Origin of the sequence: Chryseobacillus diguaensis, from assembly GCF_049220665.1 — a bacterium.
Classification (GTDB): Bacteria; Bacillota; Bacilli; order Bacillales; family Bacillaceae; genus Metabacillus_B.
In genome coordinates this window covers 403701-456929 of sequence record NZ_JBMKNV010000003.1, presented here as the reverse complement: position 1 = coordinate 456929, position 53229 = coordinate 403701, and the positions used below count along the sequence as shown (strand labels likewise).

Genomic DNA, 53229 nt, shown 5'->3' with positions numbered 1-53229 from the left:
CCATTTGATCACGATTCATTTGATTATTTTTAGACAGCATTTCAATCACCTCACTAGTTACTTCTTTCATTATACAAAAAAACTGCCAACATCCTCCTCAAAATCGAGGAGTTTGTCGACAGTCTGAAGCTGTCTTCAGACAGCTTTTTTCTTTTTATTGACTCAAAATTTTAGACAAAAGTTCTTCATCAAATTCCTGTTTTTTGAGCATTTCAATTTCAAGCTTGTAAGGCGGTTTTTTGTTTTTCTTGTCTTCCCCTACATAAGGTGTTTCAAGTATTTTCGGAACATCTGCAAGCTTTGGATGGTGGACGATGCTGTTTAAGGCTTTAAATCCAATATGCCCAAAGCCAATATTTTCATGGCGGTCTTTTCTTGCACCAATTGGATTTTTGCTGTCATTCACATGCAGCACTTTTAACCGGTCAAGTCCTATAATCCGATCAAATTCCTCCAGTACGCCATCAAAATCATTTATCAAGTCATATCCTGCATCATGTGTATGGCATGTATCAAAACAAACGGAAAGATGCTGGTTGTGTGTGACACCTTCTATGATCTGAGCAAGCTCTTCAAAGGATCTTCCGCATTCTGAGCCTTTTCCAGCCATTGTTTCAAGAGCGATCTGGACGTTTTGGTTCTGTTCCAGCACTTCATTCAGACCTTCGATAATCTTATTTATGCCCGTTTCAGCTCCTGCTCCAACGTGGGCTCCCGGGTGAAGGACAATTTGTCTGGCACCAATAGCTGCGGTGCGCTGAATTTCCGAATGGAGAAATTCTACCCCAAGTTTAAAGGTAGCTGGGTTTGAAGTATTCCCGATATTAATAATGTAAGGAGCATGAACAATGATATGATCAATTCCATTTGCCTTCATATGGGCCTGTCCTGCCTCAATGTTCAAGTCCTCTATTTTTTTCCTGCGGGTGTTCTGAGGAGCACCTGTATAGATCATAAAGGTATTAGCTCCATAGGAAGCTGCTTCCTCACTTGCTGCAAGCAGCATATGTTTCCCGCTCATTGACACGTGTGATCCAATTCTAAGCATGCTGATCCCCCTATTTGCTTCTTCGGTTAAGTCTTCTTTGTCTCTTTTTAATTTCTTCCATTTCCCGGGAGATTTTTTTCTTATACCCAGGTTTTACCTTGCCCGGCCTTCTTACTAACCTGCTAGCCACTGTATCTGTTTCATCTGCTTCTTTTTTTCTATTTTTACGGCGCTTCCGGTCCTCAAGTGTTTTCCACTCACCGCCAGCAAGATCTTTATGATCAAATGTAATCCCAAGTTTTTCAAGTCTTGCAAGTGCATCCTCGTCCGAAACATCATAAAGCGTTGCAGCAATTCCTGAGTAGCCTGCTCTTGCAGTTCGCCCAACACGATGAATATAAAAATCCAGATCTGAAGGAAGCTCATAATTTATGATATGACTGACACCTTCGATATCTATACCCCTTGCAGCAAGATCTGTTGCAACAACATATTGAAACTCAAGATCATTGACTCGTTTCATCATTTGTTTTCGTTCCCGGGGAGAAAGGCCTCCATGTATGCGTCCTACCTTAAGGCCTTTAGCAATCAGCGCATCCGCCACTTCATCTGCCCGCTTTTTTGTATTGGTAAAAACTATCGCAAGGTAAGGATTAAAAGCCTTCAGCATATCGTAAACAAGAGCTGTTTTTTCTCTATGTCTTAAAGGAACTAGAACATGCTGTATTTTTTCAGCTGTTGCCTGATTAGGCTGAACATGGGAATATTTCGGATTCTCCATGTATTTTTTCAAAAAAGGCTTTAGTTTTTCAGGAATAGTCGCTGAAAAGACCAAAAGCTGCAGATCTTCCGGCATATGGGCGCCAATCGTGTCAACATCCTCCAAAAATCCCATATCAAGCATTAAATCAGCTTCATCAACGACCATTGCTTTTGCCTGGTGTACAAAAAGAGCCTTTTCTTTAATAAGGTCTTTAATTCTTCCAGGAGTTCCGATAACAAGCTGGGGCTGGTTTTTCAGTTTTTCAATTGTCCTCTGCTTGTCCGTTCCGCCAATATAGCAGCGTGCATTGACTGTTGCAGGAGAATGCTTCAGAAGTTTTAAAGCTTCCTGGTAAATCTGATTAGCCAATTCCCTTGTTGGCGCTGTCACAACAACCTGCACAGCATCAAGGTCTGCTTCTATTTTGTTTAAAAGCGGAATGAGATAAGCATGAGTTTTGCCTGTTCCTGTTTGAGACTGGCCGATAACACTATCGCCTTTTAAAACAGATGGGATCAGTCGTTCCTGTATTTGTGTGGGGTTGTTAAATCCAAGTTCTTTCACCGCAGATATCATGAAGGGTTGTAGACCGAATCGTTCAAAATTATTTTGTTTCATTTAATTAGCTCCTTTTTAGGAAGAAGTTTCTTTCTTCACTTAATCCATCTCCACATTATAAACGATTCCCTATTAAAACACCATCGGACATATTATGCCTATCTTTTAGAAGAGGGACGCTTTACGCAAACACTTTTTTAGAAACCGGCATACATTACATTAGACAAATGCATTAGGAAGGAGCAATACTATGTTTCCACAAAGACCCATGCCTCCCATGGGGCCGGCACAGCGAGGAATGATGAGGTTAGCAGGCCGTATACCTATGAACGGAGGACAGCCATTCAATGGCGGATTTAATGGTGGACAATTTTTGGGCCAGGGTGCAAGAACCCCTTTTGGCGGAATGGCTGGAGGACAAAATTTCGGAGCACAGCAATTAGCTGGAAGAGCAGGCGGGGGAGGATTAAGAGGATTACTTTCTAAAATCATGCCTTTTGGACAGGGTGCTGGAAATGCAGGAGCTGGAGGAGCGGCACGGGGCCTTGCTAATCTTGGAGGAGCTGCCCAAGGCGGATCCGGTGTGGGCGGTGTCACACAAGGACTTTCAAGTCTTGCAAATCCTTCGAATATATCCGGAATGCTTGGAAATGTTCAAAAAGCACTTGGTATGGCACAGCAGGTTACCCCGATGATTCAGCAATACGGCCCTCTTGTTAAGAACCTGCCTGCAATGTACCGCATATTCAGCCAGCTGAAAAGCGGCGGAAATGATGACTCTTCTGAGGAAAATCAATCAGAAGTTTCCGACGAGAAAAAAAATGAAACCCCCGCTTCTGCCAAAGCTAAACAAAAGGCTCCTGTATCTGAAACGCCAGATGAACACACCCCTTCTGCCAAGGTTAAACAAAAGGCTCCTGTATCTGAAACGCCAGATGAAACGGAAGATGCGCCAGCCCCTAAGAAAACTGTTTCTGGAAGAAAGCCTGGCACTTCAACTCCGCGCATGTATGTGTAGCAGCCTTTGAAATCTATTAGCTCTTCCTTTATAATAAGTAAGAGATTATGAGAGTTAAAAGCCGTCTGACGGCTTTTTTCGTTCAATTCTTTCCCAGCTAGGAGGAAGATGAATTAATGGAGATTATTAAAATTGCGCCACGCGGCTATTGCTATGGAGTGGTTGATGCCATGGTCATTGCTAAAAATGCTGCGATGGATAAAAATTTGCCAAGACCGATCTATATTTTAGGAATGATCGTTCACAATAAACATGTTACAGATGCTTTTGAAGAAGAAGGCATTGTCACCCTTGATGGAAGCAACAGACTCGAAATTCTGGAGAAGGTTGAAAGAGGAACCGTTATTTTCACCGCTCACGGCGTTTCACCGGAAGTGCGAGAACTGGCTGAAAGAAAGGGCCTGACAGCAATTGACGCAACTTGCCCTGATGTTACGAAAACCCATGACCTCATCAGAGCGAAAAAAGCGGAAGGCTATGATGTCATTTATATCGGAAAAAAAGGCCATCCTGAGCCGGAAGGAGCTGTCGGGGTTGCTCCTGAAATCGTTCATCTTGTTGAAACAGAGGCAGATGTTGAAGGGCTTCATTTGACCCGTGACAAACTGATTGTAACCAATCAGACAACGATGAGCCAATGGGATGTCTATGACATTATGGAAAAGGTAAAAGAGAAATATCCGCATGTAGAATATCATCAGGAAATTTGCCTTGCAACACAGGTTCGTCAGGAAGCTGTTTCAGAGCAAGCAAAGGATGCTGATCTAACCATCGTTGTCGGTGACCCTAAGAGCAATAACTCAAACAGGCTTGCACAGGTTTCTGAACAAATTGCCGGAACAAAAGCATACAGAATCGGCGCCTTATCCGAGCTTAAGCTTGAATGGCTTAAAGGTGTAAAAAAGGTCGCCATCACAGCAGGCGCTTCCACTCCGACACCAATTACAAAGGAAGTCATCAAGTTTTTGGAGCAATATAACCCAGAGGATGAAGCAACATGGAATCTTAATCATTCAGTTCCTCTGAAAAAGATTCTGCCGAAGGTTAAAATACAAAGCAGCTAAATTTCTGCAGCAAAAAAACAGACTTTTAAAAGTCTGTTTTTTTGTTTAAGGCTTTTTACTCTTTTAAATAAATTCAAAAGGATCTGTATTAAGCTCTGAAGGGAAAATACTCACTTCGTATTTTTTCTCTTCACACATCGATAACAGCTGATCCGTTACCCCTTTTTTCATTACTTTCTCTACATTATGGCCGGGATCTATAACATTCAGTCCCATCATCATCGCATCATGGGCTACGTGATAATACAGATCTCCTGTTACAAAAACATCAGCACCGGAAAATTTCGCCTGGGTAATGTATTTATTGCCGTCACCGCCAAGTACAGCAACTTTTTTCACTTTGCTGTTCTTCTCTCCAACCATACGAACCCTTTTGACATCCAGTGCTTTTTTCACATGCTCTGCAAATTGTCCGAGAGTCATTTCCTCTTCCAGTCTGCCGATTCTTCCTAGTCCAAGCTCGATTCCTTCATTATCAAGAGGAAAGATATCATAGGCTGCCTCTTCATATGGATGCGCCTTTAATACAGCTTGAATGACAGGACGCTGAAGCTCCTCCGGAAAAATGGTTTCAACCTTAACTTCCTCTACCTTTTCAAGATTGCCTTTTTGGCCTATGTACGGATTTGTGTTTTCAAGCGGAAGAAATCGTCCCTCGCCTTTTACTTGAAAAGAACAGTGTGAATAATTTCCGATATGGCCTGCGCCTGCATTAGAAGCGGCCTCTATTACAGATTCCTCATGCCCTGCTGGAACCATCACCGCAAGCTTCTTTAACTTCCCTTTTAAGGTTGGTGCCAATACCTTTGTATCAGTCAAACCAAGGGCGCTTGCCAGTAAATCATTCACACCGCCTTCAGCCACATCAAGGTTCGTGTGGGCAGCATAGACAGCGATATCGTGCTTGATGCATTTTTCAATGATTCTTCCTGAAGTCTGATCAGTCTGAATATGTTTCAGAGCCCTGAAAATGGGCGGATGATGAGCAATAATCAAATCTGCTTTCTTATCTATTGCTTCATCCACTACGTTTTCAAGCACATCCAGGGCAATCATAATGCTGTTGATCGGCTTATTCAGCGTGCCTATTTGAAGACCGATTTTATCGCCTTCAACAGCGTATTTTTTTGGGGAAAAGCTTTCGAATAATTCAATGATTTCATAGCCATTAGGTGTTTTACTCATTAAGAGCTTCCTCCTTAACCATAGCAATAAGCTTTTTTAGTTCTTCCTTTTTTTCCTGATTTTCATGATTTGCGGCACTCTTATCCAGTTTTTGAATAATGCCTTCCCAATGCTTTAGCTCAAGACTCCACTTCTTCAAGAAAACCGGATCCTTTTCTTTCGCTAAATAAGGACCTAATAAAATGCCAGCATCCAAGTCCATTCCTCTATACGAAGCATCAGGGTTCCCTTTTTCGGCAATAAGTATTTCGTAAATTTTACTATCCTCTTCCAAAATGGATTCGTCTTTCAGTTCCCACATGTTGTCTAAAAGCCATTTTCTGATATGGTTTGCATGAATATTCGGCTGAAGGATGAGCCGCTCCGATCCGTTCAGCTTCTCCTTGCCCTGCTCCAATATCTTCGTAATTAATCCTCCGCCCATTCCTGCAATGGAAACACAAGTCACTTCTCCAGCTGCAATAACTTCCAGCCCGTCTCCCTTACGCACTTCGACAAGACCTGTAAGCCCACTTTTTTGAACCTGCTGCATGGCAGAACGAAATGGCCCGTCCACCACTTCTCCCGCTATGGCCTTCGAGGCTAGCTGGTGCTTCACTGCATAACAAGGCAAATAGGCGTGATCTGATCCAATATCTGCAAGGATCGCGCCATGAGGTATGTAATCTGCAACTTTTTGCAGCCTTCTTGATAATTTGGTTTCATTCATAATGTCATCACCACTGATTATTATTCTATTAGAGGAATGCGTTTACTCTAATTAAGTTGTATTCCAAGGACTATCATAACATAATGTCTGGGATGGTTTCCTTAATGGGTATTTGCTGCGGTTTTTGTTGTGAAGGTCTCTGTCCCCAAAGCTCACCTTGGACCTGGCCCCCAGTGCGCTAATGGAATAAAGATGTGTCCCTTCAACACTTTAAGCCTTGCAATTAAAGAAATTCAAACGAGTTTCCTATGTCCTTCATTGCTTTAGAGAAACCGGGGACAACGGCTTAACTCAAGACACCTGGCCCCCATTCAATTAAAGCGGCACAGATGTGGCCCCTCCACGCCAAAAGCTTAGTACAGCCATGAATAAAACAGGGCAGTCTCTGTCCTTCATTGCTTTAAATTAACAGGGGACAGGAGCATTAAATGTTGCAGCCCTGTCCCCGTACCCCTCCCCTTATAAAACGAAAAAAATCCTTCACATAAGCAAAGGACTGGCACATCAAGATTGGCACTTTATTTAAGATTGGACACCCATTTGGTCATGGCATCTAATTTTTCTGGAGGGACCAAACCTGCTGGCATTCCTCCGCCGCCATTTTTAATTTGATTTTTTATTTCGTCAGGGCTTGCCTTAATGCCTGCTAATTTGGGACCGACTCCTCCCTGGTACTTATCACCGTGACATTGCAGGCAATTTTGTTTATAAATTTCATCCGGGGAAGCGTTTGCAATATCCGTTGTTTTTGGTTTTTCTTCCTTGCCGGCAAGCTTCTTGTTATCAGCGAGTCCTTTGAAGGAAAACAGAAAAATAAGACCAATCCCAAGTATGGCAATTAAAGCAAAAGGCACTAGCGGATTACGTTTCATTTGGTCCCCTCCCTTATGTAATGGCTATATATATGGCTTGATTAATCACTATTTATTTTACTTTAATTTTACAGTAAGGAAAAGGAAATTAACAAAACATTTGGACAAATTTTTATAAATTGTCACAGATTAGCAATACATTGTTTAACAGCCGATCTGCCTTGCAATTACCATTCTTTGAATTTCACTTGTTCCCTCGCCTATTTCGGTAAGCTTGGCATCGCGCAAGTATCGCTCTACATGATAGTCCTTCATGTAACCATATCCGCCATGAATTTGAATGGCCTGGTTTGCAACCTCTGAACTGATTTCTGAGGCATACAGCTTGCACATGGACGCCTCTTTTGTAAATGGCTTTCCTTGGTCTTTAAGCCAAGCTGCCTTGTAAACCATATTTCTGGCGAGTTCTATTTTCATCGCCATGTCTGCAAGCTTGAATTGAATCGCCTGGAAGGTTGACAAGCTGCGGTTAAATTGTTTTCTTTCCTTAGCATAAGCCAGAGCCTTTTCATAAGCTGCCTGAGCGATCCCTACTGACATAGCACCTATGCCAATCCTGCCGCCGTCTAACGTTATTAAAAATTGTTTAAACCCTGCGCCTCTTTCTCCTAAAAGATTCTCCTCAGGCACCCTTACATCCTCTAGAACGAGTTCTGTTGTATTAGAAGAGTTGAGTCCCATTTTTTCGTAATTGTCTATTACTCTAAACCCGTTCGCATCAGTAGGAACAATGATAGCACTGATTTCTTTCTCGCTGCCCTCTCTGCCAGTCACAGCAGTAAGCGCTAGAAACTTGGCATAAGAAGCATTTGTTATAAAACATTTGCTTCCGTTGATGACGAACTCTCCGTCCTCTGTTTTTGCTTCTGTCATCGTACCGCCTGCATCTGATCCTGCATTTGGCTCAGTCAGTCCAAAGGCACCAAGAGATTCTCCGCTGCATATTTGAGGAAGATATTTTTGTTTCTGTTCTTCTGTCCCGAATAAATAGATCGGGGCTCCGCCTAAAGAAATATGAGCAGAATACGTAATCCCCGCTGAGCCGCATGCTCTGCTTAACTCTTCCGTTACAATAGCAAAGCTTACCGTGTCAGCCCCGCTTCCTCCATAAGCTTCTGAAAAAGGCAGCCCAAGCATCCCCATTTCGCCAAGCTGTTCAAAAATCTTTTTTGGAAAAGCTTTTGTTTTATCTCTTTCTTCCGCTCCCGGAGCTACTACTTCGTTTGCAAATTCACGAATCGTTTTTTGAATTAGCTTTTGTTCTGCTGTTAATTCAAAGTTCATATTATCCCCCCCGTATGTACGCGCTTACATTTTCTATTATAGTTTTCCGCTCTAATTTTCACAACTTTTTAAATCTTTATTTTATTGGCTCTGTTAAACTTGGCTGTTGATTGCAGCAAGCAGCACTAAAAGCTTAGCGGGCTTACCTTAGAGCCTCCTCGTCGCTTTACTCCTGCGGGGTCTCCCTTGACACGCTTTTCTAAGCAGGAGTCTCAGCACCCGATCAACAAGGTGTAAAAATCAACATTCAGCTTTAACTGAGCCATTTTATTAGACGAAAAATTTTACTGCAAATAAAATGACCGCGATTGCAGAAGAAAAAAGAAAAGATTTCATTTTCCATTTTAATCCAACGAAAATCCACAAAAGACTATTCAGCAAAATGGTAAATCCTAAAACCAGCTGCTGACCCGGCATGAATGTTTGTGCTGTATGGATAGACATAAGCAGAAGCAGTATAGCGCCCGCTCCAAGCGGAACAATGCGATGATATTTGCTTGATGATTTGACGATTAATACGGAAGTAGAGATAAATAAAACACCTACAATGGTCATTTGCAAAAGGTAAGACAATTTTGTAAAATAAATGACAAGTAAAGAAATTGTTATAAATACCAGGGACAAGAGAGTTGATATTAGCTTTTCTCTGTATGCAGGACGTTTCTTCTCATTTGCTGATTCAGACGAAGCCTGGTTTTCGTCACCTCCAGTATATAAAGCAAGGAGAAAATCGCAATAGGTATTTGGAAGAAGACTATTTTCTTTCCAATAAAGAATTTCCTGAATTATAATCGTTTTTCGCTGATTGTCCATAATACTCTCCCTAAACGTTATTCTAATGTTATTGTAAAAAGGGAATAAAAAGTTGTAAATACTTATTTAAGTAAGCGTTTACAAATTGTGTATGAAAAAATTCTTTTTTTAAAATAATGCTGTTTTCGCAAAGATTATTCGTATAATCTTAGAAAGATTAACTTTGTGGCATCTTTTCTTAAACTTCGCAAGTGTATCCCTGCTTCTATAATGGAGAAAAAACAACAAAGTTTAAGAAAAGTGCCTAAAATAAAAAAAGAGGCGGAACATTGTCCGCCTGTTCAGGTAATTCTATTCTAAAAAGTCTTTCAATCGCTTGCTTCTGCTTGGGTGGCGAAGCTTGCGAAGGGCTTTGGCTTCAATTTGGCGGATCCGTTCACGGGTAACCCCGAATACTTTGCCAACTTCCTCCAAAGTTCTAGTGCGTCCATCGTCCAGTCCAAATCGTAAACGAAGAACGTTCTCTTCACGGTCAGTCAGAGTATCCAGAACATCTTCGAGCTGCTCTTTTAAAAGTTCGTAGGCAGCATGCTCAGATGGTGAAGTCGCGTCCTGGTCCTCGATAAAATCACCAAGATGGGAATCATCTTCTTCCCCTATCGGAGTTTCTAGAGATACAGGCTCTTGAGCAATTTTCAATATTTCTCTAACCTTATCTGGTGTAAGGTCCATATCCTCTGCAATTTCTTCCGGAGAGGGTTCACGGCCAAGGTCCTGGAGCAGCTGGCGCTGAACCCTGATCAGTTTATTTATCGTTTCAACCATATGCACTGGAATCCGGATTGTTCTAGCCTGATCGGCAATAGCACGGGTAATGGCCTGACGAATCCACCATGTAGCATACGTACTGAATTTGAAGCCTTTGCGATAGTCGAACTTTTCAACAGCTTTCATAAGACCCATGTTGCCTTCTTGAATAAGGTCAAGGAACAGCATGCCTCGTCCAACATAGCGTTTTGCGATACTGACAACAAGGCGCAGGTTCGCTTCTGCCAGACGGCGCTTCGATTCTTCATTGCCTTGTTCAATACCTAGGGCAAGCTGAATTTCTTCATCAGCAGAAAGAAGGTCAACTCTTCCGATTTCCTTCAGGTACATCCTTACCGGATCGTTGATTTTCACTCCTGGAGGAACACTTAAGTCGTTAAGATCAAATTCTTCTTCTTTAGCTAATTCCTGTATTTTAGGGTCGTCAGCTTCCTCATTTTCACCGTGAAGCTCAACCCCTTGCTCACCTAGAAATTCATAATACTCATCCAATTGGTCTGATTCAATTTCGAAGTTTGACATGCGTTCAGCAATTTCATCGTATATTAAGAATCCGCGTTTTTTACCAAGCTCCGTAAGTTGATCCTTTACTTGTTCTAATGTTAATTCGGATTCATGGGTCTGTTTGTCAGCCATTGGATCCCCTCCTTCCAAACTCTAAAGCACATTTATATTAAAACAATGAACAGCAACCTTAAGTACAGAGTTTACCGGTCATTAATACTGCACACATTTTACTCTGTTTGCTATTTAAAAGACCTTTTAAGCTGAACTATTTCCATCGCTATTTTTGCAGCTTTCAGATAGTCCTTAATTCTTTCAGCCTCATTTTTTTCAGCTTCTTTTTCCTTTATGATTAACATTTTTTGATGATTCAAGACCTGCTTCACATAATCCTGCATTTCCCGCTCGCTAAAATCATCATTAATCTGTATCATGGCAATTTCGGAAACCGTCTGATACAGCTCCGGATCCGGAAGCTTTTGCAAAAATGTACTGACGTTTTCTTCATTTCCTTCTTCATAATAGGCGTATAAATAAGTAACGATAGCGCGATGTTCTTCAATATTAAATTGAAGGCCTACTCGATCAAGGACTTTTTGAGCATCATCTCTGCTTTTTAGCATATGGGCAATCAGCATTCGCTCAGCGTTGTGGAACGCGGGGCGCAGTCTTTTTTTATTGGCAGGGCGCGTCTTTACAGCAGCTGGCGATTGAGAACCTGGTGCCTGTATGGGGCCTCTCGCATCGCGCGAAGCTGTTTTTCTCAATTCCTGCAGCCGCTCCTTTAACACTTCCATTCCGAGCGAGAACTCGGTGGAAATCTGCTTTAAGTAAATTTCCTGTTCAACGGCATTTTGCAGTTTACTGATTTCTTTAACAGCCTGCTCAATATATTGAAGCCTTTCCGCTTCATTTTGAAGGTTCCTTCCCCTCCTGAAATAGTGCATTTTAAATGCCATAAACGAAATGCTGGCCCCTATTACATCATTCTTGAACTTTGCCGCTCCAAATTTTTTGATGTAGTCATCGGGGTCGAGACCATCTGGTATCATGGCGATCTTCACTGCACATCCCATATCAGTCATTGTCTTAGCCGCTCTCATAGCTGCCTCAACACCTGCATTGTCTGCATCATAGCAAATAACGATGCTGGCACTGTTTCTTTTTAAAATTTTTGCCTGTTCCTCAGTCAGCGAAGTTCCCATCGTGGCCACAGCATTTTCCACTCCAGCCGAAACTGATGATATAACATCCGCAAAGCCTTCAAGCAAAACTGTCTCCTGATGCTTACGTATATGTATTCTTGCTTGGTAAAAATGATAAAGGAGTCTGCTTTTATTAAATATTTTTGTTTCAGGGCTGTTTAAGTATTTCGGCTGTTCATTTGACAGTACCCTGCCGGAAAACGCGACAGTATTTCCATGGTGATCATGGATGGGAAACATAATCCTGTTGCGGAAACGGTCCAAAAATTCCTGTCCGCCGGATTTTTTAACCAGAAGGCCCGCTTGCTCCATCAGTGATGGGTCATAACCTCTTTTGGTAAGAAACTTTGTTACAAAGTCCCATGATGGAAGGGAATAGCCAATTTCAAATTTCTCAATTGTTTCCTTGGTAAATCCCCTATTCAGGAGATATTCCAAAGCGTCTTCGCCTTCCTTTGTGTTTAGAAGCAAATGATGGTAGAATTTTTTTAACAGTTCATGAGCTTCCAGCATTTTCTTTTCAGCCGCTTCAAGCTTTGCATTACTTTTTGCCGGCTGAATGTTTTCTGGCATTTCGATGTTCTGTCTTTGAGCGAGCTTTTGAACAGCCTCTCCAAATTCTGTACCTTCCATTTGCATTAGAAAAGAAAATACGTTTCCGCCGGCACCGCATCCGAAACAATGGAAAATCTGCTTCTCTGGTGAAACGGAAAACGAAGGAGTATTTTCGCCATGGAAGGGGCATAAACCAAAGTAATTGCGCCCTTGTTTCTTCAATTGAACGTATTCATTAATAACGTCCACAATGTCTGAAGATTGTTGAACTTTTTCAATAACCTCTTCTGGAATTCGATTTGCCATGCTAACAACTCCGTGTAACATCTAATTCGCGACTCAGAAATCATTTCCTGCATGTTTCGACAGGATTTTTTCTAGCTGGCATCTAAAAGCATGCTTATCTGCTTCTGTAAGCTTCTTCGGGCCTTTTAGATAATTCCCGCTTCTTCTTTCCATAGCAGACAAATATCGGAACTGCAAGGCCGTTTCAATGTTAGTATCTGTATATTGTTTACCCTTTGGAGTAAGCACTATAACGTCCTTTTTCACAAGCAAGCCTGCCAGCCCAATATCCTGGGTTACTGTAATATCAGAAGAACCTGCGTGATTTATGATATAAAGATCGGCAGCTTCTTTGCCAGTATCCACATAAATCCATTTCCCTCCAAATGTTTGTGAAGTTTGATGGTTATAAGAGGCGACGAAAATCACATCAAGGCCATATTTTTTAGCTGTTGCCGAGATTTCATCTTTCACTGGACAGGCATCTGCGTCTACATAAATTTTCGGCATTTTTTCGTCAATTTTCACTATTCTCCATCACTCCGCTAAAATCCTTCTTTCCATTGACAATAGGAATCGGTATTCATTGTCGAATTTATTTTCTATAAGAATTCTTGACAGGTGCTAATAAGTAGTTTATTCTCTTATTCCAAAGTCTAAACCTAAAAGAATGTAATTTTATCACAATTTTTTATTATAATGCAAAGTTTTTCATTTTTCCAGTCTTTTTTCTTAATTTGAAGGTATTCTCAATATTTCCCTGCTGTTTTCCTGTTACATTATAAAAACTCAGAGTACGATGGTCCAATTTTAAAAAATGGCCATTCTACTCTGAGTTTTTATTAAGCTAACATAGTGATAACCGTTTTATTTTAAACTCTTGTGTGCAGCAATCAGTTTTTGTAATTGTTCATTAAGGTCTGAATATTATTTGCAGTCTCTTCTACTGCTTTATTCGAAACATCAATGACATGGCAGCCTATACGGCTGATTATTTTTTCGAAGAATGTTAATTCTTCTTTAATCCGTTCAATATTAGCATAGATGGCTTTATCATTTAATCCAAGTGATTTCAGCCGCTCTCTTCTGATATTGTTTAATTTTTCAGGACTAATTTTAAGCCCGATGCATTTTTCAGGAGGAACCATGAAAAGCTCTTCCGGAGGCTCCACCTCAGGTACAATCGGCACGTTGGCCACCTTAAAGCGCTTATGAGCCAAATATTGTGATAGAGGTGTTTTTGACGTTCTTGATACTCCGACTAAAATGATATCTGCCTTCAGTATGCCTCTTGGATCCCTTCCGTCATCATACTTTACAGCAAACTCAATTGCTTCCACCTTTTTAAAATAGTCCTCATCAAGCTTCCTGACTCTTCCGGGCTCATATTTCGCCTTTTTTCCATAAGAAGCTTCCATCTGGTCTATTAACGGCCCCATAATATCGTGATAAGGCACTCCCTTTTTTTCAGCTTCTTCTATCAAATAATGCCTCAGTTCAGGCACTACAAGAGTAAAACAAATAATCGAATGATCCGCACTCGCATAATTGATTACTTCCTGAATCGTTGATTTATCTTCCACATATGGAATGCGTCTAACCACAGTATGAGCAGCTGCCCCGTTGAATTGGCTGATCGCCGCTTTTACTACTAGTTCTGCCGTTTCCCCAACAGAATCTGAAACTACATAAAGTGTCCGGTTTTTCATCCAGTTCCCCCATTTCCCTAAGGCTCTTATCTTAAACTTTGCTGCTTCTCCCTCCATATTTCTCTTACACGGCCCTTGATTTGGCATGAACTTTAACAAAATGCCCGAAGCAAGTCTAAATGCGTGAAAGCTTATACAAATAGAAGCAATCTATTGTGAAAACAGCCCTCTTTAAGGCTAAATTATATCATTTTCAGCAAGTCGCACCAGAATTTTTGCCATATTGGTTTTTGTAATCCTGCCGGTAACTTCAAACCCCTTCTCAGAATCTTTAATAACAGGAAGGGCATCGATTTGCTTCTCTATTAATGAGCCCGCTACATCTACAATCAGATCATCATTTCGGCAAACCGTTATGTTTGGCATCCGGGTCATAATAATATTGACTGGAATGGAACTGAGCTCTTGTTTTCCAATGCTTGCCCTAAGCAAATCTTTTCTTGAAAGAACACCTGCCAAAATAGCATTTTCGTCCACAACAAAAAGGGTGCCGACGTCTTCCAGAAACATAGTCACGATGGCATCGTAAACAGATACATTCTCATTCACTACAATAGGGATGGATTGAAAATCCTTCACTTGAAGCTTCTTCAGCTGTTCTGATAAAACTTGGCTTCCTGTTTTCCCTGTATAAAAATAACCTACGCGGGGACGTGCTTCTAAATACCCTGACATTGTCAATATGGCCAGATCAGGGCGAAGAGTTGCCCTTGTCAGACTAAGCTTTTCGGCTATATGTTCCCCAGTAATCGGACCATTTTCTTTTACAATTTGCAAAATGGTTTCCTGGCGTTTGTTCAATTCGATTTTACTCACCACCCTTTTCTCTGGAGCTGTCCGCTTTAAGCATTTTTTATGAATATACTGCTAAAATGCCTAAGATAATTCAGGAAATCTTGAACGGTCGCTTTTCCCTGGGGCATAGGCTTCAGCTCCCATTACCTCTATGTAGAAAACCAAATAGGCTATACTATATATGAATATTATATACTAATGAAAGCAGAATTACAGTCAGATTTTCACCGTATAGAAAAAGGAGCTGACCAAAAGGAAGCGCGAAGCACTTATAGGTCAGCCCAATTTTCTCCTGTATTATTTTACAAGAATGGCATTCATATTGGCAAACAGCTTGATTAATTCAGAGAGCTCAACTAATTGAGCAAGCCTGTTGCGGCGAAGTTTTTCATCATCTGCCATTACCATCGTATTGTCAAAATAAGCATCAATAAATGGCTTAAGACTGCTCAGATTAGCATAAATTCCTTCATAATCCGCATTTTGATGATTGTTCTTAATGGAGGACTTAGCTTCTTCCACTTTTTCAAACAGCTCTTTTTCCTGGTCATTTTCAAAAATGGCTGAATCAACAGATGCAGCTTCACCTTTTTTCGCGATATTTAAAACACGTGATAATGATTCAATAATTTCTTTAAATTCCGCATTCGTTGACTCTTTTTGCAGTATTTCCGCTCTTTTAAGCAAAGAAGCCGCTTCATGCTCATTGGACTCCAGTACTGCATCAACCAAGTCATAACGAATTTCTTTTTCAGCCAGAATATATTTAAGGCGCATCTTGAAGAAGTTCAGCAGCTCAGCCTTCGTTTCTTTACTGTTTTCTATCTCCAGTCCATCAAGTGCAAGCTCGAACAGTTCTTCCAGCGGAAGTCTCCAGTCTTTTGCAATCAGAATCTGGACAACACCGCTTGCCTGTCTCCTTAGTGCATAAGGATCCTGTGAGCCAGTCGGCACCATGCCAATTGAGAAAAATGCACAGATAGTATCCATTTTATCTGCAATGGCTACTGCTGCTCCAGCATTTGTTGAAGGCGCCTGATCCTCTGCATGGCGGGGCATATAATGTTCATTAATTGCCTTCGCTACTGTTTCATTTTCTCCAAGTATTCCCGCATATTTCTCACCCATGATGCCTTGAAGCTCAGGGAACTCGTAAACCATATGCGTGACGAGGTCAAATTTGCTGATTGCCGCGGTTCTTTTTGCATCAGCTTGATCTTCTTTGGAAAGGCCAAGCTTTTCAGTGAGCTTATCCGTCAGCTTTTCAATCCTGCGAACTTTGTCTCCAAGAGAACCCAGCTCTTCATGAAAAACAATTTTTTCGAGCTTTGCCAGAGCATCGTCAATTTTAAGCTTATGATCTTCTTTATAGAAGAAATCAGCATCAGACAGGCGGGCTCTCAGCACTTTTTCGTTACCCCTTGCCACATTGTCAAGATGCTCTTTGTTGCCGTTGCGGACTGTCACAAATTTCGAAAGCAGTGTTCCATCTTCAGATTTCACCGGGAAATATCTTTGGTGTTCTTTCATGGATGTGATGAGCACTTCATCAGGCAGCTTGAGAAATTCATCTTCAAACTCTCCATACAGTGCTGTCGGATATTCTACGAGGTTATTTACTTCCTCAAGCAAATCCTCATCAACTGGGATCACAAAGCCATTTTCTATTTCAAGCTCTTTCAATTGCTGAAGGATCAGTGTTTTTCTCTTTTCAGGATCTGCGATGACAAACTCTTTTTCAAGAGCATTTTCGTAATCTAAAGGTTTTAGCACAGCCGTCTCTTTTCCTAAAAAACGGTGCCCAAAAGTTTTCGTATCTGTCTGCACGCCAGTGATGCCAAACGGAATCACTTCTTCACCAAACAGAGCTACAAGCCATTTTATCGGTCTCGCATACCGAAGCTCATTGCTTCCCCACTTCATGTTTTTTGGAAAAGAAAGGCTTGTAATGATCCCTTCCATTTCTGGCAGAAGCTCAAATGCCGGCTTTCCTTTTACAAATTTTTGAACATGGGCATATTCAATGCCTTTTAATTCTTTAAAATAAATATCCTCGACTTTTACGCCCTGCCCTCTTGTGAAGCCCATAGCTGCCTTGGACCAGTTTCCACCCGCATCGAGAGCAATTTTTCTTGCTGGCCCCTTTGCTTCCTCTTCTATATCTTCCTGTTTTGCTGCAACATCTTTTATCAGTACAGCAAGCCTTCTCGGAGTAGAGTACAGGGAAACCTCACCGTAAGAAAGCTTTTTATCCTTCAGCCATCCCTCAAGCTTCCTTCCCAGCTGATTCATAGCATCCGTCACAAACCTTGCAGGAAGTTCTTCAAGTCCTATTTCTAAAAGCAAATCTCGATTATTCATGATCGCTAGCCCCCTTTTCTTTCAGCATTGGGAATCCAAGCTTTTCCCGTTCATCAAAGTAAGTCCTGGCCACTTTGCGCGCCAAATTCCTCACCCTGCCGATATACCCTGTTCTTTCCGTTACAGAGATTGCTCCTCTTGCATCAAGAAGGTTAAACGTGTGAGAGCATTTTAAAACATAATCATAGGCTGGATGAACAAGCCCTTCATTCATTTGGCGGTGTGCTTCTTTTTCATAGATGGTAAACAGCTGAAAAAGCATATCAGGATCGGATGTTTCAAACGTATATTTTGAATGTTCAAATTCTGGCATCAGAAATATATCCCGCACTGTGTAGCCTTCCGTCCATTCAAGATCAAATACATTTTCCTTATCTTGTATGTAAGAAGCCAAACGTTCAATACCATAAGTAATTTCAACAGAAACCGGCTTGCACTCAATTCCGCCAACCTGCTGAAAATAAGTAAATTGGGTGATTTCCATTCCATCCAGCCAAACTTCCCAACCAAGACCTGCACAGCCAAGCGAAGGGTTTTCCCAGTTATCTTCCACAAATCGAATATCGTGTTCCAGCGGATTAATGCCGAGCGCTTTTAGGGAATCAAGATATAGCTCTTGTATATTATCAGGTGACGGCTTCATAATGACCTGAAACTGATGATGCTGATAAAGTCTGTTAGGATTTTCGCCATAGCGGCCATCTGCAGGACGGCGGGAAGGCTCTACATACGCCACATTCCACGGTTCAGGCCCGACAGCTTTTAAAAATGTATAAGGGCTCATTGTTCCCGCACCCTTTTCCGTATCATAGGCCTGCATTAAAACACAGCCTTGATCAGACCAATGCTTTTGCAAGGTAAGAATCATTTGTTGAATATTCATTCCAATTACCTCCCGATTTGTAATAGCAGCTGAGGATAGGATGGTGAATCCCCGAACAAAAACAAAAAACTCCCGTCCCTATGTCTTAAATTAGACATAGGGACGAGAGTTACCCGCGGTTCCACCCTATTTGCTGTGCTTTAAGCACAGCCACTTTCAGCGCGCTGCTCAGGAATGCCCTTCCTTATTTGCCTTCTTCCGGCTCACACCATCCCGGAATCGCTTTAGTGAATTTCAATAAGTACTTCTTTCCTTCAATGCAGCCTATTATATTACTTGCATATTAATCGAATTTCAGCTTCATGTCAATCTCCCTGAGTGAAATATCACTTGGTTAAAGTCTCTTTTCTTAAGCTTTATTGTTTTTCACCAAAAAAGAATTCTAAAATACAACTGCGCTTTTTAAGAAAAGATGCACGAAGCTTATCTTCATTCGTGTTCGAAACTCATAAGAATAACAACAATCTTTGCAAAAACAGCCTTATAAAAGATGAGATTTATAATTTATCACGCATTTGTTCAACCTGATCCAGAAATTTCTTTGACTTTAAAAAAAGCCCTGAATACTCATCATAATAAGCCTCAATTACTTTTTTCAGTTCAAGCTTAGTTTCAGGCTTAACGGATATTTGGCCAAGCCGGTTTAAATCAAAATAATAAAACAGCCTGAGCAGCTTGACTGCAGTTGGAGAAATAGCGAATCTGTAAGGGTCTTTGTCAAAGCACCGATGGCAGATAAAACCGCCTTCTCTAATGGAAAAATGAAATGTCCCTTCCTTGTTCCCGCACACAGCACAAGAATCGAGCGATGGATGCAGACCTAAAACACTAAGCATCTTCACTTCAAAAATACGGACTAGTATTTCCGGATCAAGACCTTCTCCTAAGTAATGCAGGGTCTGATAAAATAGCTCAAACAAAAAAGGATTGGTTTGCAGGTTTTCCGTTCCCTTGTCGAGCAGTTCAGCTGTATACGAAGCATAGGCAGTCAAAAAAATATCTTCCCTGATCGCCCTCATGCTGTCAATTGTTTCTGCCTGCTGCATGCTGCCAAGCCCGCTGCTTTTTTGGAACATAAACATACCATAAGTAAAAGGCTGGGTTGAGGCAGCCAAACGGCTGTTGGGCTTTTTTGCCCCTCTCGCCATTAGTCCTACTTTTCCCAGCTCTCTTGTATATAATGTGACAATTTTATTGGTTTCTCCATAGTTATTCGTCCGAATAACGATGCCTTCACATTTTTGAAGCAAATCCTCTCACCATCCGGAAGGATCAGGCTATTACGATAGAGGAAAATCAAATTCAGCTTGCTCATCCCCTTGCAAATCGGGCAATTCTTCCCGGTACTGTTCAATTTCTTTAAAAAGAAGGTACGTATCAATATTACCTGTCTGAAAAAAAACCTTCCAGGTAAAATCCAACATAAAACCCCCACCTTTCATCTTTAAGACCAGCAAGCATTTCTTTTCATATCGTTATTATTAGCCATTTCTCCTTCTTTTCATGTTAAACAAATTTTACTAAATCCATTTTGCATAAAAGACAATTTTAGTATCTCTAAATATTAATATTCATCTTCCCTGAAGCCGAAATCACGAAGCTGGGAAAGCCTATTGCGCCAGTCCTTTTGAACCTTTACCCACAGCTCAAGAAATACTCTTGAACCAAGCAGAGCTTCAATATCCACTCTTGCTCTCTGTCCAACTTCTTTCAGCATGCTGCCCTGTTTGCCGATGATGATTCCTTTTTGGGAATCCCGCTCTACCATGATAGTGGCACTAACATAAATAGCTCCTTCATCGCGCCTTTCAATAGCCTCAATGACAACGGCAACTGAATGAGGAATTTCTTCCCTTGTTAAATGAAGCACTTTTTCGCGGATCAGCTCTGAAATAATAAAACGTTCGGGATGATCAGTTACCTGATCAGCAGGATAGTATTGTGGTCCTTCAGGCAAGTATCCTGTTAAGTTTTCAAGCAGCGTATCGACATTGTTGCCCTGCAGTGCAGAAATCGGCACTACTTCTTTAAATGGATAAAGGGCTTTATATTGTTCAATGAGCGGAAATAACCGATCCGGATGAATCTGGTCGATCTTATTAATAACAAGGAAAACCGGTGTGCTGGTTTGTTTGAGGCGTTCAATGATAAATTCATCGCCCCGGCCGTATCCTTCTTCCGCATTGATCATAAATAAAATCATATCAACTTCTTTAAGTGTATTAGTGGCAATTTTCATCATGAAGTCACCGAGCTTATGCTTCGGTTTATGAATTCCCGGTGTATCGATAAAGATGATTTGAGAATCATTTGTTGTATAAACACCCTGAATTTTATTTCGGGTTGTTTGGGGTTTATCACTCATGATAGCAATTTTCTGTCCAATAACTCTATTCAAAAAAGTTGATTTCCCTACATTAGGTCTTCCTATTATTGATATGAATCCTGATTTATATTGTTCGTTAGTCATTTAGATCCTCCGCAGAAAAAGCTCCTGGCAGTAAACCTGCAACAGTCATCTCTTCAATATTGCCTTGAAGATTTGTTAATACAACCTTCATATCACCTGCGCAAAGCTCGGAAATAACCTGTCGGCAAGCACCGCATGGCGGGACAGGACGCTTTGTATCCGCTACAACAGCAATCGCCTCAAATTCCCGTTCTCCCTCTGAATAGGCTTTAAACAAAGCCGTTCTTTCTGCACAATTACACATGCTGTATGCTGCATTTTCAATATTGCAGCCTTTATAAATCTTTCCGTCTTTTGTTAAAAGTGCTGCACCTACTTTAAATTTTGAATAGGGCACATATGCCATTTCTCTGGCTGCTTTTGCTTCTTCGATTAATTTTTCTCTGTTCACTGTTATGGCCTTCCTTTCAGACGGATGTCATGGCAACGCATCCATTCTTATTTTAACTCATTCTGAGTCTATTTTCACTCATCTGAGAATTTTGTTATCAAATTGTTGGAATTTTCTTAATTATATAATTTTAGGGATAAAGATCATAATTCCTAAAATAAACGCTAAAATGGCAAATAGAAATACAGCTCCTGCTGCTGTATCTTTGGCAGCTTTTGCAAGAGGCTTATATTCGCTTGTTACGAGATCAACGGTTCTCTCAATGGCCGTATTCATCAGCTCAAGTGACAGCATCCCGCCGATGAGGAGAAGCACGACCATCCATTCCATTTTTGTTAAATCGAAATAAAACCCGGCAGCTATTGTTAATACGGAAAGGAGACAATGAATTTGAAAATTCCGCTCCTTTTTAAATGTGAGGCGTATTCCATCGGCAGCATGGCGGAAACTGTGAACAAACCTCTTCCATTCAGTCTTTTGGCGTTCTTTTGAGTCCATAGGAATCTAAAATGTCCTTTTGTTTACTGAACATGATTGCTTCATCCTGTTCTGTCATATGATCATAACCAAGTAAATGAAGAAAGCCGTGCACTGCTAAAAAACCTAATTCCCTGCTAAAAGAATGATTATAATCCTCTGCCTGTTCTTTTGCTCTCGGAACTGAAATAATGATATCTCCAAGCATTCGGGGCATATCAGCTCCGATAATTTCTATTTCTCCCTCGCCTTCTTCTTCAAGGGCAAAGGAAATAACATCTGTGGGCTGATCCTTATCCCGATATTCCCTGTTAATTTCCTGTATCCGTTCATTTGTAACAAAGGTTACAGCAAGCTCAGAATCAAGCGCAACATCTTCTTCTTTTGCTGCATGATTCAGCAGTCCTTCGAGCATATCAAGCTGTTCAGCGTCCAGTTCCTTTGTTTCATCTAAAAAATCGATATTCATCTTCATGCTTGTTTCACCTTCTGTTTAGGTACTTCAGGATACTCAATCCTGGAATGGAAAATTCCTTTGAGTGATTCACAAAATGATTTTGCTACCACATCGAGCTCTTTCAATGTTAAATCACATTCATTTAGCTGTCCATCCTGCAGGCGGTCAGAGATAATCCCCCGCACTATTTTTTCTATTCGATCCGGAGTTGGATTGGCCATAGAGCGCACGGCTGCCTCTACACTGTCTGCAATGGAAATAACACCAATTTCCTTTGTTTGCGGCTTTGGTCCAGGGTAGCGGAACTCTCCCTCAAGCACCTCGTCTCCGCGTTCTTTTGCTTTATAGTAAAAATATTTTAATAGGGTTGTGCCATGATGCTGTTCAGCAATATCTACAAATTCTCTCGGCATCTTATGTTTCCGGAGCATTTCAGCTCCATCAACAGCATGGGCAATAATTACATTTTTACTCAGTTGAGGAGATAATTTATCATGCGGATTCTCAAGCTTCATTTGATTTTCAATAAAGTAGTGAGGCCGTTTTGTCTTGCCAATATCGTGATAATATGACCCTACTCTCGCAAGAAGGCCATTGGCGCCGATTGCTTCACAAGCAGATTCTGAAAGATTCGCAACCATTACACTATGGTGGTATGTGCCTGGGGTTTCCGTCAGGATCTTTCTGAGCAGCGGATGGTTAGGACTTGACAGTTCGATAAGCTTCATCGTAGATAAAAGGCCGAATCCAGTTTCGAAAAATGGCTGCAGGCCAATTGTCAGTACTGATGCAGCAACACCTGAAACAAGTGCCATAATCACATATGATCCAATTTCAAAATTCGATTGAGTTCCATTTTGAATGAGTAAAAGAGAAGTAATCATCATCAGATTAATTAAGGCAACAAAAAGGCCCGCCTGAAGTATTCTTGAGCGAAGATTATGCTTGCCCAAAAATAGAATTCCTGCCATACATCCTGCCAAATAATAAATGCCGATTGAAAAATTAAAAGCGCCTGTTATGCCCTCATTAAAAATGATGCTTCCGCAAATAGAAAGTATGATGCTTGTTAATATAGCCAGCCTTTCATTAAGAAGCAGCTTTATAAGCATTGTCCCCATCGCAACAGGCACAATATACCCTATGTAACTTAGATCGACTTGCTGAAAAAGGCTTAGTATTTTCATGATTCCCAATGTAATTGCGAAAATAAGCGTATATAAAAACAAGGAATCATTTTTTTTCTCAAATGGCTTTTCCGGTCTTTCAAAGTAGTAAAAAAGGACACCGATCACAAGCAAAATAAACAGTCCGAGCCCAATAAAAGGCTTGTAGGAGAAATCTTTATTAAGCAGCCCGGCAAGCTTTAATTTTGAATAAACTTCATTTGTAACCAGCTGATTTTCTTCCACAAGGATCTGGCCTTGTTTGATCTGAACCTCTTTTATACTGTCAGCTGCCTGCTTGCGTTTTTCTTCTGTTGCCTCACGATCAAATATATAATTGGGGACAACGGCAAATCTGCCAATCGTTGTAGCCGAATTGATTACATCTTTCGGGAGAGAAGTAAACTGAAGATCCTCATCTACCTTATCTTTGGACTCTTTCAGCTTTCCGATGGGGATTTCCTTGCTCATCGTATTATTAACAGATGTAACGACTGCATCCTTGGCAAGGCTTGTTTGCTTGCTGCTGGATTCCAAAAGAGGCATAAAGACGTCTTTGGAGATTTTTTCATTTAGGTCCTTAGTTAATTTTTGCTGCAGCAAGGCATATTTTTCATCCGGGGTAAGCGGTTTCACTGTTTGCTTCGCATCTTGAGTCAAATCAGCCGTTTGAGATTGATTGGCCCTTTCCTCCGCTTGCCTGTTCACATCAATAATTGCAGCAAATATAGAGGCAACCAGTTCAACCTGGTTTTCAGAATATTCCTTTTTGAGAGTGTATTGATCCTCTACATTATTATAGGCATCCAGTTTTTTCTTCTCAGTCGCTTCTTTATCTTCCACAGTAGATGGTGCATAGATCGTCTGGTTTGAAACATCAAACCTCTTGATCTTTAATGTTTGCGGTTTTACATTGCTGAAAAGAGCAATGAATATAAGAACCCCAAATATGATATATAGCAACACATGGAAAAAACGGTACTGATTCATTTTTTCAAGCTTTTGCTTAAATGCAGGCTTCTTTCTATTTTTCAAGACTGCCACCTCCCTGCTAAAAGAAAAAAATTATTTAAATCAAATTATCAAATTTGCATAGACATACATTTTGCTGAACCATAAAATTATTTACTAAAATATGATAAATCAACAAAAAGAGCCTTTAAAAAAGTGACCCGATATCGGGCGTCGGGCCACCTATTTTTCCACTTTATCATATGCAGCAATGATTTTCCCCACAAGAGGATGTCTTACTACATCTGTCTGTTCCAATTCGATAAATGATATGCCGCTGACTCCTTTTAGTATGTCTTTAGCTGCAGCTACTCCTGATCTTACGCCCTTCGGCAGATCAACCTGAGTAATATCACCTGTAATCACCATTTTAGAACCAAAACCAAGTCTTGTAAGGAACATTTTCATCTGGGCAGGAGTGGTATTCTGGGATTCATCCAGTATGACAAAGGCATCATCAAGTGTACGGCCCCTCATATAGGCAAGAGGCGCAATCTCAATCGTGCCTCTTTCAATAAACCTCCCTGTTTGCTCTAACCCCAGTACATCGTGAAGTGCATCATATAATGGACGTAAATACGGATCGACTTTTTCTTTTAAATCACCTGGTAAAAAGCCAAGGCTTTCTCCCGCCTCAACTGCAGGCCTGGTGAGAATAATTCTTTTCACGTGCCCATTTTTAAGAGCATTGACTGCCATTACAACGGCAAGATAAGTTTTTCCTGTTCCGGCGGGTCCAATTCCAAAAACAAGATCTGAATGTTTAATAGCAGAGATATAATGGCTTTGGCCAAGTGTCTTAACCCGAATCGATTTCCCTTTTGCACTTTTAGCAATCTCTTCACTGAAAAGATTTTCAAATTGTTCGAATTTTCCTTTTTTCGCCATGTTAACGCCGTATATAATGTCTCTTTCGCTAATCGTAATTCCTTTTCTGATAACGGCAAGAAGTGACTTCAACAGCTCGTCAACAAGCTGTACTTTTTCAGCATCACCTGAAACATAAACCTTTTCGCCACGAGTCACAATATCAACATTTAATTCTTCTTCCAAACGTTTTAAATGAACATCATGTATACCAAATAATGCAATGGCCTCATTCGGATTTTCTAATTGCTGATTCATTGAAACCAAATCTTCTGGCATTCTCTAGTCTCCCTGAACAATTGGTGTGGATTTCGCTATATTCTCAATTACCTGATAAAGTATTATCATTTTAACTTTACCATTCTCATTCGTTTGGTGCAAAACTTTTTCGCCGATTATTTGACCGTTCTCTCCAATTTTTTGTAAAACGTCGCTTTTTCCGATCCTAAGTCCAGCCTGACGGGCTTCACTTGGTGTATAAAGGCGTTTAACTGCTTCCTTCTCTCTTATTGTTTCTTTTAAATATCCTACCGGCAAACTCCAGTTAAGGAATTTCACATACCTCTGATCTTCCTCTTTTTCCTGGGAGCTGAATTCTTTTTGGTTAAAACCCCATATTGGTAACTGAAAAGAACCAATTGTAATGTAATGCTTCACGTTATTATTCCCTGAAAACACATTAAAATTTGTTCTGAGCGGCACTTCTACAGAAGATTTATACCATGTTTCGCCAAATACGAGGGCTTTTGATGCAATTATTTTTGAATTTTTTTCAGTTCCTATTACACCGGAAACGAGCAGCTGCCCCTTTTGTACATGGTCATTAACAGTCACTAACGGCTTTCCATGAGAGACAAACATACGGGTGATAACCGCTTTCTTAGCTGCAACAATATTTCCAGGGCTTGCATATTCCGTTTTATCCGGTTCATTCTTCTCAACGACTTTCAAGTGATAGGAGGTTCCGTTCAATTTTACTCCGACCCAAGTAATGGCTTTAATCCGGTCAGAAAGGGACTTTTGAATATCATCAGCGTCAGGGATAAGAAACTGTATGCTCCCTTCTTTCACACCGATTCTTGTCAGTTCTTTCTTGATCAGATGTTCCGTTTCAGGTTTTGCTCCCTGGATTTCAATGGACCATACCATATTGGAAAGAAGGAAAAGAACAGCTAGAAAGAGAACAAACCCTATAGCAAATCCCAGGTTCCTTCCTGTCTTTCTCATTAGAAAAGGAATTCCTCTTCTTTCTTTAAAATGGCATTTGCAATCATTTTTTCTTGCGATTGGCCTTAAGGCATGTACATCTTTCAAGCGAACAAAAAGAGAAAGCTCCTCCTCTTTTGTACGTTTCACCTTCCAGACAGGGATTCCGTTCCGGATGCATTCATTGACAAACCGCTCTGTTCCCCTGCCGTTTAGGACAACCCGTATATAACCCAATAAAAAGTTTGTCCAACCGTTCTTCATCCCGCTTCCCCCTCCAATTTTTAAAGAAGGCTCTTTTCTTAAACTTTGCTGCTCATGACCTTTTTTAGTACTCGAACCATTGGTATGGCAAAAACTTCAAGAAGAGATGCCCCGATGCTAGTCTAAATGCGTGATAACAGCATGTACGAAAAACAACAATCCCTGCGAAAACAGCCTTTAAGAAATTACGATTCCAGATAAGTTACCTGTTCAATACGCCCTTCCAGCATGATCTCTTCAGGTAATATGGTTTTAATCACAAATTGGCTCCCTTTTATTTGAAGCTGTCCCTGCTTAAGCAGCAGTCTAAGCTCTGTATCTGAAAATGCCAGCAGGCCTCTGTGATTTTCTATGTATATATGAAGCTGCCCCACCATTGTGATCCTGGGAAGGTCCATCATGACATCTGGCGGTAATTCGATCGTTCGGGTAATCCAATTAGCGACTCGCCTTCGCCATTTCTTTGCCATAAAAAGAACCCCCTTTCATCTCATATGTATGCGATTTTTTATAGATATATGTAGGGAGTACATGATATACTTGCTCCCGTTAATCATATTCTTGGGAGTTGACAACTATGACTATGGGAACAGTTACACTAATTAAAAACGTGGGAATTCTACTCCGCATTTCGAGGGAAGCATGAGAAGAAGAGATACTTTACTTTCACATAGAACGATTGCGGCAGACTATTTTAAAGAACGGAAACCGTAAAACCTAATTAAAGGGATATGAAATCCTGCGAATAAGCGAGTATTCGGGAGATAATCGAATTAAACTGAGGGAGTGAAATAAGATAGAAAAACAGCATGCCGGAGGGCATGCTGTTGTCAGGGGTCGCCCGCTATCACTAAGAATGAGAAAAAGTAGGACAAGATTTGAGTCGTTATTCGTATTTTTCCTTCATTATTCAAAAGATTTTCGTTTAGGTTTTTTTGACAAACGTGGCTTTATCCAAAAAAACGCAATGAGGATCTCAATAAATTTGGAAATGGCTGCAATAAGGAAAACCTCAGGTGCATTCCCATTAGCTAAAACCAAACCTCCGACCATAGCTCCTAATGGCATACCAAGTCTTGTCAATACACGAGAAACACTTAAAACCCTTCCTAACATAACTTTCGGGACACATTCTTGGCGAATGGTCGTAATGATAATGTTCCATGAAACGTTACAAAAGCTAACGATCCCAAACCCTAAGCCGGAGTCGAACCAAAAAAAAGGTAACATTGCAACTAAATATCCTAAGAACCCGATGGATAGAAGTAATGGGATCGAGTTACTCCTTCCGAATTTTCGTTCTATTGGAATTATCATGATTGTTCCGAACAATCCACCTATACTTAATAGGGCTAAGTTGATTCCGATCATTTCAGCATTTAGATGGATAGAAGTTCTTAAATAAAAAATTAATACTGCAAAAGCCGTGCTGTATCCAAAATTACCAATCATGGCTTGTAAGGAAAAGCCGAGTTGTAATTTATCTCTTATTAACCATTTAAAACCTTCCGTCATGCTAGTGAATATGTTTACATTTTCATATTCCTTCATTCCTGCGTCAACAGGTAAGAGCTGCCAAACAGTTACGATGGTACCCGCAAAGGAAATGACGTCAACCCATAATGTACTATAACCGCCAATGCTGGATATTAAAACTCCTGCAACAAGTGGTCCGATGAAACCGGATAATTGTGTAATCAACTGCATGGAACTATTGGCTTTTGTTAATTGATCACCAGCAATTTCAGGAATAATGGCTACGGTTGAAACATCAAACATTAGCGAGATAATGGTTACGAGAAAGGATATAGCATAAAGGTGCCATATTTCAATAAAGTTGTACGCGTGTAAAATCGGTACCATGCTAATAAGAATGACTCTTAAAACATCTGCTATGATCATTAAATTTTTTTTAGAAAATTTATCTACCAAAGAACCTATAAATGGACCTAGTGCTACAATCGGAAGGACACTTGTGGCATACAACGAACCCATGATAGTGGCAGACTTCGTTATTTCATAAGAGATCCACGGAATAGCAAACGTATAAATCGAATCGCCGATTTTGGATACAAAGCTGCCTAATAATAAAAACATATAGGAAGATGGCAGACCCGTTTTCATAGCAATACGGCTACCTTAGCAGGATATCTTGCCATGTTTGCATATAACGATCCCACGAACAGCACCGAACCGGTCAGGTGACAAAAAATCCATGGAATGGGAATAGCAAATAAAATATCGCTCACTCTGTAAAACGTCGTCAAAAAAGAGATGTTCCGATTAAGATTCACTGTTAACTCCTTTCTTTGACTCCATCAGTGAACCCTACTTTATAAACCGCTCATTCTTAGTATATATAATTATATCATATAAAAAGGATAAAATGAATGAATATTCAAATTTTTATCGCAAGGTCTAGAAGTTTATTTGCTTAATACTAAAGCTGCACGTGGCAGGTTTCACCTTTGCTAAAAATAAAGATTCAAACTTTGTGAACAATTACACTTAAAGTATAGGGTAGCTTTTTATTTTTTTAATTGCCAAAAAAACAGAGAAATTATAAGGTTGTTAACAACTACCTTTTTAGCAGGAGGGAACTATGACCATTTACGTTTTTCAGTTAGAAGCAGTTCCTCATCTAGATAATCCAGAAAGAGAAATATGTATCGGGGCAATGGTACTTTTGTTTTGCTAAATCAACAAATATGAAATCACCTTTGAATAAATTAGATGGGCGCACAAATTGCAGTAATTGATATGCCATTTTTAGATATACGTAAATACAATGACTCGGTCGGTTCTTTCGTTGCTGACTTGGTTTTACAGGTTTTATCATGAGTTGCTGAGGAAGAGAGAACTATGATTAAGACTCGTCAAGCTGAAGGCATTGCTTCAGCAAAGGCACAGGGTAAACACATTGGAAGACCTAAAACATCTATCACATCTGAATTTAAGGAAGCTTATAAGCAGTGGAAAGAAGGAAATATTACTGATGTTGAAGCAATGAGGATATCAAATATGACTAAGGCTACATTCTATCGTAAGGTAAATGAACATGAAGCAAGCTAAGGAGACTCCCAAACCGAGGAGTCTCTTTTCTTTTGGTAATGTATTTTTCCACACTTTAAGCGGGTTTATCAGCGGAATAGACTTATAGTTGCTTCATCCACACACCATGAAAAATTCGACTCGTTATAAATTATTGAACAACCCCCTATAATAAAGTTCATATTTATGAGTTAAAAGAGGGTTCTAACACTGCTTTTTCAATTAGCGGATTTTCTATTTGCAGCTATCTTATTTTTTTCTTCTGTAAACAGATGCTTTTTTTCTTGACTGGGGAGGCCCAAGAATTTCAGCCCAAATAACACCCTTTACTGCTTCTTTTTTTGAAAAGGAAAGTTCTTCTGTCTCCCTTTGCTGATATCTTGAAGCAATTGCTGTGCGGTCATAGGGAGAACTTCGGAATTCCTTGTTGAAACCGGAATTTGAATTCAGTGCTTTTCTTCTTTCCTCGTAGATTTCCTGCATAGAAACCCTCTTTTCAGTCAATTCCTCTGCTAATTCAGGATCTTGTCGCAGCGTTTGAATGACTTCTTTCTCTTCATCCATGCTTTTCAAAGCAGCTTTATTCCACTTATTATAGATGGACGCGGCCAAGCCGATCACTATTGCCGCAATAAACGGAAGATGAGAGATGTTTACTAAGAATTTAAATAGCTGGTCCATGTCATCCTCTCTTTCCAGGAATTAAAGGATCTAGACTTCGATTGCTATAATGCTATTTCCTGTCGTCCTTATTTCCCTTGGACATCTTACCAATGGAATCTCTCATTTCAGTATCTGCATTAATGTTTTGGTAATTCACATAATCCATTACCCCAAGATTCCCCTGTTTTAGAGCTTCTGCCATGGCAAGAGGGACCTCTGATTCTGCCTCTACTACTTTCGCTCTCATTTCTTCTACTCTTGCCTTCATTTCCTGTTCCTGAGCTACAGCCATTGCACGCCGTTCTTCCGCTTTTGCCTGTGCAATGTTTTTATCTGCTTCTGCCTGATCTGTTTGAAGAATGGCGCCGATATTCTTGCCTATATCAACATCCATGATATCAATGGAGAGTATTTCAAATGCTGTACCCGAATCGAGCCCTTTGCTCAAAACGGTCTGGGAGATTAAATCCGGATTTTCCAGGACTTTTTTGTGGTTATCTGAGGACCCGATTGTGGAAACAATTCCTTCACCTACACGTGCAATGATGGTTTCTTCGCCTGCTCCACCTACAAGGCGATCGATATTGGCGCGTACGGTTATTCTAGCCTTGGCTTTTACCTCGATCCCATTCATAGCCACACCAGCAATGTAAGGGGTTTCGATTACTTTCGGGTTAACACTCATTTGGACAGCTTCCAGTACGTTTCTGCCTGCAAGATCTATAGCTGCACATCTTTCAAAGCTAAGCTCAATATTGGCCCGTTCTGCTGCAATAAGAGCATTCACCACACGGTCTACATTTCCTCCAGCGAGGTAATGGCTTTCCAGCTGATTGGTCGTCACACCTATTCCAGCTTTATGGGCTTTAATAAGCGGATTAATGACACGGTTTGGAATGACCCTTCTAAGTCTCATCCCGATCAGCGTGAAGATGCTGACATGAACACCTGCTGCCAAGGCAGATATCCAGAGCATAACAGGGACAAAGGTAAAAAAGATCCCAAGCAAAATTAATATGGCAATGATAATGACAATCATCATAATGGAATTCGGATCCATCTGCTATTCCTCCTAGTTCGTTTCAATTTCTCGTACGACCACTCGGGAACCTTCTGCTTTGATGACTTTGACTTTTTTGTCTTTTGCTATAAAGCTTCCCTCTGTTACAACATCAATTCGCTCCTCTCCAAAAACAGCTGTGCCTGCGGGACGGAGAGTTGTCATGGCAACACCTGTTTGCCCGATTAAATCACTCCTTGTTTTATTTGAGACATATCCCTTTTTGCTGTCTGTTGTGTCATTGAGGATAAATTTCTTAAAAAGATTCATTCTTCTTCCCAACACCCTTGTGAACAAAAAATAAGTAAAGAGAGCAGCGGCTATAGCTACACCAAGCGAAACAGCCAAGTGAAAAAGATTATTCGCAGCTAGGAAAAAACTATATAATACAGCTCCTAATCCAAGTAAGCCGATGATACCTCCTGGAACAAAAAATTCCACTACAATTAAAAGGAGCCCCGCCAAAAACAACAGAACTGATTCATAGCCTGTAAAACCGGCCGCAATATGACTAAAAAAGAATAAAAACAAACATGTTATCCCGATAAATCCCGGAATGCCGAAACCCGGCGTGAAAGCCTCAATTAAAAGGCCTACAATCCCTACTGTGAGCAAAAGAGTGATCACATAAGGATTCGTCAATATTCTCGCTGCCTTTTGTGCAGGACTCAAATCAGCACTTTTCTGCTTCGCCTTTGAAGAAGCTAATAGAATTACAGGCAGACTCTTTTCATGCTCTTCTTGCAGCACAGCATTCCCTGAAGTTCCTTTAGCAGTCACTAAATGGACAGCTTTTTCTGTTTTTTCTCCCGATATTCCAGAAAAGCCTGCTATGCCGGCCAAAATGAGAACAACTATTCCTGCAAGGTGAAAGCCCCTCAACCTTCTCGTCAAAAATTCACCTCCCAATGCTTTCTTCTTCTCTACGTCTGCAACTGGCAAAAGGTTCCACTTTTATTGTATTCCTTTTTTCCCATAATAAAAACACCTTGCTTTCGCAAGGTGTTTTTTTGTTTTTATGAAAGCTGCTGTAAAACCAGCTTATTGATCATAGATCCGTCAGCTTTGCCTTTTACTTTAGGCATGATGGCAGCCATGACTTTGCCCATCTCCGCTTTGGAAGTAGCACCTGTTTCAGAAATTGTCTCTTTCACAATATCCAGAACTTCTTCCTCAGAAAGCTGTTCAGGCATGTATTCATTAACAATTACGATTTCAGCTTGTACTTTATCTACGAGATCAGAACGATCAGCGTTTTCGAATTCCTGGAGGGAGTCCTTACGTTGTTTTAACTCACGAGAGAGGACTGTTAATTCCTCTTCTTCTGAAAGCTCGTTCTTATTTTGCTTGATTGCTTCATTTTGAAGCGAAGCTTTTACCATACGGATTACTGAGAGTTTTTCTTTGTCTTTATTCTTCATCGCTTGCTTCATATCTTGATTTAAACGTTCAAGAAGACTCATGAATACACCCTCTTTTAGAATTTGCGTTTTCTAGCCGCCTCAGATTTCTTCTTGCGCTTTACGCTAGGCTTCTCGTAGAATTCGCGCTTTCTAGCTTCTTGCAAAGTACCTGTCTTAGATACTGAACGTTTGAAGCGTCGAAGAGCATCTTCAAGCGATTCGTTCTTACGAACAACAGTTTTTGACATTCTATTTCCCTCCCTCCGAATACACCAATCGACAATGTTTCAAAGTATGAACATGTTATTGAAACATGTACCTTGCAATTATAATATATGAGGTCATACAGGTCAACATAAACTGCCTAAAAAGCAGTCCTTTCTCTCCAAAATGATGGGTAAGCCTGCGTTTTAAAACGAGGTTTTTCGAAATAAAAGAGCCTTTTGTCACTTCCTCCGAAATTCCTGTTTCCCCCAAAACGAAATTCACACGTTTATAAATAGTGCAAATTTAAGCAAGGAATGAGTAAAAATCAGTATTAATAGTCTGAATCTGACGTTTCGCCAGCAATAATGGAAACTCCAGCGCTTGCTCCGATGCGTGTAGCGCCAGCTTCAATCATTTCTTCTGCGCCTTTGCGGTCGCGGACTCCCCCAGAAGCTTTTACTCCAATATCAGGGCCGACTGTTTTTCTCATTAAGCGGATATCTTGAACAGTAGCGCCTCCTGTAGAGAAGCCTGTAGAGGTTTTGACGAAATCTGCTCCAGCTTTTACAGCCAGCTCACTTACTTTTACTTTTTCATCATCTGTTAAAAGGGATGTTTCAATGATCACTTTCGTAAGCGCTTTTCCTTTAGCCGCTTCTACAACGCTCTTGATATCGCGCTCAACTAAATCATAGTCTTTACCTTTAAGCGCACCAATGTTTATAACCATATCCACTTCAGCAGCGCCTTTTTCGATCGCATCCTTTGTTTCAAATGCTTTTGTTTCAGGTGTGTTTGCCCCAAGAGGAAATCCAATTACGGTACAAACCTTCACATCTGATCCGTCAAGCAGCTTAGCAGCTGTTTCTACCCATGTTGGATTGATGCAAACGGAAGCAAAATGATGCTGCTTTGCTTCCTCGCAAAGTTTTTCAACCTGCTCTCTTGTTGTTTCGGCTTTTAGTGCTGTATGGTCAATCATTTTTGCGATTTTCTCTGACATTTTAAAGTGCTCCTTTCAGGTTTCCGTTAGTTGTTAGACCTCTTACATCTTACCATGATCGTATTTGGTTGACGAGCGGCAAGTTCACTTTTTCTTGTAGCATTTGTCTTTTTTGTCCATCCTTATTCTTGTTGATTGTGAACAAATGGAAAACCCGATATCACTATCGGGTTTTCTGAAATTTATTTTCTTTTATCAAGATGACATACGAATTTTTTCTGCTGGTTCATCTTCAAGTACTCGGACAAATTGTCCCTCGCTATAAGGATAACCTGCTTTTGTAATTTTCACTTTAACAATTTTCCCAACCATTTCTTCTGCTGCAGGGAAAACCACTTTTAAATAGTTATCTGTGTAACCCATGTAAAGTCCGCTTTCAGGATCTTCTTTGTACCGTTCCTCAGGAATAACTTCCAGGATTTCGTCTTCATAACCTGAGGCATATTCTTTAGCCAGCTGATCAGACAGATTGATCAAACGATGAACCCGCTCATTTTTTACTTCCTCATCAACTTGGTCTTCCATTCTTGCTGCTGGCGTCCCAGTCCGTTTGGAATAAGGGAAGACGTGAAGCTCAGAAAATTGGTGCTTTTTAATAAAGTCATACGTCTCCATGAACTCTTCTTCTGTTTCTCCTGGAAATCCAACAATAACATCAGAAGTTACAGCAAGGCCTGGCAATGCTTTTTTAAGCTTTTCCAAACGCTCCGCGAAAAATTCCATCGTATATTTTCTGCGCATTCTTTTAAGAACAGAATTTGAAGCGGATTGAATCGGAATATGAAGGTGGCGGACAATTTTGTCGGACTTGTCCAGCACTTCAATAACCTCATCTGTAATTTGGCTTGCTTCAATAGAGGAAATGCGAATTCTTTTCAGTCCGGCAACCTTCTCGTCCAGCGCTCTTAACAGCATAGCAAAATTATAATCCTTCATGTCTTCGCCATATCCGCCAGTATGGATTCCGGTAAGGACAATTTCCTTATAGCCGGCATCTACAAGCTGCTGCGCCTGATGAATGACTTCTTCAGGGTTCCGGGACCGCATCAGTCCGCGAGCCCATGGAATAATACAAAACGTGCAGAAATTATTGCAGCCTTCTTGTATTTTCAGCGAAGCTCTTGTTCTGTCAGTAAAAGCAGGAACATCAAGCTCCTCATATACTTTTGCTTTCATAATATTGCTTACGCCATTAATCGGCTGCCTTTCTTCGTGAAACTGGTGAATGTAATCAAGCATTTTCACACGATCCTGCGTACCAACGACTATATCCACTCCAGGGATGGCCATTATTTCTGCAGGAGACGTCTGAGCATAACAGCCCGTTACACAAATAACACTGTCAGGGTTTTTCCGGATTGCTCTCCGAATGACCTGACGGCTTTTTTTATCGCCGGTATTCGTTACTGTACAAGTATTGATGACATAAACGTCAGAAGTTCCTTCAAATTCTGTCCGCTCGTAACCGGCATCTTTAAATAATTGCCAAATGGCTTCCGTTTCGTAATGGTTAACTTTACACCCTAATGTATGAAAAGCAACGGATGGCATAATTGATCACCTCAATAATTCATAATAAAATGAAACAGCAGAAAGGGCGTACAGCGGAGCTGTTTCGGTCCGCAGTATTCTTGGGCCAAAGCTTGACGGAATAAAACCTTTTTCCATTAACAAGGATGCTTCATTGGAGGTAAGTCCACCCTCTGGACCTGTTACAATAAGAAGCTTTCCTCCCTCTTGCATCCCTTCAAGGGCTTTGGCGAAATTTTGCTTTTCTCCCGCTTTTGCTGATTCTTCATAAGCAAGTATTTTAACATCATAGTTATCTGATTGGTTGATTAACTCTTTAAAACTCAGAGGCTCATGGATGGATGGAATGTCATTCCGATAAGACTGCTCTGCCGCTTCTTTTGCAATTTTCTGCCAGCGATCCACTTTTTTCTTCGCCTTGATAGGTTCCATTTTAACAATAGAACGGGCAGCATTAAAAGGGATAAACTCAAAAGCTCCGAGCTCGGTCCCTTTTTGGATAATCCATTCCAGCTTATCCCCTTTAGGCAGCCCGCTCGCGATCGTCACTTTTACAGGCAATTCTCGATTAATCATGACCCATTTTAGCGGAAGGCACCTTATAGAATCATCTGATAGCTCTTCGATCACACATTCAGCTTCGCAGCCATCTGCAGAAATACAGATGATTTTTCCGCCTTCTTTTAGACGCATGACTCTAGTAATATGATGGACATCTTCACCTGTAATCAAAACAATATCTTTTAGATTGCCGCTCTTTTCATGAATAAAATACCGCTGCACATTCTCACCTTCTTTAAGCTGGATAAGTATAACGCATATCAGTACAAAACTAAAACTACCGGTATACTAAGACCGATAGTTTCAGAATTGCTGCTTCTCTCGTCATATATACTTGATTACGCCTTTTTTGCTATGAATGCAACCCAGTCTTCCATAACCATTGTTTCGAGAATGACAAAGCCCGCATTCAGAAGCCCTTCTTTAACTTCATTCTTTTTATTCATAATGATGCCTGAAGTAATAAAAAGACCATCTTCCTTTAAGATCCTGTATGCATCATCCGAAAATTTAAGAATAATTTCTGCCAATATATTAGCAACGACCACATCAGCCGGGCCATTAATCTCATTTAAAAGATTATTCTCAGAAACCTGAACTCGATCATGGACTTTATTCAGTTTCGTATTAATTCTGGCGCTGTTTACAGCAACCGGATCCAAATCAAGTGCAGAAACAGACTTTGCGCCAAGCATTGCTGCTGCGATGCTCAAAACTCCAGAGCCTGTTCCTACGTCTACTACCGCATCGTTTTCTTTTACAGACCTTTCAAGCGCCTGAATACAAAGGACTGTTGTTGGATGAGTTCCTGTACCAAAAGCCATTCCAGGATCCAGTTCAATAATCAATTCGTCTGAATGGACAGGTTCATATGTTTCCCACGTTGGAACAATGGTAAATTTATCGGAAATTTTAACAGGATGGTAATATTTTTTCCAGGCTGTTGCCCATTCTTCTTCGTTTACTTCGCTGATGGAAACTTTGTTCTTGCCAAGATCAATATCATACTTGACAAGAGTGTTGATGGACTCTTTAATTTCTTCAACTGTTTCTCCAAGAAAGCTGTTTACAGGCAAATAAGCTTTAACGATAACCCCTTCATCTGGATAGTCATCCGGATTCAGCTGGTATATTTCGCCATAAACGCTTTCCCGTTCTTTAAATAAATCGAATGGATCCTCAATGACGACACCGCTTGCTCCTGCTTCGTGCACTATATTGGAAATTGGTTCAACCGCTTCTTGAGTGGTATGAATGCTGATTTCCGACCATTTCATCGACTGCCAACTCCAATCATTAGTCTCCCTTAAAGGCACGTTTCATTTTATCGAAGAAACTCTCTTCATGCTCATCAGGAAGGTTGCCGCTGATTTCAGCAAACTCTCTCATAAGCTCCTTCTGTTTCTCGGTCAGATTGGTCGGGGTTACAATGCGGACAACGATATGCTGATCTCCCTGGCCATATCCGCGAACATTTGGAACGCCTTTTCCTTTTAACCTGAATTTGGTTCCTGCCTGCGTACCTGCAGGAACTTTGAGTTTTACCTTGCCGTGAAGAGTTGGAACCTCAATTTCGTCTCCTAAGGACGCCTGTGAGAAGGTTAATGGCATTTCACAATAAATGTCGTCTCCATCCCGCTCAAAGAATTCATGCTGACGCACATGGAATACCACATAAAGATCGCCTTGAGGACCTCCGTTTATACCAGGTTCACCTTGGCCTGAAACTCTTAGCTGCTGGCCGTCATCCACACCTGCAGGAATGTTAACTTTGATGCTTCTGCGTTTTTTAACCGTTCCATCGCCGCCGCAAGTAGCACATTTGTGCTTAATCATCTTGCCGGTTCCATTACAGTAATGGCAGACTCTGCGATTGACAATTCGTCCAAACGGTGTATTTTGTTCCATATTCAGCTGGCCTGATCCTCCGCAATGGGTACAGGTTTCAGGTTTTGTGCCCGGTTTTGCTCCGGATCCATGACATGTTTCGCATTCTTCATCTCTAGGAATATCAATTGTTGTTTCCTTGCCAAATGCTGCTTCTTCAAAAGAAAGAGTCATTGTATATTGCAAATCTGCTCCCTGGCGCGGTGCATTTGGATCTCTTCTGCGGGCACCGCCACCGCCAAAAATGGAACTGAAAATGTCTTCAAATCCGCCAAAACCGCCAAAATCTGCTCCCTGGCCTCCGAAACCGCCAAAGCCCTGATTCGGATCTGTATGGCCGAATTGATCGTAATGGGCACGCTTTTGGTCATCATTCAGTACTTCATAAGCGTCTTTCACTTCTTTAAATTTATCGGCCGCATCGTCTGATTTATTGATATCTGGATGGTATTTTTTAGAAAGATTACGATAGGCTTTCTTAATTTCATCCTTGGATGCGCTCTTACTGACACCAAGGACATCATAGTAATCACGCTTGCTCATAGCTTCTCACTCCCGAATTCTCACATAACCTAAATTGTATCATTGCCGCTATTTCAAAATCAACCTCTTTCTCTTCTCAAAATAGAAAGCAGCAGCTTAAACCTTATAGCTCTGTAAATTTGTCTGTTGATTGCAGCTAGAAGACGTACGCTTTCCGCGGGCGGTTCGGAAGCCTCCTTACAGCAAGGCTCTTGTGGGGTCTTACTTCACTCGCACTCCTGCAGGAGTCTCCCGCCTTCTGCTCCAATCAACAAGTGCTTAAAATCAGCACCATTCATTACCATAGCCAATCTGAAAAAAAGCCAAAGCCAAGACAAGCCTGACTTTGACTTTATTCAAAGGGTGCTGCAAGAATTATTTTTTGTCTTTGTCGTCATCCACTTCTTCGTAATCAGCATCAACAACATTGTCGTCTGCTTTTTTGCCTTCAGCTGCACCTTCAGCTCCGCCTTGGGTACCAGCCTGCTTCGATGCTTGTTCATAAAGCTTTACAGAAAGCTCTTGAACGATATTTTGAAGCTCGTCTTTTTTTGCACGGATTTCTGCTAATTCATTCTTTTCAATTGCTGCTTTCAAAGCATCTTTGGCTTCATTGGCTTTTGTAACTTCAGCTTGATCCACTTTGCCTTCAAGGTCTTTCAGCGTTTTTTCTGTTTGGAACACAAGCTGATCTGCTTCATTGCGCAGTTCCACTTCTTCCTTGCGTGCTTTATCTGCATCAGCATTCTCTTCCGCTTCTTTTACCATGCGGTCGATCTCATCATCAGACAATCCTGTTGAAGATTTGATTGTAATGGTTTGTTCTTTGTTCGTTCCAAGATCCTTCGCACGAACGTTAACAATACCATTTTTATCAATATCAAAAGATACTTCAATTTGAGGTACTCCGCGAGGTGCAGGAGGAATATCCGTAAGCTGGAATCTTCCAAGTGTTTTGTTATCCGCAGACATCGGGCGTTCCCCTTGAAGAACATGGATATCTACTGCTGTCTGGCTGTCAGCTGCAGTTGAGAACACTTGCGATTTGCTGGTTGGAATAGTTGTATTGCGGTCAATCAGCTTTGTAAATACTCCGCCCATTGTTTCAATACCAAGAGAAAGTGGTGTTACATCAAGAAGGACTACATCTTTAACATCTCCTGTGATTACACCGCCCTGAATGGCTGCTCCAAGAGCTACAACTTCATCAGGGTTAACTCCTCTGTGAGGTTCTTTGCCAAGCTCGCTCTTAATGGCTTCCTGAACAGCAGGAATACGAGTAGAACCGCCGACAAGAATAACTTTGTCGATTTCATTTTTGCTTAGGCCAGCATCTTTCAACGCCTGACGGACAGGTCCCATAGTTCTTTCAACAAGAGAAGAAGAAAGCTCGTCAAATTTCGCTCTTGAAAGGGTTACTTCAAGATGAAGCGGTCCAGCTTCTCCTGCTGTGATGAACGGCAATGAAATTTGAGTTGAAGATACACCGGAAAGATCTTTTTTCGCTTTTTCAGCAGCATCTTTTAATCGCTGCAAAGCCATTTTATCTTTGGAAAGATCGATTCCATTGTCTCTTTTGAATTCAGCTGCAAGGTAGTTTATGATCACTTGGTCAAAGTCGTCTCCGCCTAGACGGTTGTCACCGGCAGTTGAACGTACTTCGAATACTCCGTCTCCAAGCTCAAGAATGGAAACGTCAAATGTTCCGCCCCCAAGGTCGTAAACTAGGATTGTTTGGTCTTCATCCTGCTTTTCAAGACCGTATGCTAGAGCTGCAGCAGTCGGTTCATTAATAATACGTTCTACTTCAAGTCCCGCAATGCGGCCGGCATCTTTTGTCGCCTGGCGCTCAGCATCATTGAAATATGCAGGAACTGTAATAACCGCTTTTGTTACTGGCTCGCCTAAATAATCTTCAGCATATGCTTTAAGGTGCTGAAGAATGATCGCAGAGATTTCCTGTGGCGTGAAGTTTTTGCCTTCAGCTTCTACTTTATAGTCTGTACCCATATGACGCTTAATGGAAATAATTGTATTCGGATTCGTAATGGATTGGCGTTTTGCAACTTCACCAACCTGGCGTTCGCCGTTTTTAAAAGATACAACTGAAGGCGTTGTTCTGTTACCTTCCGGATTCGGAATGACTTTAGGCTCTCCGCCTTCGAGTACAGCAACACAAGAGTTTGTTGTACCTAAATCGATACCAATAATTTTACTCATTGCAGAACCTCCTAATAACTTATGTATTTATTGACTTACTTTTACCATTGCCGGACGAATAACACGGTCTTTGAGTTTATACCCTTTTTGGAAAACCTCAACCACTGTATTCGGTTCAGCCTCGCTATCCTCGACCTGCATAACTGCCTGGTGCAAATGAGGATCAAATGAATTTCCTAAAGCTTCGATCTCCTCTGCACCTTCGCTTTTCAGCGCTTGAACAAGTTGTCTTTGTACCATCCCCATGCCTTGCAGAAGAGATTTAACCTGCTCATCTGCTGCTTCTGTCTGCAGCGCTCTTTCGAAGTTATCCAGTGCAGGAAGCAATTCTGTAATTAACCCTTGAGCGCGGTATTTCTGCATCGCTTCAAGATCCATCCTTGAACGGCGTTTAAAGTTTTCATAATCTGCCTGCAGGCGAAGATAACGATTTTCTGCTTCTTCCAGTTTTTGCTCAAGAGCAGCAGCTTCCGCTTTAGCAGCAGAAAGCTCATCATTATTTGCCTCCTCGGAAGAAAGGACTTCAGATGCGCCTTCTTCAATGGCAGCTGTATTTTCTTCAGAAAGCGTTTCTTCATTCTCTAAGCTGCGATCTTTATTTTCTTCTGTCATTTCTTTCACCTCCCTTAAATGCCTGAATCGGCATTTGCATGGAAAAGGGATGGGTATGTTCCACCCACCCTTTATCAATATCACCAATCCAATTATACATGATACAAATTAGTAATGGCTTTTGACAAATCCTTTGCAACATGTTCAAGCAGGCTGATGACTCTGGAATATTCCATTCTTGTTGGTCCAAGAATGGCAATTGTTCCAATTTGACGGGTTCCTACAGAATAGGCGGCTGTGATCAGGCTGCAATTATCCATAGCTGAAACCTGATTCTCATGTCCGATGGAAATCGATATTCCGTTCTCTTTCACTTTAAGAAGATCATAAAATGCCTGTCCATCCTCAATCATTGTTAAAAGAGATTTTACTCTTGAGAGATCATTAAATTCAGGCTGGTTCAGCATATTCGTTTTGCCGCCAAAATAAATTTTCTCTCCTGTATCAGAAAAGAACGTATTATCCAGCGCTTTTAAAAACGAATCGTAATTTTCAATATGAACTTTAAGGAGATTCACAACCTCTTTATACAGTCTGTCCCTGAGCTCAGCTAGCGGTATGCCCGTTAGTCTTTCGTTCAAAATATTGACCACTTTTTCAATGTCCCCGGGTTCTATGGTACCTGGAAAAGTAATGGTTTTGTTCTCTACATGTCCCGTATTTGTGACAATGATCGCGACTGCCATGTTCTCATTGATCGGAATAATCTGGAGGCTTTTAAGCCTGTTTTCATTTACTTTAGGTCCAAGCACGATGGATGTATAATTGGTCAGATCTGATAAGATTTGCGCAGATTTTTGAACTGTTTTTTCAAGTTCAAAAATTCTTTCGGCAAAAATAGACTTAATCTGGCCGATTTCCATCTTGGTCAGTCTCTGCGGAGACAATAAGTGATCCACGTAGTATCTGTATCCCATTTCAGATGGGACCCTGCCTGAAGAACTATGGGTTTTTTCAATAAAACCGAGTTCTTCCAAATCCGCCATTTCATTTCGAATGGTAGCGGAACTGAAGGTTATGGACTCTTTTTTCGAAAGCGTCCTTGAGCCCACAGGCTGGGCTGAACGTATAAAATCATCAACAATTACTTGCAGAATCAACAATTGGCGTTCCGTAAGCAACTATTCATCACCTCTGTTAGCACTCAAGAAGAACGAGTGCTAATTCTAATAACAAATTAACAAAAGCATTTCTAAAAGTCAATTGATTTATCCCATTTTCTAAAATGCAAGATGAGATTCAAGCTAACGGCCTAACGGTAATCCGATAAATGCCTGAAAAACCTCATTCCCCAGGAGCTTGCCCTGATGAGTCAGCCTGATATGGTCTTCATCTTCCTCCAGAAGACCTTTCTCCTTTTGCTCGAGGATCGCAGCTGCAAAGATTGCATTAACCTCTATTCCATACTTTTCAGAGAAGAGGCTTTTGCTTACACCTGCTGTTTTCCTAAGTCCAAGAAACATCTCTTCTTCCATTTGTTCCTGCAGTGTGACTTTATTTTCTGCAATATAGGGGAACTCGCTTTCTTCTATCATTTTCATATATTTGCTTAAGACACCCGCATTAACCGTTCTGATTCCCTTAACATATCCGTGCGCCCCCGCACCAAAACCAAAATAAGAATCATTGTTCCAATACGTAAGATTATGCAAGCTTTCCATTCCGGGCAGGGAGAAGTTTGAGATTTCATATTGATGAAATCCTTTTTTCTCCATTTCAGCCATTAGCATTTCATACATAATAGCTTCCTCTTCCTGTGGGGGAAGCGATAATTTTCCCTTTTGCATCAAATTGTAAAAAACCGTTTTCGGCTCAACAATAAGCGAGTAGGCTGAATAATGCTCAGCATCTAAAGTAAAGGCAAGCTCAAGTGTTTCTTTGAAATCAGCTGCAGTTTGGCCGGGAAGCCCAAACATTAAGTCAAGGCTGATGTTTTCAAACCCGGCTCTTCGTGCATCATTCACCGTACGAAAAACATCTTCTTTTCTATGAACACGCCCAATCTCTTTCAGTAATTCATCTTGAAAGCTTTGAACACCAATGCTAAGGCGGTTGATTCCGCCCTCCTTCAGTATCTTCAGCTTCTCGTAAGACAAGTCTCCGGGATTCGCTTCCATAGAGAATTCAACCGCTTTATAATCCGGATTCAGTTCAGCCCGAATGGCTTCCAGTAAAAATTCAAGCTGCTTTTCATTTAGTGCTGTCGGCGTCCCGCCTCCTATAAAAATGGTTTTCAGTTCACTTGTACCATGCTTCTCAGCACTTATTTCCAGCTCTTTTTGAAGTGATCTCAAATAGCCTTCAACAGGCTGATTCTTTATAAAAATTTTATTAAAATCACAGTAATGGCAAATATGCTCACAAAATGGAATGTGAATGTATGCTGCTTGTACCATTCTTCACTCTCCCGGCTAAAGTATCATAAAAACAGACAAGATGCCGCAGTGGTCTGCGGCATCTCTCTTTTTCTTTATTATACTTGGTTTATTTGTTTTCATCCATTTTAAGGACTGCCATAAAGGCTTCCTGTGGAACTTCTACGGAACCGACCATTTTCATGCGCTTTTTACCTTCTTTTTGTTTTTCAAGAAGTTTGCGTTTACGTGAAATATCTCCACCGTAGCATTTTGCCAAAACGTTTTTCCGCATTGCTTTAATGGTCGATCGGGCAACGATTTTTTGGCCCACAGCAGCCTGGATCGGCACTTCAAACTGCTGGCGCGGGATAAGTTCTTTCAGTTTTTCAACAATGACTTTCCCTCGATCGTATGCACTGTCCTTATGAACGATAAATGATAGGGCATCAATCTGTTCGCCATTCAGCAGAATGTCCATTTTAGATAATTTTGATGGTTTATAGCCAATCAATTCGTAATCAAATGACGCGTAGCCTTTTGTGCTTGATTTTAGCTGATCAAAGAAATCGTAGACAATTTCGGAAAGCGGAATTTCATATATGATGCTGACCCTGATTTCATCAAGATACTGCATATCAACGAAAATTCCCCGTTTCAGCTGGCAAAGCTCCATTACAGATCCTACATAATCGTTTGGAACCATCACTGTTGCTTTTACATATGGCTCTTCAATCCGGTCAATCTTTTGAGGATCCGGCATATTTGACGGGTTATCGACACGAATTTCTGCCCCATCTGTTTGATAAACATGATAGATAACACTTGGAGCTGTTGTGATCAGATCAATGTTAAATTCACGTTCAATCCGTTCTTGGATAATCTCCATATGAAGAAGTCCAAGGAACCCGCAGCGGAAGCCAAACCCAAGTGCCTGTGACGTTTCAGGCTCATACTGAAGAGCAGAGTCATTCAGTTCAAGTCTTTCCAGCGCTTCACGCAGGTCATTGTATTTAGCCGTATCAATCGGATAAAGACCGCAGTAAACCATCGGGTTCAATTTTCGGTAGCCTGGAAGCGGTTCAACGGCGCCATTTTTGGCATTTGTAATCGTATCACCGACTCTTGTATCCCCGACATTTTTAATGGACGCCGTAAGAAAGCCTACATCCCCCACATTTAATTCATCGAGCAGCAGCGGTTTAGGTGTAAATACGCCAACCTCTGATACTTCGAATTCCTTGCCTGTTGCCATCATCTTTATCTTTTGGCCAACTTTCACAGAGCCTTCCACGACCCTGATATAAGCAACTACTCCCCGGTAAGCATCATAAAGAGAATCAAAAATGAGGGCCTTTAATGGAGCATCCGGATCCCCTGCTGGGGCAGGAACCTTTTCTACAACCTGTTCCAAAATGTCCTCTATGCCGATACCGGCTTTTGCAGAAGCAAGCACCGCTTCAGAAGCATCCAGACCAATCACATCTTCAATTTCCTGGCGGACTCTTTCAGGCTCTGCGCTTGGAAGATCGATTTTGTTAATAACGGGTAGAATCTCAAGGTCGTTATCAAGAGCGAGATAAACATTTGCAAGTGTTTGTGCTTCAATCCCTTGCGCTGCATCTACAACAAGTACGGCACCCTCGCAAGCAGCAAGACTTCGGGATACTTCATAGGTAAAATCAACGTGTCCCGGTGTATCAATTAAATGGAAGATGTATTCCTCTCCATCTTTTGCTTTATATTTTAATTGGACAGCATTCAACTTAATGGTGATGCCGCGTTCTCTTTCCAGGTCCATCGAATCAAGCAGCTGAGCTTTCATTTCACGCTGTGTAATTGCAGATGTTTTTTCCAGGATACGATCGGCCAATGTCGACTTTCCGTGGTCGATATGGGCAATGATGGAAAAATTGCGGATCTTGGATTGTCTTTTCATTTTGTCATTATTCATAAATGTTCTATCACTCCTACCAAACTACCCAATGCACTAAATTTGATTATATCAATTGAAAATTTAAGATTCAATAAAAGTTGGTGTGAAGTTCCTTTATTTTGTTAGAAGGGAAGTCCTTTTAGACGAATATTAAACAAAGGCTCTTTTCTAACTTTGTTGCTCATCACCTAAATACTTTGAATCAGCGGCTTTAGCTGCACTGCTTTCATTCAGGGCTTGGACAGTAAAATGGCTTGTTCGGACGGTTAAAAGCCCTGTTTGGACAGTAAGAGGGGGTTGCGCTTGTTAGAATCCGAGTTTGGCCAGTAAAACCTGGTATTTGGACAGTAAGCAGCTTTCCCTAGTCAAACTTTTACCAGCACTCTAATTCTTACCTTTCACCTAAAAAAAAGAGTTTTCATTCAATTCCTAAACGATCAAAAAGCCAGCCCTATGCACATAAGACTGGCTTTACTCTATTTATGCCGCCCTCCGATCATTTTGCTAATGATAGAAGAGATAGAATCTACAGCTTTGTTTAAGGAAGTCTCGATAACACTTGTTAATTTGCGTCCTGTTTCTGAAAGCGGGTTAAAGGTTTTAATTTGTTCGAGTTTTTTTTGCTTGCCTTCTAGGTCCTGGCTGTTTATCGTATTTCCTAGTATGGAGGCTTCAAGCTTTTTGTTTCTATTTTCTTTCAGTTCGAATGCACCTTTTAGCGCAGGATCCTGGTAGCCTTTCATTTTTTGGAGCCCATTGTTAGCTGATTGCATGCCAAGGAGGACGCCAAAAAATAACACGAGGCTGATAAAAAAGCATTTGGCAGCAAATTTCCCCATTTTAAATCAATCCTTTTCATTCCCGTTTTATTGAGGCTGGCCATCTACCTTTTCCGCTTTCCAGTAGTAATCGCTGAACACATCTGCCATCGCTTCGGCAGTAGCCTCTAATTCCGGCAGGGTGCTGTCAGTTCCGCCAACCTCGATGAGAAGGGCTTTCTTAGATAAATCCTGATTATAAAGACTGTTTGATCCTTTTTGATTTTTCAGGAATACTCCCCTGCTTAACCCAGGATATTTTTTTTCAAATATACTATGCAAATCCTTGGCCAGCTGAATGTTATAGTCTTTATCAGCATTTTTTCCGCCTATGACAAAGGCAATTTTAGCGTATTTCTGATTATTGTAGGTTAGCGAATAAGTCTTATCATCACGGTGAATATCAATGAAATATTGAAGATCCTTATCTCCTGCCATAGCCTCTTCTACAACAGGGCGTGAAGCATCATAGGATCTGGAATATTTCCAGTGTTTTTTTTGCAGTTCCTCTTGAACGTTTCTCTTTGAGACCTCTGTTCCGATCCCTTTTGCCATTAGATCCTGCTGAAATATTTTGTTAAATAGCGTCACATCGACGGCTTTCTTTGATGTTAACAGCGGCTTATATGATTCCGTTGTATGGGTGTTATAAAGAAAGACTACCTTTCTGCCGCCTGTTGTTACATCAGGCGGTGCTTGTTTTGCAGCATCTTTTTTCTGAATTTCTTCTATGCTTGCAATGGAGGCCTTTCTCGCATCCATCATGACTTCAGAGGGAGGTGCAGATTCTATCGGTACATTTGTATAGTTTGAGCCCTTACCGGCAACGATGATCTCTGTGTCGTAAAGAGAAAATCCAGGGAGTTCCCTGCCCAAAAGGCTTCGTGGATCATCAAGGCTTACACTTGTCGCAAGCTTAAAAACAGTTGATGAAAGGCTTGTTTGCTTTCGCTCATGCGGAAGCACGTCCTCAAAATAATGATTTTCGGTGCCCATCATTTGCATAAATACATCACCAGTGATACTGTTTGCCATCGTATAAATAGAGGGTGATGATGGGCGGTATTCAGGTTTAATAGAGGTGAGAATCCCCGACAATATAAAAACGAACAGCAGCCCGGCAATTCCGATACCAACTGATTTGATAAGGCTTGTCCCGTTAATTGTCACAACCATTCCTTCAAATGAGCGGTTCCGTTTCATATCCTTCCTCCTTCGATCAGGCTTGTCTATCCCTAATCTATGAAAAGTAAGGAGGAAGTAGAACCCTTTACTAGTGAGTATAGGTTCCGGAATTGCCCTGAGTAACCTGGTGGTGCAAGGAGCTGTTCAGACCGCTTGCAATAACGTTTGCCATGTCTTCAATAAACGTATCAACCTCTTTAGGAGTTACCATCAAATTATGGCCTAGCGGTGACAGCACTTCATGAATCAGCTTTCTTTTTTCCTCTTCTGGAAGGGTTCCAATGATCCCAAGAAACTGTTGGCGCTCACCTTCTTCAGGAAGGTCTTCCTCGGTCAGCACCTTTTTTTTTCCAAAGCTCATTCCAGCCGGCACTAAGGACTTGTAAGGGCGATCGCCTTCTTTCATTTCTCTGCCAAAATGCTTCAGTATAAAATCGATAGTGTCGCTTGTAATTGTGACTGCATCAACAACTGTTGGAATCCCTATTGCAATAACAGGAATGCCTAGTGTATCCATGCTCAATTCTTTGCGTTTATTCCCTACCCCTGACCCCGGGTGAATTCCGCTGTCTGAAATTTGAATCGTTGTGTTAATCCGTTCAAGAGATCTTGCGGCAAGCGCATCAATGGCTATTATAAAGTCCGGCTTTGTATTGTGAAGTACGCCCATAATAATATCGCTGGTTTCGATCCCTGTAATCCCCATTACTCCAGGAGATAGAGCACTGACTGGCCGGTAGCCTTCTTGTACACTTTCTGGTTCCAGTTTGAACAGATGCCTTGTAACCATCAAATTTTCGATCACCCGAGGTCCAAGCGAATCGGGTGTAACATTCCAATTTCCAAGTCCAACGACAAGGCAGCTTGCTTCCCTTGTAATATTTAAACCTTTCAGAAATTCAGCAAACTCTCTTGCGAAAACTTCGATGACTTTTTGCTGAAGCTCAGAGTCCTCATTCCGTATCCCCTGCACTTCAAGGGTCAGGTAAGTCCCTTCCTTTTTACCTGTCAGCTCAGCCCCTTCTTTTTTTATCTTAACTGTTGTCAGTTTTATGCCCTCTTCATTACGTTCCTTGACAATAACACCTTGGACATTAGAGTCCTCTTGTATAGGCTGAGCCGTTGCAGGCTGCTGTTCTACAGCCCTTTCATGCGCCTCAATGGCGAGATCGGTTCTAACAGTATACTGGCTTAAATCTAGCTGCTGCTTCATTCAGATTCCTCCCATGTTTAAGTTTCATTGTCTTTATTTTTGCCTGAGATCTGAAGAAACATTCCTAATGAGGCTTTCAACTAAATTTACTTTACAATCCTATTGCATTACTGTTTCCCGTTTGATAAAATATCACTTGTTCTCTGGTGTTAATTAATATCGAGATAAATAGACCTCAGGTTGATTCACGGGAGGTGAAAAGAATGCCAAATATTAAATCTGCTATTAAACGCGTAAAAACGAATGATGATCGCCGCGCTCAAAATGCAACTGTTAAATCTTCCATGCGTACTGCTATTAGAAAAGTAGAATCTCTAGTAGTAAACAACGATGCGGATAATGCTAAAGCAGCACTTTTAGATGCAACTAAGAAAATCGACAAGGCCGCTCAAAGCGGAATTATCCATAAAAATACTGCTTCTCGTTATAAATCCCGTCTAACTAAACAAGTTAACGGACTTTCTGCATAATATAAAGCAGAATTTGATTTCGTTCAGCTGTAATAAAAAACGATCCTTTAGTGGGATCGTTTTTTATTTTGGGATAATTTAAGCAAAAAGAGTTCAAGTACAAGCTGCTTTTCCATTCTCCCTGTTTTCATTTCATAATCTGCATCAGCCAGATTTTTCATGACTCCTGACAATTCATCTTCAGTAAACAGAGAAGCCTGTTTTAATGCGAGCTTAACCCTGAAAGGATGTACTTTCAGGCTTGAAGCAATTTGCGGCTGTCCATATCCGGTTTTGGAAAGCTGCTTGGCTTGAAGGATCAGTCTGAATTGATTCACTAAGAGAGAAAGAATTTTAATAGGCTCCTCATTTGTCTTTAGAAGGTCATAAAGATTTTGAAGGGCGCTTTGAATGTCTCGGCTTACGACATGCTCAATCAAATCAAAGATGTTTTGCTCAAGACTTCTTGCCACAAGTTTTTCAACCGTTTCGAGTGTAATAACGCCTTCTCCCTGATACGTGCATAGTTTTTTCATTTCCTGGTTCATGACCATTAAGCTTGCATTTGTCAGTACAGCAAGCCGCTCGACCGCATCTTGTTCTATTTCCATATTTTCTGCTTCTGCAATGGACTTTACCCAGGCATGCATCTCTTTTTCTGAAAGAGATTGAACATCAACAGCCTGGGCCTGCTTTTTTAAAAGCTTGGTCAGCTTTTTTCTTTCATCGAGCTTTTCATATGGGGCTAATATAATGAGTACAGTAAAAGGAGCCGGCTCCGAAAGGTATGCCTCAAGCTTGTTTAGCTGATGTTCTATTTTTTCTTTTTTTCTTTCCCCCGTCAAAAAGGATGGATTTTTCACAAGGATAACGCGCTTTTCTCCCATAAACGGAAGCGTCTCTGCATCTTCAAGAGCTGTTTCGATTGGTGTATCTTCCATATCGTAAACGGAGTAATTGAATTCTTTTTCTTCTTCTGCAAGAACAGCCTGAACAATCCTTTTCACTGTTTCTTGAAGTATGTATGTTTCTGTTCCATATAATAAATATACCGGATGCACCTGTTTTTTCTTCAGGTCCTTCCAAACTTGTAAGACCATATTCCGCTCTCCTATTAGATAAGATTCAAAATTAATGGTATAGGGCTTCGGTTCATTTGGCAAGCCATCGGCAAAAGTTTCATGACAAAACAGAATGAATTGGAAGAAGAGAATGCATAGATCACATTCTCTCCCATCTATATAGAACGTCCCCCTGCAAGCCCCAGGTATCTCGCAAGAAAACGATGTTCATAATTGATGTATAAAGTTCAGCTCATTATAAGTATTGTTCCCTTAATTAACTGGGGTATTGCAAAAGGAATCTGGCAGCATAAGGAGAATCCTCTCTCTTTTTCCAATAAAAGGATAGATAGCTTTTTTTTTGAAATTCCCTTATACTAAATGGCAATAGGAGGGGTAGAGGATGAATGAATTTGAAAAAAATGTGCAAAGCAAGCGAAACGATGTAGCGGATTCTGGAGTGGGTTTTGCGGTTTCTTTTGGTTTTTTTACAGTCATCTTCATCATTGCTACAGTCATCAAATTAGTCGGATCTTAATCGGCAAATCAGGGCTTTTCCCTTACAAACAAATAAAGCTTTTACTGTTGACTGCAGCGCAGTCTCTTTTTTTGCTTTGCCGTTTTCGTATAGTTTGTTCCTATTCGTAATAACTTAGAACACGTATAAAGACTAACTTCGTGGCATCTTTTCTTAAAATTCGCAGCGTATATTGGTCCGCAATCATCTAAAATAGCTGAGAATGCAACAATGTTTAAGAAAAGAGCTTTTGCTTTTTATTGCTCGTTTGAATCTTTCCATACTTCATCGTATGGCGGGTAAGTCAAAAAGGTTCCAATGCTGCCGCTAAATTGATATTGAATCGCTCCCTGCAAATCCGTTCGGTAAATGCTGATGCCTCTAACTTTAAGTTTATCCAGTACTTCTTTATGAGGATGGTGATACCGATTGTTTTTTCCCGCTGAAATGACGGCCGTTTTCGGTTTCAGTGCATCAAGAAATTCATCAGAGCTTGATCCTTTGCTTCCATGATGGCCTGCTTTTAAAATATCCGCATGCAAATCCGGATAGTTTTGCAAAAGCTTTCGTTCACCCTCTTTTTCAAGATCACCCGTAAACAGCCATGACTTCCCTCCAATTTTTGCGTAAATCACAATCGAACTATCATTTTTTGATTCGCTCCATTCAGCTGGAGACAGAATATAAAAAGGATAGGATTTTTGATAAAATACATCACCTTTCTGAACAGCAGATATTTCAACTTTTTTCTGAAGCGCTGCTTGTATAATTGTTTCGTCTGTTTTGTCTCTTATAAATCCTTTAGGGACGGCAAGCTGATCAATTTGCACCTCATTAAGCAGTGTTTGGGCTTCCCCAACATGATCCATATCTCCATGAGTTAAAAAAAGGGTGTCAATCTTCGAAATGCCTTTGGATTTTAAAAATGGCAGTGTTACACTTTTCGCAAGGGAAGCCGTATTTTTCCTCTCTCTCCATTTCTCCTTATTTTCAAAAGTCACTTTACCGCCTGTATCAATCATATAAATACCCTGCCGGTAAGGCAGCTCAATAAAAATAGAATCTCCTTGGCCAATATCTAAAAATGTTACTTCTCCATATGGGCTTAAATAAGGAAGGATACTGTGGAGAATTAGCAATATTCCCATTCCCCCGTATGGAAGCAGCCTTTTTAAACCTTTCAGCTTGTATTCAAATGAAAGACAAAGGAAAAGAGCACTAATTATATAAAGCACTTCAAGCCAATCGGGCGGCTTTCCTAAAAGAAGCAAAAAAGGATCATGGGAAGCGATCGCTTCCGTCAAATTGTCTGTCCATTGGATTAGGGTATTGAATAAGCTAACAGGCAAATTCCCGATCCCGCCAGGCAATGAAGAGAGAATAAAGCCTGCTAAAGCAAGCGGAAAGAGGACAAATGAGTAATAGGGCACATAAAAAAGATTAATGAAGAAACTCATTAGTGAGATTTGATAAAAAAAAGGAAGGATTACAGGCAGTGAACAGATTTGGGATAATGCTGATATGGACAGCGTCTGAATGAAGAAGGACTGGCCCGAAAGGAATTTAGAAGAAAGCATGAGGGATAGGCTAACAAGAAAGGAAAGCTGAAAACCTGGCTGAAAGAGCTGAAGCGGATTTAAAACAAGCATAAACAAAAAGCTATAGGCTATAATATGGAGCGGCTGAAGAGGAAATTTTAAGGATTTTGTTAAAAGGAACAATTCAGCCATATACACTGCTCTCATAACTGAATCTGACTCCCCTGTTATCACACCATAAGCAGGCAGTAAAAACAAGAGGACAATCCGCGCTTTTTCATGGGTTAGGCCTATCAAGAGCAACAGATTATAGCACAAGGCTGCTAATAAACCAACCTGCATTCCTGAAATTGCCAGAAGATGAATGGTTCCCAAATTTTGATAGGAGTCGAGAGTATCCTGATCCATCTGGCTTCTTTCTCCTAACAATAAAGCCTGTACAAGCCCTGCCGATTGTTGCGGGAAGACCTTCTCAATGTGGCGGTTTCCCTCCATCCGTAAAAGATGCAAAAAAGCAAGAGGCGATTTAGGAGCGCTGCAATGGCCGATCCTTTCAGCCACAAAAATCCAATAAATCCTATTTTGATGCAAATAACTTTTATAATCGAAACCATTAGGGTTCACAGCCTTTTTAGGCTCCTTTAGCTCTCCTTCAAAAAGGCAGGAAACCCCTCCGTATCGATTCTTAAAAAGTTCCTGGTCATTTATATCTTTTGCTTTGTATATCATGGCAACTGATTCACCGTTTTCGTGCTTTATAACAGCTTTGACGCTATCTCCATCAACCCTCGGTTCATCAACGAATTCCCCG

General features: G+C 40.9%; 49 protein-coding genes, 1 pseudogene and 1 other annotated feature (1 of these 51 cut by a window edge). Of the genes and pseudogenes, 5 read left to right on the top strand and 45 right to left on the bottom strand.

The window, feature by feature from the left end; genetic code table 11:
* Positions 1-154: 154 nt before the first annotated feature.
* Together ACOT8F_RS07275 and ACOT8F_RS07270 are read right to left on the bottom strand one after the other, a co-directional pair.
* Entirely contained in the window at positions 155-1048 is an 894-nt protein-coding gene (locus tag ACOT8F_RS07275; RefSeq protein ID WP_421650904.1) for a deoxyribonuclease IV, read from the bottom strand.
* Between the two features lie 10 nt (positions 1049-1058).
* Complete coding sequence (locus ACOT8F_RS07270; RefSeq protein ID WP_421650903.1) at positions 1059-2369, bottom strand: DEAD/DEAH box helicase; 1311 nt, start codon at positions 2367-2369, stop codon at positions 1059-1061.
* 190 nt (positions 2370-2559) lie between these two features.
* Here ACOT8F_RS07270 and vrrA point away from each other — a divergent pair, with 190 nt between their 5' ends.
* On the top strand, positions 2560-3327 hold the full coding sequence (gene vrrA / locus ACOT8F_RS07265) for a VrrA/YqfQ family protein (protein WP_421650902.1): 768 nt from the start codon (positions 2560-2562) through the stop codon (positions 3325-3327).
* A gap of 116 nt (positions 3328-3443) precedes the next feature.
* Complete coding sequence (locus ACOT8F_RS07260) at positions 3444-4391, top strand: 4-hydroxy-3-methylbut-2-enyl diphosphate reductase (RefSeq protein WP_421650900.1); 948 nt, start codon at positions 3444-3446, stop codon at positions 4389-4391.
* A gap of 63 nt (positions 4392-4454) precedes the next feature.
* On the opposite strand, the gene ACOT8F_RS07255 is transcribed toward ACOT8F_RS07260, so the two are convergent.
* The 23 genes from ACOT8F_RS07255 to ACOT8F_RS07145 all read right to left on the bottom strand — a co-directional run bounded on the left by ACOT8F_RS07255 (position 4455) and on the right by ACOT8F_RS07145 (position 28752).
* Positions 4455-5576: a Nif3-like dinuclear metal center hexameric protein gene (locus ACOT8F_RS07255; protein WP_421650898.1), complete on the bottom strand. Its 1122-nt coding sequence runs from the start codon at positions 5574-5576 to the stop codon at positions 4455-4457.
* Positions 5569-6285 carry a tRNA (adenine(22)-N(1))-methyltransferase gene (locus tag ACOT8F_RS07250; protein ID WP_421650896.1) on the bottom strand — a complete coding sequence of 239 codons (717 nt, stop codon included), beginning with the start codon at positions 6283-6285 and terminating at the stop codon, positions 5569-5571. Before ACOT8F_RS07250 ends, ACOT8F_RS07255 begins: the two co-directional genes overlap by 8 nt.
* Positions 6286-6803: 518 nt before the next feature.
* On the bottom strand, positions 6804-7157 hold the full coding sequence (gene cccA, locus ACOT8F_RS07245; protein ID WP_421650895.1) for a cytochrome c550: 354 nt from the start codon (positions 7155-7157) through the stop codon (positions 6804-6806).
* A 144-nt stretch (positions 7158-7301) separates the two neighbouring features.
* Entirely contained in the window at positions 7302-8441 is a 1140-nt protein-coding gene (locus tag ACOT8F_RS07240) for an acyl-CoA dehydrogenase family protein (protein ID WP_421650893.1), read from the bottom strand.
* Between the two features lie 270 nt (positions 8442-8711).
* Positions 8712-9254, bottom strand: coding sequence for a hypothetical protein (locus ACOT8F_RS07235; protein WP_421650892.1), 543 nt, complete (start codon positions 9252-9254; stop codon positions 8712-8714).
* Positions 9255-9545: 291 nt separating this feature from the next.
* Positions 9546-10658, bottom strand: a complete 1113-nt coding sequence (gene rpoD, locus ACOT8F_RS07230) for an RNA polymerase sigma factor RpoD (protein WP_421650891.1) — start codon at positions 10656-10658, stop codon at positions 9546-9548.
* Positions 10659-10768: 110 nt separating this feature from the next.
* Positions 10769-12592, bottom strand: a complete 1824-nt coding sequence (gene dnaG / locus ACOT8F_RS07225; RefSeq protein ID WP_421650889.1) for a DNA primase — start codon at positions 12590-12592, stop codon at positions 10769-10771.
* Between the two features lie 33 nt (positions 12593-12625).
* Positions 12626-13081 carry a YaiI/YqxD family protein gene (locus tag ACOT8F_RS07220; RefSeq protein WP_421650943.1) on the bottom strand — a complete coding sequence of 152 codons (456 nt, stop codon included), beginning with the start codon at positions 13079-13081 and terminating at the stop codon, positions 12626-12628.
* 383 nt (positions 13082-13464) lie between these two features.
* Positions 13465-14280, bottom strand: a complete 816-nt coding sequence (locus ACOT8F_RS07215; RefSeq protein ID WP_421650888.1) for a pyruvate, water dikinase regulatory protein — start codon at positions 14278-14280, stop codon at positions 13465-13467.
* 177 nt (positions 14281-14457) lie between these two features.
* Positions 14458-15096, bottom strand: a complete 639-nt coding sequence (gene ccpN, locus ACOT8F_RS07210) for a transcriptional regulator CcpN (RefSeq protein WP_421650887.1) — start codon at positions 15094-15096, stop codon at positions 14458-14460.
* Between the two features lie 276 nt (positions 15097-15372).
* Positions 15373-17436, bottom strand: a complete 2064-nt coding sequence (gene glyS, locus ACOT8F_RS07205) for a glycine--tRNA ligase subunit beta (RefSeq protein WP_421650886.1) — start codon at positions 17434-17436, stop codon at positions 15373-15375.
* A complete protein-coding gene (gene glyQ / locus ACOT8F_RS07200; protein WP_421650884.1) occupies positions 17429-18319 on the bottom strand; it encodes a glycine--tRNA ligase subunit alpha in 891 nt (296 codons plus the stop codon). Before glyQ ends, glyS begins: the two co-directional genes overlap by 8 nt.
* Before the next feature lie 95 nt (positions 18320-18414).
* Positions 18415-18586: a binding site (T-box leader), on the bottom strand.
* A gap of 230 nt (positions 18587-18816) precedes the next feature.
* A complete protein-coding gene (recO, locus tag ACOT8F_RS07195; protein ID WP_421650883.1) occupies positions 18817-19569 on the bottom strand; it encodes a DNA repair protein RecO in 753 nt (250 codons plus the stop codon).
* 30 nt (positions 19570-19599) lie between these two features.
* A complete protein-coding gene (locus tag ACOT8F_RS07190; RefSeq protein WP_421650882.1) occupies positions 19600-19743 on the bottom strand; it encodes a YqzL family protein in 144 nt (47 codons plus the stop codon).
* A 140-nt stretch (positions 19744-19883) separates the two neighbouring features.
* Positions 19884-20789 (bottom strand): GTPase Era, encoded by a 906-nt coding sequence (gene era / locus ACOT8F_RS07185; protein ID WP_421650881.1) that lies wholly within the window; start codon positions 20787-20789, stop codon positions 19884-19886.
* Positions 20782-21180: a cytidine deaminase gene (locus ACOT8F_RS07180; RefSeq protein ID WP_421650879.1), complete on the bottom strand. Its 399-nt coding sequence runs from the start codon at positions 21178-21180 to the stop codon at positions 20782-20784. Before ACOT8F_RS07180 ends, era begins: the two co-directional genes overlap by 8 nt.
* A 120-nt stretch (positions 21181-21300) precedes the next feature.
* Positions 21301-21678, bottom strand: coding sequence for a diacylglycerol kinase family protein (locus ACOT8F_RS07175; RefSeq protein WP_421650878.1), 378 nt, complete (start codon positions 21676-21678; stop codon positions 21301-21303).
* On the bottom strand, positions 21650-22132 hold the full coding sequence (ybeY, locus tag ACOT8F_RS07170) for an rRNA maturation RNase YbeY (protein ID WP_421650877.1): 483 nt from the start codon (positions 22130-22132) through the stop codon (positions 21650-21652). Before ybeY ends, ACOT8F_RS07175 begins: the two co-directional genes overlap by 29 nt.
* Entirely contained in the window at positions 22129-24270 is a 2142-nt protein-coding gene (locus ACOT8F_RS07165) for an HD family phosphohydrolase (protein ID WP_421650941.1), read from the bottom strand. Before ACOT8F_RS07165 ends, ybeY begins: the two co-directional genes overlap by 4 nt.
* Positions 24271-24474: 204 nt before the next feature.
* Positions 24475-25437 (bottom strand): PhoH family protein, encoded by a 963-nt coding sequence (locus ACOT8F_RS07160; RefSeq protein ID WP_421650876.1) that lies wholly within the window; start codon positions 25435-25437, stop codon positions 24475-24477.
* Between the two features lie 3 nt (positions 25438-25440).
* A complete protein-coding gene (yqfD, locus tag ACOT8F_RS07155; RefSeq protein WP_421650874.1) occupies positions 25441-26628 on the bottom strand; it encodes a sporulation protein YqfD in 1188 nt (395 codons plus the stop codon).
* Between the two features lie 185 nt (positions 26629-26813).
* Positions 26814-27098 (bottom strand): sporulation protein YqfC, encoded by a 285-nt coding sequence (yqfC, locus tag ACOT8F_RS07150; protein WP_421650873.1) that lies wholly within the window; start codon positions 27096-27098, stop codon positions 26814-26816.
* 436 nt (positions 27099-27534) lie between these two features.
* On the bottom strand, positions 27535-28752 hold the full coding sequence (locus ACOT8F_RS07145) for an MFS transporter (protein WP_421650871.1): 1218 nt from the start codon (positions 28750-28752) through the stop codon (positions 27535-27537).
* Between the two features lie 615 nt (positions 28753-29367).
* On the opposite strand from ACOT8F_RS07145, the pseudogene ACOT8F_RS07140 reads away from it, so the two are divergent.
* A pseudogene (locus ACOT8F_RS07140) lies at positions 29368-29700 on the top strand (recombinase family protein); the annotation flags it as partial.
* A 228-nt stretch (positions 29701-29928) separates the two neighbouring features.
* Here ACOT8F_RS07140 and ACOT8F_RS07135 read toward each other — a convergent pair.
* The 18 genes from ACOT8F_RS07135 to gpr form a co-directional block, all read right to left on the bottom strand.
* Positions 29929-30360, bottom strand: a complete 432-nt coding sequence (locus ACOT8F_RS07135; protein WP_421650869.1) for a hypothetical protein — start codon at positions 30358-30360, stop codon at positions 29929-29931.
* A gap of 52 nt (positions 30361-30412) precedes the next feature.
* Complete coding sequence (floA, locus tag ACOT8F_RS07130) at positions 30413-31402, bottom strand: flotillin-like protein FloA (RefSeq protein ID WP_421650868.1); 990 nt, start codon at positions 31400-31402, stop codon at positions 30413-30415.
* Positions 31403-31414: 12 nt separating this feature from the next.
* Positions 31415-32029 carry an NfeD family protein gene (locus tag ACOT8F_RS07125; protein ID WP_489672223.1) on the bottom strand — a complete coding sequence of 205 codons (615 nt, stop codon included), beginning with the start codon at positions 32027-32029 and terminating at the stop codon, positions 31415-31417.
* Between the two features lie 389 nt (positions 32030-32418).
* Positions 32419-32865, bottom strand: coding sequence for a GatB/YqeY domain-containing protein (locus tag ACOT8F_RS07120; protein ID WP_421650865.1), 447 nt, complete (start codon positions 32863-32865; stop codon positions 32419-32421).
* Positions 32866-32879: 14 nt separating this feature from the next.
* Positions 32880-33053, bottom strand: coding sequence for a 30S ribosomal protein S21 (gene rpsU, locus ACOT8F_RS07115; protein WP_003152957.1), 174 nt, complete (start codon positions 33051-33053; stop codon positions 32880-32882).
* A 290-nt stretch (positions 33054-33343) separates the two neighbouring features.
* On the bottom strand, positions 33344-34015 hold the full coding sequence (gene deoC / locus ACOT8F_RS07110; protein WP_421650863.1) for a deoxyribose-phosphate aldolase: 672 nt from the start codon (positions 34013-34015) through the stop codon (positions 33344-33346).
* Between the two features lie 195 nt (positions 34016-34210).
* Complete coding sequence (gene mtaB, locus ACOT8F_RS07105) at positions 34211-35566, bottom strand: tRNA (N(6)-L-threonylcarbamoyladenosine(37)-C(2))-methylthiotransferase MtaB (protein WP_421650862.1); 1356 nt, start codon at positions 35564-35566, stop codon at positions 34211-34213.
* Positions 35567-35572: 6 nt separating this feature from the next.
* On the bottom strand, positions 35573-36328 hold the full coding sequence (locus ACOT8F_RS07100; protein ID WP_421650861.1) for a 16S rRNA (uracil(1498)-N(3))-methyltransferase: 756 nt from the start codon (positions 36326-36328) through the stop codon (positions 35573-35575).
* A 116-nt stretch (positions 36329-36444) separates the two neighbouring features.
* Positions 36445-37383 carry a 50S ribosomal protein L11 methyltransferase gene (gene prmA / locus ACOT8F_RS07095; protein WP_421650859.1) on the bottom strand — a complete coding sequence of 313 codons (939 nt, stop codon included), beginning with the start codon at positions 37381-37383 and terminating at the stop codon, positions 36445-36447.
* A 19-nt stretch (positions 37384-37402) separates the two neighbouring features.
* A complete protein-coding gene (gene dnaJ / locus ACOT8F_RS07090) occupies positions 37403-38536 on the bottom strand; it encodes a molecular chaperone DnaJ (RefSeq protein ID WP_421650857.1) in 1134 nt (377 codons plus the stop codon).
* A 354-nt stretch (positions 38537-38890) separates the two neighbouring features.
* Positions 38891-40735, bottom strand: a complete 1845-nt coding sequence (gene dnaK / locus ACOT8F_RS07085; RefSeq protein ID WP_421650856.1) for a molecular chaperone DnaK — start codon at positions 40733-40735, stop codon at positions 38891-38893.
* A gap of 27 nt (positions 40736-40762) precedes the next feature.
* Positions 40763-41347: a nucleotide exchange factor GrpE gene (grpE, locus tag ACOT8F_RS07080; RefSeq protein WP_421650855.1), complete on the bottom strand. Its 585-nt coding sequence runs from the start codon at positions 41345-41347 to the stop codon at positions 40763-40765.
* 92 nt (positions 41348-41439) lie between these two features.
* A complete protein-coding gene (gene hrcA / locus ACOT8F_RS07075; RefSeq protein WP_421650854.1) occupies positions 41440-42468 on the bottom strand; it encodes a heat-inducible transcriptional repressor HrcA in 1029 nt (342 codons plus the stop codon).
* 123 nt (positions 42469-42591) lie between these two features.
* The gene (gene hemW / locus ACOT8F_RS07070) at positions 42592-43743 is read right to left on the bottom strand and encodes a radical SAM family heme chaperone HemW (protein WP_421650853.1); all 1152 of its coding nucleotides are present in this window, start codon (positions 43741-43743) and stop codon (positions 42592-42594) included.
* A gap of 88 nt (positions 43744-43831) precedes the next feature.
* On the bottom strand, positions 43832-45655 hold the full coding sequence (gene lepA, locus ACOT8F_RS07065) for a translation elongation factor 4 (protein ID WP_421650852.1): 1824 nt from the start codon (positions 45653-45655) through the stop codon (positions 43832-43834).
* Between the two features lie 458 nt (positions 45656-46113).
* Positions 46114-46476, bottom strand: coding sequence for a YqxA family protein (locus ACOT8F_RS07060; RefSeq protein WP_421650851.1), 363 nt, complete (start codon positions 46474-46476; stop codon positions 46114-46116).
* 27 nt (positions 46477-46503) lie between these two features.
* Complete coding sequence (gene spoIIP, locus ACOT8F_RS07055; RefSeq protein WP_421650850.1) at positions 46504-47658, bottom strand: stage II sporulation protein P; 1155 nt, start codon at positions 47656-47658, stop codon at positions 46504-46506.
* Between the two features lie 70 nt (positions 47659-47728).
* A complete protein-coding gene (gene gpr / locus ACOT8F_RS07050; RefSeq protein WP_421650849.1) occupies positions 47729-48853 on the bottom strand; it encodes a GPR endopeptidase in 1125 nt (374 codons plus the stop codon).
* A gap of 203 nt (positions 48854-49056) precedes the next feature.
* Between gpr and rpsT the strand changes: the two genes are divergently transcribed.
* Complete coding sequence (gene rpsT, locus ACOT8F_RS07045; RefSeq protein WP_421650848.1) at positions 49057-49323, top strand: 30S ribosomal protein S20; 267 nt, start codon at positions 49057-49059, stop codon at positions 49321-49323.
* Positions 49324-49370: 47 nt separating this feature from the next.
* Here rpsT and holA read toward each other — a convergent pair whose 3' ends face one another.
* A complete protein-coding gene (holA, locus tag ACOT8F_RS07040) occupies positions 49371-50402 on the bottom strand; it encodes a DNA polymerase III subunit delta (RefSeq protein ID WP_421650847.1) in 1032 nt (343 codons plus the stop codon).
* Between the two features lie 364 nt (positions 50403-50766).
* Between holA and ACOT8F_RS07035 the strand changes: the two genes are divergently transcribed.
* The gene (locus ACOT8F_RS07035; protein WP_421650846.1) at positions 50767-50901 is read left to right on the top strand and encodes a YqzM family protein; all 135 of its coding nucleotides are present in this window, start codon (positions 50767-50769) and stop codon (positions 50899-50901) included.
* A 236-nt stretch (positions 50902-51137) separates the two neighbouring features.
* Here the strand turns inward: ACOT8F_RS07035 and ACOT8F_RS07030 are convergent, their stop codons facing one another.
* A protein-coding gene (locus ACOT8F_RS07030) for a DNA internalization-related competence protein ComEC/Rec2 (protein ID WP_421650845.1) crosses the window boundary here: on the bottom strand, positions 51138-53229 show its 3' portion. 236 nt of this gene lie beyond the right edge of the window; only the last 2092 of its 2328 coding nucleotides appear in the window; the start codon falls outside the window, past its right edge; it ends in the stop codon at positions 51138-51140.

What these genes read in the sequence shown, in the direction of transcription:
- floA (WP_421650868.1), bottom strand. Translation starts at nt 31,402, where the DNA reads ATGGATCCGAATTCCATTATGATGATTGTCATTATCATTGCCATATTA.
- lepA (WP_421650852.1), bottom strand. Translation starts at nt 45,655, where the DNA reads ATGAATAATGACAAAATGAAAAGACAATCCAAGATCCGCAATTTTTCC.
- ACOT8F_RS07215 (WP_421650888.1), bottom strand. Translation starts at nt 14,280, where the DNA reads ATGAAAAACCGGACACTTTATGTAGTTTCAGATTCTGTTGGGGAAACG.
- dnaG (WP_421650889.1), bottom strand. Translation starts at nt 12,592, where the DNA reads ATGGCAAATCGAATTCCAGAAGAGGTTATTGAAAAAGTTCAACAATCT.
- ybeY (WP_421650877.1), bottom strand. Translation starts at nt 22,132, where the DNA reads ATGAAGATGAATATCGATTTTTTAGATGAAACAAAGGAACTGGACGCT.
- ACOT8F_RS07255 (WP_421650898.1), bottom strand. Translation starts at nt 5,576, where the DNA reads ATGAGTAAAACACCTAATGGCTATGAAATCATTGAATTATTCGAAAGC.
- ACOT8F_RS07035 (WP_421650846.1), top strand. Translation starts at nt 50,767, where the DNA reads ATGAATGAATTTGAAAAAAATGTGCAAAGCAAGCGAAACGATGTAGCG.
- yqfD (WP_421650874.1), bottom strand. Translation starts at nt 26,628, where the DNA reads ATGAAGAACGGTTGGACAAACTTTTTATTGGGTTATATACGGGTTGTC.
- grpE (WP_421650855.1), bottom strand. Translation starts at nt 41,347, where the DNA reads ATGACAGAAGAAAATAAAGATCGCAGCTTAGAGAATGAAGAAACGCTT.
- ACOT8F_RS07235 (WP_421650892.1), bottom strand. Translation starts at nt 9,254, where the DNA reads ATGGACAATCAGCGAAAAACGATTATAATTCAGGAAATTCTTTATTGG.
- ACOT8F_RS07175 (WP_421650878.1), bottom strand. Translation starts at nt 21,678, where the DNA reads ATGGACTCAAAAGAACGCCAAAAGACTGAATGGAAGAGGTTTGTTCAC.
- ACOT8F_RS07270 (WP_421650903.1), bottom strand. Translation starts at nt 2,369, where the DNA reads ATGAAACAAAATAATTTTGAACGATTCGGTCTACAACCCTTCATGATA.
- ACOT8F_RS07120 (WP_421650865.1), bottom strand. Translation starts at nt 32,865, where the DNA reads ATGAGTCTTCTTGAACGTTTAAATCAAGATATGAAGCAAGCGATGAAG.
- yqfC (WP_421650873.1), bottom strand. Translation starts at nt 27,098, where the DNA reads ATGGCAAAGAAATGGCGAAGGCGAGTCGCTAATTGGATTACCCGAACG.
- gpr (WP_421650849.1), bottom strand. Translation starts at nt 48,853, where the DNA reads ATGAAGCAGCAGCTAGATTTAAGCCAGTATACTGTTAGAACCGATCTC.
- glyS (WP_421650886.1), bottom strand. Translation starts at nt 17,436, where the DNA reads ATGAATAATCGAGATTTGCTTTTAGAAATAGGACTTGAAGAACTTCCT.
- rpsU (WP_003152957.1), bottom strand. Translation starts at nt 33,053, where the DNA reads ATGTCAAAAACTGTTGTTCGTAAGAACGAATCGCTTGAAGATGCTCTT.
- vrrA (WP_421650902.1), top strand. Translation starts at nt 2,560, where the DNA reads ATGTTTCCACAAAGACCCATGCCTCCCATGGGGCCGGCACAGCGAGGA.
- ACOT8F_RS07250 (WP_421650896.1), bottom strand. Translation starts at nt 6,285, where the DNA reads ATGAATGAAACCAAATTATCAAGAAGGCTGCAAAAAGTTGCAGATTAC.
- spoIIP (WP_421650850.1), bottom strand. Translation starts at nt 47,658, where the DNA reads ATGAAACGGAACCGCTCATTTGAAGGAATGGTTGTGACAATTAACGGG.
- ACOT8F_RS07190 (WP_421650882.1), bottom strand. Translation starts at nt 19,743, where the DNA reads ATGTTGGATTTTACCTGGAAGGTTTTTTTTCAGACAGGTAATATTGAT.
- ACOT8F_RS07240 (WP_421650893.1), bottom strand. Translation starts at nt 8,441, where the DNA reads ATGAACTTTGAATTAACAGCAGAACAAAAGCTAATTCAAAAAACGATT.
- ACOT8F_RS07060 (WP_421650851.1), bottom strand. Translation starts at nt 46,476, where the DNA reads ATGGGGAAATTTGCTGCCAAATGCTTTTTTATCAGCCTCGTGTTATTT.
- holA (WP_421650847.1), bottom strand. Translation starts at nt 50,402, where the DNA reads ATGGTCTTACAAGTTTGGAAGGACCTGAAGAAAAAACAGGTGCATCCG.
- glyQ (WP_421650884.1), bottom strand. Translation starts at nt 18,319, where the DNA reads ATGAATATTCAACAAATGATTCTTACCTTGCAAAAGCATTGGTCTGAT.
- cccA (WP_421650895.1), bottom strand. Translation starts at nt 7,157, where the DNA reads ATGAAACGTAATCCGCTAGTGCCTTTTGCTTTAATTGCCATACTTGGG.
- rpoD (WP_421650891.1), bottom strand. Translation starts at nt 10,658, where the DNA reads ATGGCTGACAAACAGACCCATGAATCCGAATTAACATTAGAACAAGTA.
- era (WP_421650881.1), bottom strand. Translation starts at nt 20,789, where the DNA reads ATGACTAACGAACAATATAAATCAGGATTCATATCAATAATAGGAAGA.
- ACOT8F_RS07275 (WP_421650904.1), bottom strand. Translation starts at nt 1,048, where the DNA reads ATGCTTAGAATTGGATCACACGTGTCAATGAGCGGGAAACATATGCTG.
- deoC (WP_421650863.1), bottom strand. Translation starts at nt 34,015, where the DNA reads ATGTCAGAGAAAATCGCAAAAATGATTGACCATACAGCACTAAAAGCC.
- ACOT8F_RS07160 (WP_421650876.1), bottom strand. Translation starts at nt 25,437, where the DNA reads ATGCCAGAAGATTTGGTTTCAATGAATCAGCAATTAGAAAATCCGAAT.
- ACOT8F_RS07165 (WP_421650941.1), bottom strand. Translation starts at nt 24,270, where the DNA reads ATGAATCAGTACCGTTTTTTCCATGTGTTGCTATATATCATATTTGGG.
- dnaK (WP_421650856.1), bottom strand. Translation starts at nt 40,735, where the DNA reads ATGAGTAAAATTATTGGTATCGATTTAGGTACAACAAACTCTTGTGTT.
- ACOT8F_RS07220 (WP_421650943.1), bottom strand. Translation starts at nt 13,081, where the DNA reads ATGCCGAAAATTTATGTAGACGCAGATGCCTGTCCAGTGAAAGATGAA.
- ACOT8F_RS07135 (WP_421650869.1), bottom strand. Translation starts at nt 30,360, where the DNA reads ATGGACCAGCTATTTAAATTCTTAGTAAACATCTCTCATCTTCCGTTT.
- rpsT (WP_421650848.1), top strand. Translation starts at nt 49,057, where the DNA reads ATGCCAAATATTAAATCTGCTATTAAACGCGTAAAAACGAATGATGAT.
- prmA (WP_421650859.1), bottom strand. Translation starts at nt 37,383, where the DNA reads ATGAAATGGTCGGAAATCAGCATTCATACCACTCAAGAAGCGGTTGAA.
- hemW (WP_421650853.1), bottom strand. Translation starts at nt 43,743, where the DNA reads ATGGTACAAGCAGCATACATTCACATTCCATTTTGTGAGCATATTTGC.
- ACOT8F_RS07145 (WP_421650871.1), bottom strand. Translation starts at nt 28,752, where the DNA reads ATGAAAACGGGTCTGCCATCTTCCTATATGTTTTTATTATTAGGCAGC.
- ACOT8F_RS07260 (WP_421650900.1), top strand. Translation starts at nt 3,444, where the DNA reads ATGGAGATTATTAAAATTGCGCCACGCGGCTATTGCTATGGAGTGGTT.
- dnaJ (WP_421650857.1), bottom strand. Translation starts at nt 38,536, where the DNA reads ATGAGCAAGCGTGATTACTATGATGTCCTTGGTGTCAGTAAGAGCGCA.
- mtaB (WP_421650862.1), bottom strand. Translation starts at nt 35,566, where the DNA reads ATGCCATCCGTTGCTTTTCATACATTAGGGTGTAAAGTTAACCATTAC.